Below are 57671 nucleotides of genomic sequence, written 5' to 3' on the forward strand. Positions count from 1 at the left end.
CCAGCTTCTCAAGCACCGAGCGCGCAACAATCACGTTCAGCTCAATGTCTTCAACCAGCAGCACGTGCAGCGCTGGTAGCGGCATCTCATCGTCATCCAGCGTATCTTCGACTTCTTCAGCCACAGCAGGCGCATGAACCGTTAAGCTAAAGGTGGAACCCTGGCCAGGCTGGCTGACCACGGTGATATCGCCGCCCATGCTTTTCGCCAGACGACGCGAAACGGCGAGACCAATCCCGGTGCCCGTCGCAGGTTTCCCGCCCTGGTTGTCTTTGACCTGATAATACATGGCGAAAATCTTGTCCTGCTCTTCCTGTGGGATGCCCATGCCGGAATCCTCCACCTCGAAGTGCAGCATCTCACCTTCACCATAGCGAATACGGACAGCGACAGTGCCCTGCTGGGTAAACTTGACCGCATTACTGATCAGGTTCCAGAGGATCTGCCGCAGACGTGTACCGTCCGTCGTGACCTTATGCGGCAGTGGCAGCGTAGGTTCCATCACGAAGCGCAGCCCTTTCTGCTGTGCCTGCAGGCCCGACAGGTTTTCTAAATCCGCAAGGAAGCCCGTGAAGTCGACCGGCTGGTTATCCAACTGGACTTTACGGCGTTCCATCTTATCCATATCGATAATATCGTTGAAGATATTCCCCAACGTCACGGCGGAAACATGGATGGTTTTCAGATACTTCTCCTGCTCGGAAGTTAACTCTGTGTCGAGCAGAATGCGGCTCAGGCCGACAATACCGTTCAGCGGAGTACGCAGTTCGTGGCTGATGGTCGAAATGAAGGTGGTCTTGTCACGGCTGGCACGTTCAAGGGCGTCCTGATAGCGCTTACGCTCGGTAATGTCACGGCCGAAGCCCATCAGGCCATGGCGTTTGCCGACGCGGTCGTAGTACGGCACTTTACGGATTTCGAAGCAGGCTTTGCGCCCGTCCGGGTAATCAAGCCATTGTTCATAGGTGAGCGAAACGTTGTGGCGGAAGACTTTCTCATCGGTTTCAATGACTTTCGCCGCCGCTTCCTCGGAATACACATCTGCGGGTTTCAGGTGAATCAGCTGTTTTTCACTTTTCCCGGTGAGCAATTCCATTGCGCGGTTACAGCCGGAAAATTCTTTGTCTTCGTTGCGGTAGAAGACCAAATCCGGCGAAGCATCAAGGAACGAGCGCAGGAAGGAAGACTGCTGTTCGAGTTGGATCTGGGTTTCTTCGCGCTCTTTCATCTCAATTTTGAGCTGCTCCAGCGTGGTCTGACGTTCAGCTTCCGCTTTCTCTCGATCGCTGATTTCCTGGTTGAGCTGCGCAATGTTGTCTTTAAGCTGCACATTGAGCTTCAGGTCGCGGTCGCGCATCTCCTCAAGTTTCTCCACCAGCTTTGACAGACGCTGGCGAGACTCTTCCAGCTGCTCCACCACCACCGACAGAAAATAGACCGCCCAGGGCGTAATCAACAAACCAAAGAAGATGGAGCGGATGACATCAATGCTTTCAACCTGACCATGCAGAACCATGGTGACAGCCATCTGCACCACAATCGCCAGCACCACCAGCGCCAGCGCCAGCAGCATTGAGAAGCGTACCAGACCGAGCTTCATCATCAGGTCGACATAGTACTGCGCAAGCATTCGAATTTGCTTCATAGGGATTTCCTTCACCACAACGTCGCTCAATAATACCCAATTCTGAGCAACGCGTTGAAGGTTGTGCGAAAAATGCGGGGAAGATTGGGATCAGGTGCGGTCTGATACCCGCTGCGGTGACATTCTGCTCGGTCGGATTCCCTCTCCCGCCGAGAGAGGGCTAGGGAGAGGGGGCAATCCAACCCTGACCTAATGCGGACCCCTGAACGCCGTGTTCATTGAGATATTTGTCCAGTTCCAGCATCCCGGTCCAACGGTTCTCACACCATAGCGGGGCCAATAACGTCGGGCGGCGGGCGTTGGCCGAGATTCGGTGATAGACGATTTCCGGCGGCGTATGGCGAATCATTTCCCCTGCCGTGATGGTGTACTCGTCGAGCTCAATGCCCTGAAGCCGTCCGGCTTCCCACGCTTTCGCCATAATGCTGCCAGCCACGATATGCAGAGGATGCAGCTTGATGCCGTCTACGCCGGTATCGACCACTTTATTCAGCGTCTCCAGGCACTCTGTTTGCCCTTCGCCAGGCAAGCCTACAATCAGGTGCGTACACACTTTCAACCCGCGCTCGCGCGCTAAGCGTGTGGTTGCCTGATAGCAGGCAAAATCGTGACCACGGTTAATGCGATGCAGAGTTTTATCCTTTGCGCTTTGCAGGCCCAGCTCCAGCCACACTTCGTAACCCTGATCTTTATATTCACTGAGTAAATCCAGCACCGCTTCCGGCACGCAGTCCGGCCTGGTGCCCACACACAGGCCAACAATATTAGCCTGGCTGACCGCCTGTTGATACATCGACCGAAGCACCTGGACTTCAGCGAAGGTGCTGGTATAGGCCTGGAAGTAGGCCAGATAGCGTTTGGCGCGATTGACGAGGTGCGCCTGATGCGCCAGCTGATCGGCAATGGATTTGTGCTGCTGAGTTTCATCGGCAAACGAGGCGACATTACAGAACGTACAGCCGCCACGCCCAAGGGTGCCATCGCGGTTTGGGCAGCTGAAACCGCCGTGCAGCGTGAGCTTATGAACCTTTTCGCCATAGCGGCGTGAAAGATCCCCACCAAACATATTGACTAATTTCTGTAACTGCATAATCTGATAGACCGCGCCTTTCAAAGAGGTGCAAAGCCTGCCATTTTTAGTCTCTTTCGGCGATGACCTGGATCAAGCGCCCCGGAGACCTTACCCCTATTGCATAAACAATCAAGATAACTGCAATTTCATTCACCCTCTGGGTGATTACTTTTCCTTATGTTCCCCCCTCAATTTTCACGATTGCCGTCACAGATTAAAAACAGTGTCATCATGGGCATTCACGCCCCTCGGTAGAATATTCTACTGCGATAAAAAGAGCATTCAGCACAGATCCGAGATTATACCGCTTACAGATAGTGAGAGAGATCACATTCACCAGGTGTATTCAGGTAGGTAAATGCAATGTAAAAAAGCACAAATACGCTTATATATCATCGCATTAACGGCTCTATAGCACATTTTTGTATAAATAAGATTGCCATTTGACCTGTGTGCGGATTCCCGATAACTTGAGGATCCGCTGGAAGCTTTCTCGATGAGCGGTCTGCTCATCATATTTATGCAGTAATTGAGATTCCCTCTGAAGCAAGTCCGCAATACTTGTTTACCGATGCGAAAGGATGTTGAGAGGGCGAATGCGTGGCCTGTGCCCCGCCGCCTTGCTCGAACTGTGCCTGCGCGCAACGGTCCGGAGTGACTCCGTAGAGCCTGGGGAGGTTCACTGATATGTTGTACGATAAATCCCTTGAGAGGGATAACTGTGGTTTCGGCCTGATCGCCCACATAGAAGGCGAACCTAGCCACAAGGTAGTGCGTACCGCGATCCACGCACTGGCCCGCATGCAGCACCGTGGTGCTATTCTTGCCGACGGTAAAACCGGTGACGGCTGTGGCCTGCTTTTGCAGAAACCGGACCGTTTCTTCCGCCTGGTCGCTGAAGAGCGCGGTTGGCGTTTAGCCAAAAACTACGCCGTCGGTATGCTGTTCCTGAACAAAGATCCTGAGCTTGCGGCGGCTTCACGTCGCGTCGTTGAAGAAGAGCTTCAGCGTGAAACCCTGTCGATTGTCGGCTGGCGCGATGTGCCAACCAACGAAGGGGTGCTCGGTGAAATCGCCCTCTCCTCGCTGCCACGTATCGAACAAATTTTCGTGAACGCCCCGGCTGGCTGGCGTCCACGTGATATGGAACGCCGCCTGTTCATCGCGCGTCGCCGTATCGAAAAGCGCCTGCAGGAAGACAAAGACTTCTACGTTTGTAGCCTGTCGAACCTGATCAACATTTATAAAGGTCTGTGTATGCCGGCGGATTTGCCGCGCTTCTACCTGGACCTCGCGGACCTGCGTCTGGAGTCGGCCATCTGCCTGTTCCACCAGCGCTTCTCCACCAATACCGTGCCACGTTGGCCGCTGGCACAGCCGTTCCGCTATCTGGCGCACAACGGTGAAATCAACACCATTACCGGCAACCGTCAGTGGGCGCGTGCGCGTACCTACAAATTCCAGACGCCGTTGATTCCCGATCTGCACGATGCCGCGCCATTCGTGAACGAAACTGGCTCTGACTCCAGCTCGATGGATAACATGCTCGAACTGCTGCTTGCAGGCGGGATGGATATCGTACGTGCGATGCGTTTGCTCGTTCCGCCAGCCTGGCAGAACAACCCAGATATGGACCCAGACCTGCGCGCCTTCTTTGACTTTAACTCCATGCACATGGAGCCGTGGGATGGTCCGGCGGGCATCGTAATGTCCGATGGTCGTTATGCTGCCTGTAACCTCGACCGTAATGGTCTGCGCCCGGCACGCTACGTCATCACTAAAGACAAGCTCATCACCTGCGCCTCTGAAGTCGGGATCTGGGATTACCAGCCTGATGAAGTGGTCGAGAAAGGCCGCGTGGGCCCGGGCGAGCTGATGGTTATCGACACTCGTGCTGGCCGTATTCTGCATTCTGCGGAAACTGACCACGACCTGAAAATCCGCCATCCGTATAAAGAGTGGATGGAGAAAAACGTCCGCCGTCTGGTGCCGTTCGAAGATCTGCCGGACGAAGAAGTGGGCAGCCGCGAGATGGACGACGACGCGCTCGCCAGCTACCAGAAACAGTTTAACTACAGCGCCGAAGAGCTGGATTCAGTGATTCGTGTGCTGGGCGAAAATGGCCAGGAAGCGGTTGGCTCAATGGGTGACGATACCCCGTTTGCCGTACTTTCCAGCCAGCCGCGCATCATTTACGACTACTTCCGCCAGCAGTTTGCGCAGGTCACCAACCCGCCAATCGATCCGCTGCGTGAAGCGCATGTGATGTCACTCGCCACCAGCATTGGCCGTGAAATGAACGTCTTCTGTGAAGCAGAAGGCCAGGCGCACCGCCTGAGCTTCAAATCGCCGATTCTGCTGTACTCAGATTTCAAACAGCTGACCACCATGCAGGAAGATCATTATCGCGCCGATACGCTCGATATTACCTTCGATGTGAGTGAAGCCACGCTGGAAGAAACCGTTAACGCGCTGTGCGATAAAGCTGAGCAAATGGTCCGTAACGGCACTGTTCTGCTGGTGCTTTCTGACCGTAACATCGCCAAAAACCGTCTGCCTGTCCCTGCGCCAATGGCGGTCGGGGCGATTCAGACGCGTCTGGTCGATAAGAGCCTACGCTGCGACGCCAACATCATCGTTGAGACCGCAAGCGCCCGTGACCCGCACCACTTTGCGGTGCTGCTGGGCTTCGGCGCGACGGCTATCTACCCGTACCTCGCCTATGAAACCCTGGCGAAACTGGTCGATAACAAAGCCATCGAAAAAGACTATCGCCACGTGATGCTGAACTACCGTAACGGCATCAACAAAGGCCTGTACAAAATCATGTCCAAAATGGGCATCTCGACCATCGCCTCTTACCGTTGCTCCAAGCTGTTTGAAGCCGTCGGTCTGCACGATACCGTGGCCAACACCTGCTTCCAGGGTGTGGTCAGCCGTATCGGTGGTGCCGGGTTTGATGACTTCCAGCAGGACCTGCTGAATCTGTCCAAACGTGCCTGGCTGGCGCGTAAGCCTCTGGATCAGGGCGGTTTGCTGAAATACGTTCACGGCGGCGAATATCACGCTTATAACCCGGACGTGGTTCGCACCCTGCAAGAAGCGGTGCAGAGCGGCGAATACAGCGACTATCAGCGTTATGCTCAGCTCGTTAACGAACGCCCGGCAGCAACGCTGCGCGACCTGCTGGCGCTGAATCCAGGTGATGAAGCAGTTAGCATCAACGAAGTAGAACCGGCGAAAGAGCTGTTCAAACGCTTTGATACCGCGGCAATGTCCATCGGCGCACTGAGCCCGGAAGCGCACGAAGCTCTGGCTGAAGCGATGAACAGCATCGGCGGTAACTCGAACTCCGGCGAAGGCGGTGAAGATCCTGCGCGTTACGGCACCAATAAAGTGTCGCGCATCAAGCAGGTCGCTTCTGGTCGCTTTGGTGTGACACCAGCCTATCTGGTCAATGCCGACGTCATTCAGATTAAAGTCGCTCAGGGTGCTAAACCGGGTGAAGGCGGTCAGTTGCCGGGTGATAAAGTCACGCCGTACATCGCCAAACTGCGCTATTCCGTCCCTGGCGTGACCCTGATTTCGCCACCGCCGCACCACGATATCTACTCTATCGAGGATTTGGCGCAGCTGATTTTCGACCTGAAACAGGTCAATCCGAAAGCGATGATCTCCGTGAAGCTGGTGTCAGAACCGGGTGTCGGCACCATCGCCACCGGTGTAGCAAAAGCTTATGCAGATCTGATCACCATCGCGGGTTATGACGGCGGGACCGGCGCAAGCCCACTGTCCTCCGTGAAATACGCGGGCTGTCCGTGGGAACTCGGTCTGGTGGAAACCCAACAGGCACTGGTGGCTAACGGTCTGCGCCATAAGATTCGCCTGCAGGTCGACGGCGGTCTGAAAACCGGCCTGGATATCATCAAAGCGGCGATCCTCGGGGCTGAAAGCTTTGGCTTCGGTACCGGCCCGATGGTCGCGCTCGGCTGTAAATATCTGCGTATTTGCCACCTGAACAACTGTGCAACCGGTGTGGCAACTCAGGACGACAAACTGCGTAAGAATCACTACCACGGCCTGCCGTTCAAAGTGACCAACTACTTTGAATTTATCGCTCGTGAAGTCCGTGAATTAATGGCGCAGCTCGGCGTGAAACGCCTGGTAGACCTGATTGGCCGTACCGACCTGCTCAAAGAGCTGGACGGGTTTACCGCCAAGCAGCAAAAACTGGACCTGGCGAAACTGCTGGAAACCGCAGAGCCGCATCCGGGCAAAGCGCTGTACTGCACCGAGACCAACCCGCCGTTCGATAACGGCGTGCTGAACGCGCAGCTGCTGCAACAGGCAAAACCGTTTGTCGACGACAAGCAGAGCAAAACGTTCTGGTTTGATATTCGCAACACTGACCGTTCCGTGGGCGCATCGCTGTCGGGCTATATCGCTCAGACGCACGGCGACCAGGGCCTGGCTTCAGATCCAATTAAAGCGCACTTCAGCGGTACCGCAGGCCAGAGCTTCGGCGTGTGGAACGCCGGTGGCGTGGAACTGCACCTGACCGGCGATGCCAACGATTACGTCGGCAAGGGCATGGCGGGCGGCCTGCTGGCCATTCGTCCTCCGGTGGGTTCTGCCTTCCGCAGCCACGAAGCGAGCATTATCGGTAACACCTGTCTGTACGGCGCAACGGGCGGTCGTTTATATGCCGCAGGCCGTGCGGGTGAGCGTTTCGGCGTGCGTAACTCCGGCGCCATCACCGTGGTCGAAGGCATTGGCGACAACGGCTGTGAATACATGACCGGCGGCATCGTCTGCGTGCTTGGTAAAACCGGCGTCAACTTTGGCGCGGGCATGACCGGCGGCTTCGCTTATGTGCTGGATGAAGACGGTGATTTCCGCAAACGCGTGAACCCGGAACTGGTGGAAGTACTGGACGTTGAAACTCTCGCTATCCACGAAGAGCATCTGCGTGGACTTATCACCGAACACGTTCAGTTGACCGGTTCTTCGCGTGGCGAAGAGATCCTGGCGAACTGGCCGGCGTTCTCCGCGAAATTCGCTCTGGTTAAACCGAAGTCCAGCGATGTCAAAGCACTGTTGGGTCACCGTAGTCGTAGCGCCGCTGAGTTGCGCGTGCAGGCGCAGTAAGGAATTCAGATGAGTCAGAATGTTTACCAGTTTATCGACTTGCAGCGTGTTGACCCACCGAAGAAGCCGCTGAAGATCCGTAAAATTGAATTTGTTGAGATCTACGAAACGTTCTCCGAAGGCCAGGCCAAAGCACAGGCAGACCGCTGTCTGTCCTGCGGTAACCCGTACTGCGAGTGGAAATGTCCGGTTCATAACTACATCCCGAACTGGCTGAAGCTCGCTAACGAAGGGCGTATTTTTGAAGCGGCAGAACTGTCGCATCAGACCAACACCCTGCCAGAAGTCTGCGGTCGAGTGTGCCCACAGGACCGCCTGTGCGAAGGTTCCTGTACCCTGAACGATGAGTTCGGTGCGGTCACCATCGGCAACATCGAGCGCTATATCAACGATAAAGCGTTCGAAATGGGCTGGCGTCCGGACATGACCGGCGTGAAGCAAACCGGTAAGAAAGTGGCGATCATTGGCGCAGGCCCTGCAGGCCTCGCCTGTGCCGACGTGCTGACCCGTAACGGCGTGAAAGCGGTGGTCTTTGACCGCCATCCGGAAATCGGTGGCCTGCTGACCTTCGGTATCCCGGCGTTCAAACTGGAAAAAGAAGTCATGACCCGTCGTCGTGAAATTTTCACCGACATGGGCATTGAGTTCAAACTTAACGTCGAAGTGGGCCGTGATGTGCAGCTCGACGATCTGCTGGGCGAGTACGATGCGGTGTTCCTCGGCGTCGGCACTTATCAGTCAATGCGTGGCGGCCTGGAAAACGAAGAGGCGAATGGCGTGTTTGACGCGCTGCCATTCCTGATTGCCAACACCAAACAGATGATGGGCTACGGCGAAACAACCGAAGAACCGTACGTGTCAATGGAAGGCAAACGTGTTGTAGTTCTGGGCGGTGGCGATACTGCGATGGACTGCGTACGTACCTCCATTCGCCAGGGCGCAACGCACGTGACCTGTGCTTATCGTCGTGACGAAGAGAACATGCCAGGTTCTAAACGCGAAGTGAAAAACGCGCGTGAAGAAGGCGTGGAGTTCCAGTTCAACGTCCAGCCTTTGGGCGTGGAAGTGAATGCCAACGGTAAAGTGAGCGGCGTGAAAATGGCGCGCACCGAGATGGGCGCACCGGATGCCAAAGGCCGTCGTCGTGCTGAAATCGTTGCCGGTTCTGAGCACGTTGTGCCTGCTGATGCAGTCGTAATGGCGTTTGGTTTCCGTCCCCACAGCATGGAATGGCTGGCGAAACACAGCGTCGAACTGGATTCTCAGGGCCGTATCATTGCGCCAGAAGGTACCGAAAACGCCTTCCAGACCAGCAACCCGAAAATCTTTGCCGGTGGCGACATCGTGCGTGGTTCGGATCTGGTGGTTACCGCGATTGCCGAAGGCCGTAAGGCTGCAGATGGCATTATGAACTGGCTGGAAGTGTAATCGTTCAGAAAAGTAAGCCGGAGAGTGCAAACCCTCCGGCTTTTTTTATGCGCTAAGCAAACTGGCGCGGACCTTGATGACCACCTTTTTGATTTCGGCTTCATCTGTGACCACACAACCTGGCTTATGAGGCTCACCCGGCATGAAGACCGCAAACATGCCAGGCTTCATGCTAATGCTCTGCTCTTGTTCAATGCGACAGCAAAGCTGATAATCCTCTTCAATGTGCCTCGCTTCACCTTCACGCGCAGAACCCGCAACCCCGTACAAAATACGTTCTTCACCGGCTAAAAGAAGCTGGATATCAATGTACTGCACATGCAACTCTGCTTTCTTCAGCTCCGGTGCCTGGGTGGCAAACTGCATCACATTCATAAACACATCGTCACCCTGTAGCTCGTAGCGTCCAGGCGCTTTATCCTGCGGCCATGCCTGCTGTGCCAGCAACAGCGCATTCACCAACAGAGGATGCATACCTGCACGCGACAGGTTTTCGACTTCACCTGCAATCATCATTGCTCCTTTGAGCCAGCATCGCGGCCCCTAACAATCCCGCATCATGTCGGTAATGAGCCGCCGTCATCTCAACGTGATAGACAGGCGGCTCCTGTGCCAGAAAGCGGCGTACAGCGTCCAGATAGCCATCAGCCAACCCGACGCTGCCGCCTATGACTACGCGTTGGCAATCTGTAATGGCTTTCACGTCTGCAATGAGTCGGGCAAGAACTTGCGCTGAGCGATTAACCAGTGCCTGCGCCTGGACGTGTCCCTGTGCTGCATGGGCGAAAATCGTTTTGGCATCTAACCCGGATAAATCACCAGACGCATGCGCCGAAATGCCTCTTCCGGAAGCGATAGCTTCGACACATCCGACACGCCCACAACCACAAACTGCGCCAGTTGGATCTGCCAGCGTATGCCCCAAATGCCCGGCAAGACCGCCCGCTCCGGTCTGTAAGTTACCGCCACTGATAACGCCGCCCCCTACGCCTGTCGACACGGTGATGAACACCATATCTTCTTTCTGCGCACCTAATGCCTGGTACTCCGCCCAGGCCGCAGCCTGAGCATCGTTGATGGCGATGGCAGGAAGGCCAGTGAGTTTCTCAAGCCGCTGCACCAACGGATAATGCAGTAAGCCACCAAGGTTATGAGGATTGATCGCCAACAGCGTCCCTTCCCGAATAATCCCCGTAGAGGCGATGGCCACACGCTGAGCCTGTTTGGCTAACGGCGCGACCAGTTCTGCTAAAGCGGCATCCAGAGCATCCGGCGTTTGGCTGGCAGGCGTGGGCATTTCCCGCCGTTCGCGCACTTGAAGTAAGTCATCGACGAGGGCTGCTGCCAGCTTTGTCCCGCCAATATCGATAGCCAGGGTGGTCATTTCAGCGCCTCTTGTTTGTGTTTAACCCCACCAAACGGCACTGCACCACTGAACGGTTTACCATCAATCGCATCATGGGTACGCAGCGCTTCTGGGCGAATCCAGCGCTGGACGCGCGTCGGCATATCCAGACCAATCAACAGGATGACGACAAACGTCAGACCAAAGGAGAGCGAGCCCAGCGCGGTACCCAGTTCAAGACGTTGTGCCAGCAGAGCACCGATTACCGGAGCCATCGCGCCACCTAATGCGCCGACGTTATAGGTAAACCCAAGCCCGGCCGCGCGCTGATCGGTATCGAAATAGCCGCCGATGAGTTTCGGTAAGATCCCGGAGATCCCCTGCCCCAGCATCTGCTGAAAGAAGAGAAGAAGACCCAACGCCCAGATATTGCCGCCACCGATGGCAAAAACCGGGATGATGAGCAACTGCGAAGCCAACAGGCTGCAAACGTAGGCTTTTCGTGTGCCCAGCCAGTCGCCAAGAAAACCGCCGACGCAACAGCCAACCGCTGCGCCAAAGCCACTAAAGAACAGCACCCGAGCCACCATCGCCGGATCATACGCCAGATCAGTTTTCAAATAGGTCGGCAGCAGTGCCTGAATCGGCCATGAATAGAGGAACGCAAACAGAACCACCACCATCAGTGTGACGCCCGTCGGCCAGCGCTTACCGCTGCTTTGCACCATAAAGCTGATGAATACGCAGGCACAAAGCAGACCGAGGATCACCACCAGTCCGGCATTGTTGAGCTCTCCGGCAAAGCAGAACCACAGCGCCGTTCCTGCAAACAGGGTCATGACGATGTTGATCACGCGATATTTGCCGCGATAAAGAATATCGACCATCGTGCGTACCGGCGCTTTCCCTTCATGCTTCGCTTTCCAGTCTTCCGCTTCAGGGATGTTTTTACGCAACCACAGCGCGAACACAATCGGGATAATGCCGAGGAAGAACAAGGCACGCCAACCCCAGACGGGGACGACAAGACTGTAAACCTGCGCAGCAATCACTGCGCCAACCGAGAAGCCGGAGATAAGAAAACCGCTGGCTTTGTTACGCAGGTGCTTGGGCCAGCTTTCAATGACGTAGGTTGCGCTGGAGCCATACTCCCCCGCCATCCCCATGCCAATTACCATGCGGGCAATAAACAGGGTGATGTAGCCAGGCGCAAAGCCACACGCCAGCGTGCCACAGGAAAACAGCACGATACTGGTGATCATCGCAAGCTTACGCCCGTATCGATCGCCCATGGCACCCAGCAGCAATCCGCCAAACCAGCGCGAGATAAAAGCCGCCGAGATAAGGCTTGCCGCCTCGACGGTGGTTAAGCCAAATTCACTTTTTATTTCTGTCAGCACTAACGCAATTAACACAAAATCAAAGCCATCAAGCAGATAGCCCAACCAGGCGGCCGAGAATGCTCGCCACTGAGGGCGCGTAAGATGGCGGTACCACGGGATGCTTTGGGTAGGAATACTCATAACACTCTCCCGACGAATTCTTTGTTGTATTGCCGGATGACGGCTGCGCCTTATCCGGCCTACGTGTCATGTCTGGTAGGCCGGATAAGCGAAGCGCCATCCGGCAATGAATTAGCGCTTTTCAGCCATCAGTTGCTCTGCGAGGGCTTTCAGCTCCGGTAGATACGGCTCCGCCACCGGGGCAAAAGGCTTGCGGCACAACGGAACAGAGACGACGTCCATATAGTGCAGGACGGTTTTCAGGCCACGGAACACGCCGACTTTGATGAGCAGGTCGATAACCTTGTTGCATTCACTTTGCAGACGTTGCGCTGTGGCGTTATCGCCTTCGCGAACCGCCTTGGCGATGGCCTGATAGCGCCAGCCCATAATGTTGTAGGTACTGCCGATCCCACCGTCAGCACCCGCCAGCAGGCCGGAAGCGAAGATCTCGTCGTAACCGTTGTAAAGCACCAGATCCGGATGTTCACGGCGGATCTGCTCCATCTGGAAGAGATCGCCCGAGGTTTGCTTGAGCGCACCCACGCCAGGCAAGGTCACCAGGGTGTTGATTTGTTCGAGCGATAATTTCACTCCGCTCAGCGCCGGAATGTTGTACACCACCATCGGCAATCCATCAGCCGAATCAATAATTGCACGGTAGTGGTCGCAGTGTTCTTCAAAACTGAAGGGATAATAAAACGGTGTGACGGCCGACACGGCATCAAAGCCCAGACGACTCGCGGCCACCGCCAGTTGCTGACTTTCGGCCGTGCTGACACAACCCACATGGGCGATTAACGTGATTTCGCCTTTCGCCTCTTCAGCCACAACTTCCATCACCTGTTCGCGCTCGGCCAGGCTCTGTACAAAGGCCTCGCCCGTCGATCCTCCCACGTAAAGCCCATCAATTCCCTGCTGAATATTGAACCGCACAAGACGACGCAGGCTCTCTTTGTCCAGCGCCTGCTGGGTGTTAAACGGGGTCAAGAGTGCAGCCATTACGCCACGTAAATGCTTTGCCATAGATACCTCAATAAATGACGGGAGTGTTTTAACGATATACCTTTATACCTGTTATACCAGATCATTTATGCAGCACCTTATACAGAACGCTTATATTGCGATCTGCTTCACTAAACGATCGTCAGGATCGTTAGGCTACTTTTTCTTTTTGTTTTGGCCGAAGGCGTGCCAGGTGGCAGAAACGCTATTCAGATGGGTTTGCAGAGCGCGGTCAGCTTCTTCTGGATCTCGCTGGCGGATAGCCTCGACGATCGCAATGTGCTGCTGATAGCTGACGTTATTGTGCTGATAGAGTTCCTGATCGGAGACTTTCGGACGGGCGGCAATCAACCAGTCGAGCAACGCAACGTGGATTGCCATAAAGATAGGGTTACCGGGGATTTCCGCCAGCACGCGATGAAATTCAACGTCTGAACGGATGAACAACGCATTGTCATCCAGTGACTGGCTGTTGAGCTCAAGTGCCTTGGCCAGACGCTCTACCTGCTCGTCACTGGCGTGTTCAGCGGCATAACGCACGAGGCTTGATTCAAAAAACAGACGCAGCTGCTCGAAATGAGCAATGCCACCAGGATGAGCGAGGAAATCTTTCGCCATGCCGGACAGCTCGCTGATGATGGTATCAGCCGAAGGTCGCGACACGCGGGCGCGTTCACCATTGTTGATCTGCACCAGGCCTTTGCGCTTGAGCGCAGCTAAGGCCTCACGCACGGAAGGACGCCCCACGTTGAAAAACGTCATCAGCTCACGCTCGGAAGGAAGCTGCTCACCTTCAGCAAACTCACGACGGCGGATCATTTGCTCCAGTTCTTCTTCGACCATCTCCGACAGCTTTTTACGCGCCAACGGACGGCGGCTCAGACTGCGGCCGATGGTTTCAGAGGTCTCTTCTTCCTGAGGATCAAATGCGTTCATTGCGGTTCCTGGCGCCAGGTGACAGTAAGTGACAACAAAGTGATAGTAACACAGGATTTTTAGGCAGGTGAAATGAGGCACAAAACAAAACAGGCCCAAACGGGCCTGTGAGACTGATGACAAACCACTAACGAATACCGTTTTGTCATGGGTGGCAGAACAAAAAATAAGGAAAATCAATTCATTGATTTTCGGCTGCTCACCACAAAGAAGGAAAAACCACGCTTTTTCCTTCTTTGTCAGCAATCTAACAGGCCCAAACGGGCCTGTTAGAGTAGATTACTTCACGACGCGAAGCGCCGGACGCCCACCACGCGGTGGCGGCGTGTCATCAGGATCGTTGTCATCATCGTGATCGGGCTTATCGCCGTCGATCACCGACATCACCGTTTCACCTTCAGAACCGATTTCAGCGTCGTCATTGACGTGGGTAGCCTCTTCGTCGTACGCCGCTTCCGGCTCGAACATGGTTCCCGCACCGTTTTCACGAGCATAAATCGCCAGCACGGCAGCCAGAGGCACTTCAACCTGACGCGGCACCCCGCCGAAGCGCGCGTTAAAGCTCACTCCGTCGTTCGCCAGTTCCAGGTTGCCCACGGCTCGTGGTGCAATATTCAGAACGATTTGTCCGTCACGCGCGTACTCCATCGGTACGCGAACACCTGGCAACGTCACGTCAACCACCAGATGTGGCGTCAGTTGGTTATCCAGCAGCCATTCATAGAATGCCCGCAACAGATAAGGACGGCGCGGTGTCAGTTGTGACACATCCATTCAGTTAGCCCCGACCGAGGCGCATTTCACGCTCGGCTTCAGTTAAGGAAGCGAGGAAGGAATCACGCTCGAAAACGCGAGTCATATACGCTTTCATCTCTTTGGAACCCGCACCGACCAGTTCGATGCCCATCACCGGCAGACGCCACAGCAGCGGAGCCAGATAGCAATCGACCAGGCTGAACTCATCGCTCAGGAAGTACGGCTTCTGAGTGAAGACCGGCGCAATCGCCAGCAGCTCTTCACGCAGTTGTTTACGAGCAGCATCAGCCTGCGCCGCAGAACCATTCATGACGGTATGCATCAGCGAATACCAGTCTTTCTCGATGCGGTGCATGTACAGACGGCTTTCACCACGCGCCACCGGATAAACCGGCATTAACGGCGGATGGGGGAAACGCTCATCCAGATATTCCATAATGATGCGAGATTCCCAAAGGGTCAGCTCGCGATCTACCAGTGTCGGGACGCTTTGATTCGGGTTGAGGTCAATCAGATCCTGAGGTGGATTGTCCTTTTCCACGTGCTCAATCTCGAAGCTGACACCTTTTTCGGCCAGCACAATGCGGACCTGATGGCTATAGATGTCAGTAGGACCAGAAAACAGCGTCATTACCGAACGTTTGTTGGCAGCGACAGCCATGAAAACCTCCAGGTATAGTAAGAATTTTTACTGCTACCAGCCACAACACGCGGCCAGCCAGATGTGAAGCCCTGTAAGCGTCGAACGACATTCCTGTTCACGAACAAAACAAAAAATGACCAATCACCCGCACTTGGGCAGAAAATTGGATGATAGTTTACCAGATTTTGCAGGCTTTGTGGTGAGGGGATTCTGGAAATGCTGAAAAAGGACGGAAAAGAACGATAACCATTGTGGATAACGCCTGTTTTATCCATAAAAAAACCCGCCGAAGCGGGTTTTTTCGCCAATTGTTCTGCCAGAGCAGAAAACAATTAACGCTTGGAGAACTGAGGACGACGACGTGCTTTACGCAGGCCGACTTTCTTACGTTCAACTTCACGAGCATCACGAGTAACGAAGCCAGCTTTACGCAGTTCGCCACGCAGGGACTCGTCGTACTCCATCAGAGCGCGGGTGATACCGTGACGGATCGCACCAGCCTGACCAGAAGTACCACCACCTTTAACGGTGATGTAGAGATCGAATTTCTCAACCATGTCGACCAGTTCCAGCGGCTGACGAACTACCATGCGGGCAGTTTCACGACCGAAGTACTGTTCCAGAGAACGTTGGTTGATGACGATTTTGCCGTTGCCCGGTTTGATAAACACGCGAGCTGCGGAACTTTTGCGGCGACCAGTGCCGTAGTATTGATTTTCAGCCATTGCCTATAATCCCGATTAGATGTCAAGAACTTGCGGTTGCTGTGCCGCGTGGTTGTGCTCGTTACCCGCGTAAACTTTCAGTTTACGGTACATCGCACGACCCAGCGGGCCTTTTGGCAGCATGCCTTTAACCGCGATTTCAATCACGCGCTCAGGACGACGGGCAATCATCTCTTCAAAGGTCGCTTCTTTGATACCACCGATGTGACCGGTGTGATGATAGTACATTTTGTCTTCGCGCTTGTTGCCGGTTACAGCAACTTTTTCTGCGTTCAGAACGATGATGTAATCACCAGTATCGACGTGCGGAGTGTATTCCGCTTTATGCTTACCGCGCAGGCGACGAGCCAGTTCGGAAGCCAGACGGCCCAGTGTTTTACCGGTCGCGTCAACAACATACCAGTCACGCTGTACGGTTTCTGGTTTAGCTGTAAAAGTTTTCATTAAAAGCTTACCCAAATAAATAAGTTACACGTTGGTGAACACCCAAACGTTTAAAAGTTGAGGCTCACACGACAAAGTCCGGCAAACCTACCCCTTCGAATAGCCTATGCCAGCACATAGAAAGTTTTGGGAAAAAAACCTTCTCGTAACGTGGGGTCGCAAGATTATAGAGAAGTCACGGTCAAAGATCGACCCCTAAATGCGAATAGCCGCAAGGTTTTCGACCATTTGATTTGTGCGGCCTGATGCCCTCACCCCCAGCCCCTCTCCCACAGGGAGAGGGTGGAGCACTAAGGCTGATGCTCGCGCTTCAAATATTCCTCACTCTGCATCTCTTGCAGGCGCGAAAGGCAGCGCTGGAACTCAAATTTCAGGCGCTCACCCTGATAGATATGATGTAACGGCACCTCTGCACTCACCACCAGCTTAACGTGGCGTTCGTAGAATTCATCCACCAGCGCGATGAAGCGGCGGGCCTCGCTTTCCATCAACGGCGTCATTACCGGCACGTCAAATAACATGACTGTATGGAACAACCGTGAAAGCGCGATGTAATCATGTTGGCTACGGGCATCGACGCAAAGGGTAGCGAATGAGACCGCCAGCGTCTGGTTTTCCGCCCCAAGGGTTGCCAGTGGTCGATGATTGATTTCCAGCGTTGGCGCGTTTTCACGCTTCGCACCCGCCAAAGCCAGCCACAGTTTGTCCATTTGCTGGCGCGTATCGTCGTTCAGCGGCGAAAGCCACAGATGCGCCTGAGTCAGGGTGCGCAGACGGTAATCGATGCCTGCATCCACATTCATGATGTCGCAATGCTGTTTAATGGCGTCGATGGCAGGCAGGAAACGCGCGCGCTGCAGACCATTACGGTATAAATCGTCTGGCGGAATATTGGAGGTCGCCACCAACGTAATGCCGCGTGAGAACAGGGCTTTCATCAACCCGCCAAGCAGCATCGCATCGGTAATGTCTGAGACAAAAAACTCATCAAAACAGAGCACATCGGTTTCGGCTTTAAATCTGTCGGCCACGATCTCCAGCGGATCGCTATGCCCTTGTAGCGCCGTGAGCTCCTCATGCACTCGCAGCATAAAGCGATGAAAGTGCAGACGCTGCTTACGCTCACCCGGCAGGCTCAGATAAAACATATCCATCAGCCAGGTTTTTCCGCGCCCTACGCCTCCCCACATATATAAGCCACGAACCGGAGTCACGGCTGTCGTCGAGTCTCGTTTCCCCAGGAGCTTTCCGAATTTCGCACGTAAACCACCGCTGCTGGCTGCTGGCGTGGTTGAAGGTCGGGTCATCAATTCCTGGTAGATAACATCGAGCCGGGAGACGGCCTTGCGCTGTACATCGTCCGGTTGATGGGAACCCTCAGAGAGCGCCTGAAGGTATCGCGATGTGGGGGTCATGCTTTGCATAAGTTATTGTTATTTCCTGAAAAGCAACGAGCCGCAGTTCACGGTTGTCGAAAAAAATGCCGTTCTACAGTACGCGATGACACGCCAGGATTCCACTTCTACGGGAATAGCGGTTATAGTGGCGTTATCGGGCGCAGGCGAGGAGCCTTTTTGCCACCCTATGGAACCACAAAACAACGGGAGAAGTTCATGACCTGGGAATATGCGCTAATTGGTTTAGTCGTCGGTATCATCATTGGCGCCGTCGCAATGCGTTTTGGCAACCGCAAGTTACGCCAGCAGCAAGCCCTGCAATACGAACTGGAAAAGAACAAAGCAGAGCTGGACGAATATCGTGAAGAGTTAGTCAGCCACTTTGCCCGCAGCGCGGAGCTGCTCGACAACATGGCGCATGATTACCGCCAGCTGTACCAGCACATGGCGAAAAGCTCCAGTAACCTGCTGCCGGAAATGAGCGCAGAAGAAAACCCGTTCCGTAACCGCCTGGCGGAATCTGAAGCCAGCAACGATCAGGCACCGGTTCAGATGCCGCGCGATTACTCTGATGGCGCATCTGGTCTGCTGCGCAGCGGCGTTAAGCGCGACTGATCACCCTCTTCCTGATCCTATTTTACGGGCGCAGCACTTGCGCCCGTCTCTTCTCTTCCTTCCCAGCTATTATTTAATCATCGCCTCATTGTTAGGCGTCCGAAAATTCAATAACATCGGACGGTTTATGGGCATTTTTTCTTTCTCCTCCTCAGGTAATGAGAGCCAGCATCAATGAAAAAACAAACCTTATTATTGAGTGCGTTAGCGTTAAGTGTTGGACTGTCTCTTGGCGCTGCTGCGCCCGTGTCTGCCTCTCTGCCTGCAGCGGTCCCAGGCCTTGGTCAACTGCCGAGCCTTGCACCGATGCTGGAGAAAGTGCTTCCTGCGGTGGTGAGCGTGCAGGTTGAAGGCACCGCATCACCGGCCCCTGGCGGGCAGGTCCCGGATGAACTGAAAAAGTATTTTGGTGATGATGCGCCAAACGATCAGCCTCAACCGTTTGAAGGCCTGGGTTCCGGTGTCATTATTGATGCGGCAAAGGGCTACGTGCTGACCAACAATCACGTCGTGAATCAGGCTGAGAAAATCAGCGTGCTGCTGAACGACGGCCGAGAGTTTGAGGCCAAACTGGTGGGAAGCGACGACCAAAGTGACATCGCGCTGCTGCAACTGCAAAAAGCCGATCATCTCACACAAATCGCCATTGCCGATTCCGACAAGATTCGAGTCGGTGATTTTGCGGTGGCCGTCGGCAACCCGTTTGGCCTGGGCCAGACCGCTACTTCAGGCATTATTTCTGCTTTAGGGCGCAGCGGCCTCAATCTGGAAGGTCTGGAGAACTTCATTCAGACCGACGCCTCCATTAACCGCGGCAACTCCGGCGGCGCGCTGCTGAATCTTAATGGCGAACTGGTCGGTATCAATACCGCGATTCTGGCCCCCGCCGGTGGCAGTGTCGGCATTGGCTTTGCTATTCCCAGCAACATGGCCATTACTCTGGCAAAACAGCTGATTCAGTTCGGCGAAATTAAGCGTGGCCTGCTCGGTATCAAAGGCATGGAAATGACCGCCGATATCGCGAAAGCCTTCAATCTGGATATTCAGCGCGGGGCGTTTGTCAGTGAAGTTCTGCCAAATTCCGGTTCAGCAAAAGCCGGCATTAAATCAGGCGACGTGATAGTCAGCCTGAACGGCAAACCGCTTAATAGCTTCGCGGAATTGCGTTCGCGTATTGCCACCACCGAGCCAGGTACAAAAGTTAAACTGGGCTTACTGCGCGCAGGCAAACCACTGGATGTGGAAGTCACGCTGGATAAAAGCACCTCCTCTACCGCCAGTGCCGAGCTGATCACACCTGCTCTGCAAGGTGCGTCATTGAGCGATGGTCAGATGAAAGACGGCACTAAAGGTATCGTGCTCAATGAAGTTGAGAAAGGCAGCGCGGCGGCACAAGTTGGGTTACATAAAGACGATATCATCATCAGCATCAACCGTGAACGAGTTCAGTCGATTGCCGAAATGCGTAAAGTTCTGGAGTCAAAACCCGCGATCATTGCGCTCAACGTGATGCGCGGCAATGAAAGTATTTATCTGTTGCTGCGTTAAGTGAAATTTTTCGGGCATCCTCTACGCGATGCCCAAAAAACTCATGCTATGCTGCGCTTGTTTCCTTACCAGTGATAAAGGCATCATGCTTGTAAAGCTCCTGCGCTCCGTCGCGATTGGTTGTATTGTGGGTGGCATTCTGTTGGCCGCCATGCCGTCATTGCGCCAGTTTAATCCGCTGTCTACAGCGCCGTATGACAGTACGGACGAATCCCCTGCCAGTTACAATCAAGCGGTGAAACGTGCGGCACCTGCCGTGGTGAACGTCTACAACCGGGCGTTAAATAATACCAGTCATAATATGCTGACCCTGGGGTCGGGCGTGATTATGGACGAGCGCGGGTACATCATCACCAACAAGCACGTCATTAACGACGCCGACCAGATCATTGTCGCCTTACAGGATGGACGCGTGTTTGAAGCGCTGTTGGTCGGTTCCGACACCCTGACGGATCTGGCAGTACTGAAAATCACAGCCAGCGGCGGCTTGCCCGTTATTCCAATCAATCCCAAACGCGTGCCGCATATCGGTGATGTCGTGCTGGCGATTGGTAACCCGTATAATCTGGGCCAAACCATCACTCAGGGAATTATCAGCGCCACGGGGCGTATCGGCCTGAACCCGTCAGGTCGGCAGAATTTCCTGCAAACGGATGCCTCCATCAACCACGGTAACTCCGGCGGCGCGCTGGTCAACTCGCTCGGCGAACTGATGGGCATCAACACCCTTTCCTTTGATAAGAGCAACGACGGGGAAACGCCGGAAGGCATCGGTTTCGCCATTCCTTTCCAGCTGGCGGCAAAAATCATGGATAAGCTGATTCGTGATGGTCGCGTCATTCGTGGTTACATTGGGATCAGCGGGCGTGAAATTGCCCCGCTCCACACTCAGGGTGGCGCACTGGATCAGATTCAGGGCATTGTGGTGAATGAAGTCGCTTCAGGTGGCCCGGCTGCGGAAGCAGGTATTCAGGTGAACGACGTGATTGTCTCCGTGGACGACAAACCTGCCGTGTCGGCGCTGGAGACAATGGACCAGGTGGCAGAAATTCGTCCAGGCTCCGTTATCCCTGTCGTGGTCATGCGCGATGATAAGAAACTGACGCTCAAGGTCACCATTCAGGAATATCCCGCCACCAACTAACCGCCATAAAAAAACCGGAGCACAGGCTCCGGTTTCATATTGCTGACAAAGAAGGAAAAAGCGTGGTTTTTCCTTCTTTGTGGTGAGCAGCCGAAAATCAATGAATTGATTTTCCTTATTTTTTGTTCTGCCACCCATGACAAAACGGTATTCGTTAGAGGTTTGTCATCAGTCTCAAACCGGAGCACAGGCTCCGGTTTCTCTTTACTGGCAAAGTGCTTATTTGTTCACAAACTCTTCGCCCAGCACGATATCTTTCTTCAGGGTATCGAGCATGCCTTCCATCGCGTGTTGTTCAAACGCGCTCAGCTTGCCGATAGATTGACGCTCTTCCACCCCGTTTTTACCCAGCAGCAGCGGCTGTGAGAAGAAGCGAGCATGTTCGCCGTCACCTTCAACATAAGCACACTCAACAACGCCTTTCTCACCTTGCAGTGCACGCACCAGGGAAAGACCAAAGCGAGCAGCCGCCTGGCCCATAGACAGCGTTGCGGAGCCGCCACCAGCTTTCGCTTCCACCACTTCGGTGCCTGCGTTTTGAATACGCTTAGTCAGGTCTGCCACTTCCTGTTCGGAGAAGCTCACCCCTGGAATTTGCGACAACAGCGGCAGAATAGTCACACCAGAGTGACCACCGATAACCGGCACTTCAACGTCTGTTGGCTGTTTGCCTTTCAGCTCCGCCACAAAGGTATTCGAACGGATGATATCCAGCGTGGTGACGCCAAACAGTTTGTTTTTGTCGTAAACGCCCGCTTTCTTCAGCACTTCCGCTGCAATCGCGACCGTGGTGTTAACCGGGTTGGTGATGATCCCGATGCAGGCTTTCGGGCAAGTTTTCGCAACCTGCTGCACGAGATTCTTCACGATGCCAGCGTTGACGTTAAACAGATCGGAACGATCCATCCCTGGTTTACGCGCGACACCGGCAGAAATCAGCACCACATCAGCGCCTTCCAGCGCTGGCGTTGCGTCTTCACCGGAAAAGCCTTTGATCTTGACCGCTGTCGGGATATGGCTGAGATCAACCGCCACGCCAGGTGTCACCGGCGCGATATCATACAGGGAGAGTTCTGAGCCGGAAGGCAGTTGGGTCTTAAGTAGTAGGGCAAGCGCCTGGCCGATACCGCCAGCTGCGCCGAGGACTGCGACTTTCATCCTAAACTCCTTATTATGGTTAGTTTCATCTACCGAAACTCCGTTGCGGCAACCTTAATTCACAAGGTAAACAATAACAATAAGCAGCGTTACAGAATGCGGCATTCCCCGCAGCATTGCGTTGTTATCGCTCACTTTACCGCCTGAATCAGGCTTAGCGCGACGGCGTAATCCGTCGACTGCTGGTTACAATACACCCAGTAAGTTGGGCAAAACAACATCATTTTCATAACAATTGATTTACTTTTTCGCTTATTATCGAGCCGTGACGAAAGCATGTTTCTTGATAACGATTTTTGATAAAATCGTTCCCTTTCATAACATTATTTCAGCCCTATTGATGGCAGATAATTTGCATAAAAATTCATTCGTATGCATAATAATGTTGTTCTTACCGCCATGATATGGGTGACTTATGCGAAGCTCGTCTAAGCAAGAAGAATTAGTCAAAGCGTTTAAAGCGCTGCTTAAAGAAGAAAAATTCAGTTCTCAGGGCGAAATCGTCCAGGCATTGCAGGAAGAAGGCTTTGATAATATCAATCAGTCTAAAGTCTCCCGCATGCTGACCAAGTTCGGTGCAGTCCGTACCCGTAACGCCAAAATGGAGATGGTTTATTGTCTGCCTGCTGAACTGGGCGTCCCAACCACCTCCAGTCCGCTGAAGAACCTGGTGCTGGACATCGACTATAACGATGCCGTAGTGGTTATCCACACAAGCCCAGGCGCTGCACAGTTGATTGCCCGTCTGCTGGACTCTTTGGGTAAAGCAGAAGGCATTTTGGGTAGCATCGCTGGCGATGACACCATTTTCACCACACCCGCACGCGGCTTTACCGTAAAAGATCTGTACGAAGCCATTCTGGTGTTGTTCGAACAAGAACTTTAAGCGTCCCCTCTCCGGTTAGCGCCGGAGAGTCTCCCTCCTTCCCAACGCACCGAAGCGCTACATAAAACTCCCTTTTTTTTAACATTAAGTGCGTTTCACTGCCTTAATGTATTCATCCAGTGAATCTCGTTAGCAAAATCGCACGAAATATCAAATCCATCTATCTCTATGATTTTCTTATTTTTAATAGGGTCACTTTTGCATTCCCTGGCATTTTTAATGCCTTTTAGTTATAAAAATGACGTTTTTTGACATTTAATTACATGGGCAATCATTAGCCTGGTATTAATTTTTTGAGTGATTAGTGTATACTTGATTTTGTGATGAGGGTCACGAAACAAGACCCTGATAAAAAATTCGACGAGGTGAATATTATGAAAATCAAAACCACTGTAAGCGCATTGACCCTCCTTTCTGTTCTCTCTTTCGGCGCTTTTGCAGCAGATTCTATCAACGCAGATCAGGCCGCTAATCGCCAGGCGATGGGGACTGTTTCTGTCGGTGCCGTTGGTTCTTCTCCGATGGACATGCATCAGATGCTGGATCAAAAAGCCCAGGAACAAGGTGCTTCTTCTTACCGCATCATCGAAGCACGCACCGGTAAAAGCTGGCACGCCACTGCAGAGCTGTACAAATAAGTTTTCTTTATAGTCAGAAGCAAAATACGAATGTAAACCCGCGGCACCAGGCATAAAAAAAGCTGTTCAAACCTTCTCGCCGCGTATCAATGAATTGAGGTAAAGATGATGAAAAACGCAATGATTATCGCATCCCTGGGTCTGGCATCTGTTCTTTCTTTCAGCGCCGGTGCTGCTGTTCATCAGGTTAGCGCAGAGCAGGCACAAAACCTGCAATCCATGGGTACCGTCTCTGTTTCTCAGGTGGGTAGCGCGCCAATGGACATGCGTCATGAACTGGCTGCCAAAGCTGAAAAAGAAGGGGCTTCTTCCTACCGCATTATCGAAGCGCGTTCAGGCGATACCTGGCACGCTACAGCTGAGCTGTACAAATAAACCCTCGTCGTCTTACTGACGACTTGCCCCCGCCTGTCGGGGGCTTTTTTATTTATGCCGTACGTTAAAACGCAGCATCCCTTCCAGTTCTTCTTCCGCTTCATCAAACAGCAATATGAGCGCGCCGTAGCGTCGGTGCTGTGCCTCGTCAAGATGGATAAACTCGATCTCCAGCGGCAGCGGTAACTGGCTGTTGGTCACAGCTTCCCAGAGAGAATCAAGATCCCGAATCTGCACCCCGGCAAGGGAAAACGTGCGGGTAAACTCACGGTAAAAATCGTTTTGATTGCCGATATGGTTGAAATCAAAGGTATAGCTTTTCATGCATGCCCCGCCTCACCCCAGACGGGCGGCACAGGCCGCCCTTTGTATTCGCTTATAATCCCCCAAGATGCAGGGTTTTGACTTCCAAAAACTCATCCAGCCCTAACACCGATCCCTCACGGCCAAGCCCGGATTCCTTCACGCCACCAAAAGGCCCCAGCTCTGTGGATACGGCACACTCATTAACCCCGATCATGCCGCTTTCCAGCGCCTGTGAGACCCGGAAGACCCGCTGTAAATTCTGAGTATAGAAATAAGCGGCGAGGCCAAACGGCGTATTATTCGCACGCTGAATAACCTCTTCCTCACTGGTGAAACGGAAGCAGGCTGCGACCGGGCCAAACGTTTCTTCCTGAGCTAACTGCATGTTATCGCTGCAATCGCCCAAAACGGTTGGTTGCCAGAAATTGCCGCCCAACGCATGGGCTTTGCCCCCGGCGAGCACGCTTGCCCCTTTGGCAACGGCATCTTCAACGTGTTCACGCACTTTCTTGACGGCAGCGGGTTCGATTAACGGGCCAACCACAACGCCCTCTTCCGCTCCGTTCCCCACTTTCAGGCCATTCACGGCGTCTGCCAGCTTGCGGGTAAATTCGTCGTAGACCTTTTCCTGAATATAGAAGCGGTTAACGCTGACGCACACCTGTCCGGCATTTCGGAACTTGTTGGCAATCGCGCCTTTCACTGCAGCATCAATGTCCGCATCGTCAAAGACGATGTAAGGCGCATTGCCGCCCAGCTCCATCGACACTTTCTTCATTGTCTCTGCCGCGTTTCGCACCAGCGTTTTGCCCACAGCCGTCGAACCGGTGAAAGAAATCTTGCGCACTTCGTGACTGGCCATGATGGCATCACTGATCTCAGAGGTGTTACCCGCCACGGCATTCAGCACACCGTCAGGAACACCTGCTTTTTTGGCTAACTGCAGGAGAGCAAAGGCACTAAGCGGCGTATTGTTGGCAGGCTTGATAACCCCGGTACACCCCGCAGCTAACGCCGGGCCCAGTTTGCGAGTTAGCATTGCCATCGGGAAATTCCACGGCGTGATGGCCGCGACGACACCCACAGGTTCGCGAGTCGCCAGAATTCGGGAACCGGGTTTGACAGGCGGAATGATTTCGCCATTTGCACGTTTGCCTTGCTCGGCAAACCACTGAATAAAGCTTGCGGCGTATTCTACTTCGCCTTCCGCTTCTTTTATCGGCTTGCCCTGCTCGGTGGTCATCAATCTGCCCAGCCAGGCTTTGTTCTCGATGATTAAGTGATACCAGCGATAGAGTATTTCAGAGCGCTCTTTCGCCGTTTTCGCTCGCCAGAGTGGGAAAGCTTTGCTTGCTGCAGCAATCGCGGCTTCGGTTTCTTTCTTACCTGCTTTCGCTACTTGGGCTATCACTTCTCCTGTTGCCGGGTTGACGACGTCGAATGTCGTCTCAAGAGGTTTCCATACGCCATCAACAAAAAAACCCGTTTGAAAAAGTTCGTTATCCTGGAGTGCCTGCGTTGTCATGATTCCTCCGACCGTGGTGTCCTGTGATAACAGTTAAGTATAGCCATAAAAAAACCGACGCTTTTGGCGTCGGTCAGATTGCAGATCGAAGCTTTGCCCGGCGGCACTTCGTTTGCGCGGGCCTACAAGGGCTATTCGGTAGGCCTGGTAAGCAAAGCGACCGGGCGTTAATTCACCGTCAATGCATGCTGATATTTTCGCAGCATCCCGGTGAGTCTTTTCACCGGCTCCGTGACCTGTAGCGGCGCTTCCCAGACCTCCAGCTTCTGCTGGTAGATATCCAGCTCCTCCAGCAGTCGCCCGAAATACCGGCTGCGTTTGTCATCACTGCTGGCCGAAATAACTTTATCCGCAGTCCGTCGTAGCTGACGGTGGAACGCCGATAAATCATCGTTCACCGGGACGGGCGCATCGCGCAGACGTTGATGAGCGATGATCAGGTTCAGCGCCAGACGATACTTCGCCAGATCCCCAGGGAATTTGTTCAACAGCATAAACAGCTGCTGATACAGCGCGGGCAGATGGTTTTCCTTACGTCTTGCTTTGTTGGTGGTCAGCGACGAAATGGCGGCGGACACAAACTGATTCAGCAGTACCCGGCCCGTGCGGGCCTGAGAGTTATCGCGCACCAGCAGGATCACCATCAGGGCAAGGAAACAGCCCACCAGTTGACCGAGCGCGCTGTCGAGGAACTGGCTGAAGTGGAACGTCATCGGGTTGTCTAACACCAGAATATTGATGGTACTGGCCAGTGCACCGAGCGATCCCAGCCGGCGTTTCTGTACTTCAATCCCAATGAAGAACGCCAATACTGCAAGGCTGATACACAACAGCAGCATGCTTTGCTGAGTTGAGGGAATGATCACCAGGAAATAGAGCGCGCCCAGCGGCAGTGCGGCAATGGTGCCAAGCAGGAAATCTATCGCCACCATTCGCGGGTTCGGCAAGCGCATCGCCAGTGCAGTCACAACCGCAATCATCACCATCGCGCCACTGCCTGACGTCCAGCCGGTCCACAGCCAGAAGAGCGTCCCCAGCGCACAGGAAAGCGTGGTACGCCAGAAGTTAACCATCGCATGGTGACGTTCGGCGGATTCAACTTTCACCACCGCTTCGCCCTGCAAAATTTCTTCTTCACGCGCGTTCACTCGGGCATTGCCCACAACCCCACGCTTCAGTAACTGATAGCGAGTCGCCGCACCAATCCAGGTATAAAGCGTAATGGGCGTGTCATGCTGACCCGTCCAGGCGAGTATGCGGCGCATCCGTTTGAGCTGCTTGTGAACATCCTGCACGTTTTCCACCGGCACTTCGAACATCTCCCGCCATTCCTCGGTAATAAACTCCGGGCGGGTGTTCTGGATCAGGTAGGTTTCACACGCCTGAGTGATCAGCGTTAACGACAGAGTATTCAGAGCTTTAAGACGGCGATTGGCACGCGCCCAACGGGAAGATTCCATATGCAGGTTGCTGCGCATGCCTTCCAGCGCCTGAGTTCTGCGCACCAGAGCGGCCCATGCGGCATCCACTTCTTCACTGTCACCATGGCGGATGCACAGTTGCATGAGCTGATATTGCGCCACCAGCAGCGCATCCAACTCACGGTCAATTTCCTGCTTAATGGAACGCGGGGAAAACAGCAGATCGGCGACGATCGCACAGACAATCCCGATGACTATCTCGCTACAGCGCTCAACGGCAAACTGTGGGGAAAGCAAAGGTTGATTCTGAATGGTGATCACGATGATCAACGCCGTGTAGCCTGCGAGGCCCCAGGCGTAGGAGTTTTCAACTTTAACGAGAGAGGAAACCCAGGTACAGAATCCGGCCCACAGACAGCACACCATTACCATCAGCAGCGGAGCGCGAATCATCAGGATGATGATGGTTAATGCCGCGATACAGCCGATAAACGTTCCGCAGATACGCAGCATGCCACGGTAGCGAATCGCACCAGAATACGGTTCCCCCCCTGCGGCGAACGCTGGGCCCGCCGCGACAATTGCCGCGGTCAGAACGGCCCAGCGTGGGGTTTCAAGCTCGAAGTGAAAACCAACAAACAGCGCCAGTACAATCGCGCAGGCCAGTTTGACCGCAAAGCGAATGTGCTGGTTGGCAATGGAGAAAATGCCCATAACGATTAACCGAACTCACGCAGACGCATACCGAGCTTCTGGAAGAAAGACATCTGGCTCGTGTCTCTGTCTTTCGCGCCGGTGATGATCACTGTGGCGGTCGTCCCTGCAGGCCACAAATTCCCCTGCTGTTCATCGAGATGAATACGGACCGGCACACGTTGCGCCAGACGCACCCATTCCAGGTTGGAGTCAATGGTCGCCATGCCTTTGGCATCGCTACTGCTGCTGGCGTTGGTTACCCCAGCGGCCACGCTGTCCACGGTGCCTTTGATGACTTTGGTGCTGCCAAGCGGGGTGATTTCGGCGCGATAACCCGGGCGAACCCCTTCGAGTTTGGTTTCCTCCATGTACGCCATCACATAGAAGCTGCCCTTCTGCACTAACGCTACGGCAGTGGAACCGCGGGTGATGAACTCACCGGTGTAAACGTTGAGGTTAGTCACCCAACCGTCGGCAGGCGCGCGAATGACTGTACGTTCTAGATCAAGACGTGCCAGCTCGCGTGTCGCCTGAGCTTTCGCCAACTGGTGCTCAACGGTCTGCAAAATGTTGTTGGCCTGGTCTATCTCTTCACGAGACATCGCCATGGTCCCCAACTGGTTACGACGGCCCGCTTCTCGACGTTTTTCAGCAGCCAACGCCTGATAATAGGCGACATCAGCGTCCGCTTCTTCGAGCGCTTTCTGGTAGCGCGGCTGGTCGATAGTGAACAACACCTGGTTTTTCTTAACCAGTTGGTTATCCTTGACGCTCACTTCAGTGATTAGCCCGGCGACATCCGGCGCGATTGCCACCACGTCCGCACTGAAACGGGCGTCTCGCGTCCACGGCGATTCGGTGTAATAGACCCAGGCGTGGAAAATAGCGATGAAGGCCAACACTACCATCATCAGCGTGATGGCCGTACGGGTAATTTTTCTTGTTAGTGTTTTCACAGCGACCTCAGACGAACAAGCGCGATATCAGATAGAACAAACAGCAGTACAGCGCAGTATTAAAAAGCGCAGGATGCCAGACAAAATCATAGATCCCGGTAGGGGCAAGCACCCGGCGAAGCAGCCAAAAAATGGCTAACGACAATAGCAACTCGAAGAAGATCGGCGGAAACGAGAGACCGAAAATCACGATGACGGGAAACAGACTCATGTTGACCTTGATGTAGAGAGTGCAGGTGAGAGTAGTGAAGCTTTAATTATTCAACTGACAGTATATTAACGTAACTGTTATAACGTGATCTATATTATGTGATCTAAATCACTTTTAAGTCAGAGTGAACAATGGAACGACTAAAACGCATGTCGGTTTTCGCCAAAGTGGTGGAACGGGGCTCTTTTACCGCGGCTGCAAGACAGCTGGAAATGAGCGTTAGCTCGATAAGCCAGACCGTTTCCAGGCTGGAAGATGAGCTACAAGTTAAGCTGCTGAACCGCAGCACGCGCAGCATCGGGCTGACAGAAGCCGGTAAGATTTATTATCAGGGCTGTCGTCGAATGCTGCACGAAGTTCAGGATGTTCACGAGCAGCTTTATGCCTTTAACAACACACCGATTGGCACGCTGCGGGTTGGCTGTTCTTCAACCATGGCACAAAATGTGCTCGCAAAGATTACTGCAGAAATGCTGAAAGAGTACCCTGAATTGTCCGTCAATCTGGTCACCGGCATCCCTGCGCCTGACTTAATTGCTGACGGTCTGGATCTGGTGATTCGCGTCGGCGCACTTCAGGACTCCGGATTGTTTTCACGCCGCCTGGGCTCAATGCCCATGGTGCTTTGCGCGGCAAAAAGTTATCTGCAACAGGCCGGCACACCGGAAAAACCTGCCGATCTCGCCAGCCATTCCTGGCTGGAATACAGCATCCGTCCGCACAATGAGTTTGAGCTTATTGCGCCGGAGGGCCTTTCCACGAAGCTTATCCCTCAGGGCCGCTTTGTGACCAACGATCCGATGACGCTCAACCGCTGGCTGACCGCCGGAGCCGGGATCGCCTTTGTGCCGCTGATGTGGGTGATCAACGAGATCAATCGTGGCGAGCTGGAGATCTTGCTGCCGCGTTATCAGTCTGACCCACGCCCGGTTTATGCGGTCTACACCGAGAAAGATAAGCTGCCGCTTAAAGTTCAGGTCTGTATCAACTATCTGACGGACTATTTCGTCGATGTCGCGAAACAGTTCCAGGGCATCAGCGGCCGGGGAAAATCTTAGGGCACCTGTTCCGGCTCTGCATCTGAAATCAGGTGCGTCACTTCACTGAGCGCGCCAATGCGCTCTTCGCTTGAGCGGTTAAATTTGCTCTTGTCCATCAGCAGCAAAGATTGCGACGCCCGCTTGAGAAGCAGTGATTTATAGCTGGCGTTATGCGCACTGGAATCCCACATCACCCCGCTACGATCAACGCCTTCACAGGAAAAGATAAACAGATCGATATCCAGCGCTTTGAGCTGCGGCACGAGCGCCGGGATCACGTAGTAGCCATATTCGCGCTGGAGCTGCCCACCGGAGCTGATAAGCCTGATATGCTCGCGTTTCCCCAGTTCCATGCACACTAAATGGCTGTTGGTGAAAACGGTCAGGTTGATATCCGGAAGCTGACGGGCCAGAAACCAACAGGTGGAGCTGGCATCCAGCGCAATCGTCATCCCTTCGTCAATCCAGGCCAAAGCATGCCGGGCGATGTCCGATTTGTGGGCGTAATGGCTTTTGAGACGCGTGTGGAACGGGGATTCATTTCCCTGATTATTACGCCGAATGATGCGTGCACGCCCGTGGCTGCGCTGGATTTTTCCCTGCTGTTGCAGCTCGCTCAAATCACGGCGTACCGTTTCTTTACTGACGCTGAGGGCAACCGCCAGTTCATCCGTAGTGAGCGTCTGGGTTTGTTCGAGAAGGGTGATAATTTGCTGATGGCGAATGACCTTCATCTTCGGTCTCCGTCAAAAAAGGCCAGCGGGCCTGCAAGTCAGTGCAGGCCCGTATGGAATGCTATGCCGTTCCGCCGACGGTCAGGTTATCGACCTTAAGCGTCGGCTGGCCTACGCCAACCGGCAGGCTCTGGCCTTCTTTACCGCAGACACCCACGCCGTTATCGAGTTTCAGGTCGTTACCGACCATGGAAATCTGCTGCATCGCTTCAATGCCGGACCCAATCAGCGTCGCGCCTTTCACCGCTTTGGTCACTTTGCCTTTCTCGATGAGGTACGCTTCGGAGGTTGAGAACACAAATTTACCCGAAGTGATATCGACCTGGCCGCCACCGAAGTTTGGCGCGTAGATGCCGTAATCAACAGATTCGATGATTTCCTGCGGAGTCGATTTCCCTGCCAGCATATACGTGTTGGTCATACGTGGCATTGGCAAGTGTGCATAGGATTCACGGCGACCGTTCCCGGTAGGATCCACGCCCATCAGGCGCGCGTTCAGTTTGTCCTGCATGTAGCCTTTCAGCACGCCATTTTCGATCAGCACGTTGTACTGACCCGGCGTCCCTTCATCATCGATGGACACGGAACCACGGCGATCGCTCATGGTGCCATCATCGACAACCGTACAAAGCTCTGAAGCAACCAGTTGCCCCATCTGACCGCTGAATACGGACGTGCCGCGACGGTTGAAATCGCCTTCCAGACCGTGACCTACCGCTTCGTGCAGCAGCACGCCCGGCCAACCTGCGCCCAGAACCACTGGCAGCGTTCCGGCTGGCGCTGCTACGGCAGAGAGATTGACCATCGCCATGCGCACGGCTTCTTTTGCCCACGCATCGGCACGCACGTCGCCATTTTCATCAGCCAGGAAATAGTCGTAACCAAAACGACCGCCGCCGCCGCTGGAGCCACGCTCGCGTTTGCCGTCTTCTTCCACCAGCACGCTGACCGACAGACGAACCAGCGGGCGAACGTCTGCCGCCAACGTGCCGTCAGTGGCTGCAACCAGAATCAGTTCGTAAACGCCGGTCAGGCTGGCGGACACTTCCTGCACTCGCTTGTCTGCTGCACGTGCCGCTTTATCCACACGACGCAGAATGTCGAGCTTCTCTTCGCGGCTCATGCTTTGCAGCGGATCGATGCTGGTATACAGCGAAGTGTGCTCTTTCGCACCAAACGCATGAACTTTGCCGTCGCCATTATCACGCACGATGGTGCGCGCTGCCTGAGCGCTCTGCTCAAGAGCCAGCAGGCTAATCTGATCGGCATAGGCGAAACCTGTTTTTTCGCCGCTAACGGCACGTACGCCAACACCCTGATCGATGTTGTACGAGCCGTCTTTGATAATGCTGTCTTCTAACACCCAGGATTCGTGATAGCTCGACTGGAAATAGAGATCGCCATAATCAAGACGGCGCTCAGTCAGTTGGCCAAGTATGGCAAACAAGTCCTGATGACTCAGGCCATTCGCCGACAGCAGATGTTCACTTACCAGGTTAAGACTCATCGTTTTGCTACTCGTTAGTTGCCGCGAAGGTCGCGGAAAATCAGTTTTATCTATTGAGAGTGAGGTAAATTGTAACGCCCGTCAAATCATTGCTTTTTATCCCCGCGCGCCTGGCGCAGGACTTCATTGATTTGCGGCTGATCGATAGGACCCGAGATGTGGTAGCGCAGAATGGAGACTTTGCTCCACAGCGGCCCCAACACTTTGCTGGCAGCAAACACTGCCGCACCGACAATCGGGTTGATGACAAAGGCGGTGGCAACCCCTACCGTAGCTGAGATTTCCGGTGCCACGATGGCTTCCAGATCCAGTTCACGGCGCACCAGATTCACTGATCCTTTCATGCCAATGTCGGCTTCAAGACCGTCCACCAGCGTGTCGTCTGTGTGCAAGGTACCGTCTTTAATCCAGGCGGTACTGCGAATGGAATCGTAATAGAACCCTTCGCTGAAGGTATCGCTAAAATCGAAGCGCAGCTTGCGTAACAGCGCATCCACACTTAACAGACGTAACAACTGGCCCGCGTGACCCGTGCTGATATCGGTGAATTCACCTTTACCCAAACGCGCTTTCAGAATGCCATTCAGGGAAGCAACGTCTGGCGTCCACGGCTCATCTCGCCAGTGCAGGTCATAGTCGAAGTCAAAAGAAGAGCCCTTCGCCGGGGTCGACACGCCAAAGAAATTCACCGCGGAATCAATCTTGTCGCCGTGCAGTTTACCCTTCATCGAAGTACGTTCACTGCCAGGCACATTGACCCATTCACCGTCCATTGTCAGACGAGCAAACCCGGTATCCACCAGACCATTTGCCAGCGATAGCGTGTTGCCTTTAATCGCAAAATCGCCGTCGATACGGCCGTATTTTTGTCCCCACAACCAGCACTCTGCACAGCGCAATTGCAGGTCAGGCCAGCCCTGGAAATCAACACGATCTTTGCTGTACAGATTGTTGCCCACTGGCGCACCCGTTGTGGTCGTTGACGACGGGTTATAGTAGAGATAGCGAATGGCGGCCAGCCACGGCGAATGGTCGCGTAACGTCAGCGAAGCATTAATCTCCCGGCCCTGAGCATCAATCTGCGTTCCGCCCAGGACTGGCTGGGAAACGAGGCTGAGGTTATTCCATTTTTGTCCTGCCATGGTCAGCGCAGGGGTACGCAGCGTAACACGCTCAGGGAAAGCGGCTGCACTGCCCACGCTATCGGCCGCGCCCTGGCGGAACAACGCCAGCCATTGTGCACCGTCCATCGGCGGCAGGTTCAGTTCAACACCAGCGGTATCTGGCAAAGGCGGCACGCTACGGCTGTCGGAAGCCCAGATAGCTCGGTCCAGCGTAAGTTTCTTATTCAGCAGCCAGCGGCTATTCAGATAATCTTTAGCGCCGACACTGCCAGTCAAATCAAAGCGGGTTAATCCCCCTTCAACGTTTAATTTCACCGGTAGCGGTTCGCCCGCTTTTTTATCGACAGGCGCAGGTAAGCGACTGCTCACATTCTTCAGGTCACCCGTTAAATCGACTTTGTAACTGGCATTGCCTTTGTACGGCAACTCGATGGCCACTTTGCCTTGCCACGGAATGCTGCCACTGACGGCATCGTTTATCTGCTTGGGTAAAACCCCCATTTTGGTCGGCTGCCAGTTGGCATCCATGTTCACCGCGACCTGGTAAGCTTTCGCCCCTTCCGTCGTGGAGAAATCGACTTTTAACGGCTGATTAAACCAGTTGGCCGTCATCGGCCCACTTTTCAGGTCGCCGTTCTCAAAGCTGAATCCCCCGCTGAGATTTTTTAAGGTGCTGTCGAGCGGCTTAATAAACAAGCTGTTGTTATTGAGCTTCACGTCGCCTTTCGCTAACACCTGAGTGCCGTTCAGCGGGATATCGAGATGTAAGCGAGCATTCACATCGCCATCCAGCTGTAGTTCATCAAGCGTTGCACCGAGGGAATCTTTCAACGGCGTATCTTTAAAATACGGGCCAACAGCTTTGCCCGGCCCGCTGATTTGCGAGTCGATAATCAGCTTCTCTTTCGAGTAATCCGGAATGGCGGCATTGAGGTTGTAAGCCGTCACGCCGCCCAGCGCCACTTTGTCGGCCTGCATCCACAATCCGTCGTTGAGGAAGTTGAGGTCGATATTCAGGTTGGTCAGCGCAGGCCAGTCTGGCTGGAAAGCAAAAGTCGCGTTATGCAGCGGCACCCATACCTGGAACTGGCCTTCGTTATGCTTATACGGGAACAAATGCGGGTTACCGCCGTAGACCAGCGTCGCGTTGTCGGACTGCCCGCCTTTGATGGCCGAACTGAGGTAATCGACCAGCTCTTTGCCCATCAGGTTTTCCGGGAAGTAGCGCCAGGCCTGACTGCCATCGTCGGTACTGATCCCCGCCAGAATACCCAGCCAGGGTTCATCGCCCTCAGGCTGCAGCCAGCGGAAACCGCCCCGGGCATGCACCGCTTTGGCCTGGACGTCGATATCACGGCCATCCAGCATGAAGCCTTTGTCATTCTTCACCCACGACAAATTCGCCACGCCTTTGGCGATTTCAAGCGGCGCACGGAATACCGTCTCGTACGGCATTTTGGCGTTTTCCATGCTGACGTTAACCTGACCGTTTTCTACGCTGCCTTCCGCGCGGCCAGAAAAATGTTCAGCACCTGGCAATAGCTTCCACTGTTTCCAGCCAAGATTGCTCCATGCGGCCTGGAAACGGGTCTTTTCGGTAGCCTGAAGAGGAATATCCAGCGCCAGAGAATCGATCTGCCCGGCAGGTTGCGTGGTTTCCCAGATGTCACCGAATGAAGGGGAGAGTTTCTCCGCTATCGGCAGCAGCCCGGAAAGGCCGTTGAGTTCCAGATTGCTCGCGCGGATGCGTAACTCATCACTGCGCACGTTATCTTTGCCGCCCACGTCCTGATCGGGTATCCAGGCCATGGCAAGCGCACCCTGCGGCCAGCGTTTGCCATCGATGGCAATACGAGTGTCCGGCACATGGAAGGACCAGCCTGATTTTTCGCGGGATAAGTGGGCGGTCAGGTTATCGACCGAAAGGTCATGCGGGTGTTTATCGCCTTCCCAGCTCGCACCGCCTTTCTTCAGCCACACATCCCCACTGGCGATGTCGCCTTTATCGAGGGTCATCCAGCCTTCAAGACTAAACCGTGCTGAGGTGAGCGCAATGTTGTCCTGCATCCAACGGCCCAGCCAGGGTTTAACGTCAATGTCATCCGCCTGAACCCACAAGCGCCCTTCGTTCAGCAGACCGTTTTCATCGCGTAAATCCATACGCACTTTCATCACACCGTGCTGCCCGGTCAGGCTTGAGAGGCTCAGTTCCCCTTCGGCACGATGGCGATTCTTGTCATTCAGCCAGGTCAGTTGGGGAATAGCCAGTTCGGCACGTTGTCCGGAAAGCGTGAGGAAGCTGAGATGGCTATCGCGAAGCGTAAACTGGTCGAACTGACGCAGGAACAGATCGCCGATGCGGTCCGTTTTCAGCTTGCCGCTGCCGTCATTATGCTGCAGTGGAGTGTTGGTACGGATTTGCAGCTGCCAGAAGGTCAGCTCACGGAACTGCCAGCGAAAATGCAGCAGGCTTTGCCACACATCCAGCGCCAGAGTGACGCGTTTTACGGAGAGCTGGCCGTTATCACGAAGACCAGCTTTGATATCGCGAACTTCAAGCGTTGGGCCGAAATTTTCCCAACTGGCTTTAATCTGAGAGGCATCGACCGGATGGCCGGTGGATTGGGCAATTTTTTCAAGCAGCTCAGGACGCCATTTATCCAGCTGCGGCAATACGAGACGCAGGCCACTGACCAGTAGCGCGACGATAACAATCAATGTTGCCACCGTGATCAGTAAGATTCCAGGCAAGCGCCTCACGCTTCTCTCCTTGTCGCAGCCAGCAAACTACATCATCACTACGTCGAATTGTTCCTGATTGTAGAGCGGCTCAATCTGAACTTTTACCTGTTTGCCCACGAAGATTTCCACTTCTGCCAGCGCATGTGATTCTTCACCTTTTAAGGTCTCCGCCACTGCAGCAGAAGCGTAGACCAGGAAGCGATCAGAGTCATAGGCATGATGCACACGCACGATTTCACGCATGATTTCATAGCAGACGGTTTCGACAGTTTTCACGGTGCCACGTCCGTGACAGGTTGGGCATTCATTACAGAGGACATGCTCAACGCTTTCACGCGTACGTTTACGGGTCATTTCAACCAGACCCAGCTGTGAAAAACCGTTAATGCTGGTTTTTACGCGGTCTTTGCTCAGAGCCTGCTCCAGCGAGTGCAGCACCCGGCGGCGGTGATCTTCGTTGTTCATATCGATAAAGTCGATAATGATGATCCCACCGAGATTGCGCAGACGAAGCTGGCGGGCGATGGCCTGGGTCGCTTCGATATTGGTGTTGAAAATGGTGTCGTCGAGATTACGGTGCCCAACAAATGCACCGGTGTTGATATCGACCGTTGTCATGGCTTCAGTCTGATCGATAACCAGATACCCGCCCGATTTGAGTTCGACTTTACGCTCCAGCGCACGCTGAATTTCATTCTCAACGTCGAAGAGATCAAAAATAGGCTGACGACCGCTGTAATGCTCCAGTTTGCTGGTCATCTCCGGCATATACTCCGCCGTGAATTCCATCAGCGATTCGAAGGTCAGACGGGAGTCTACGCGGATACGATCCAACTGGGCATCCGCAAAATCGCGAAGCACACGCTGGGCAAGCGCTAACTCACCGTACATCTGATAACGCGTCTGCGGACGTTTTTTACGCTCCATGACTTTCGTCCAGACGCGCTTGAGATAAGCGGCATCGGAGGCCAAATCTTCTTCACACACGCCTTCCGCAGCGGTACGAATGATAAAACCGCCCTGCTCATCACAGTATTCCGTCACCACGTTTTTCAGGCGTTCGCGCTCAGCTTCACTTTCGATTCGCTGGGAAACCCCGACGTGAGAAGCGCCAGGCATGAAGACCAGATAACGGGAAGGCAAAGTGATGTCAGTGGTCAGGCGCGCGCCTTTGGTACCCAGCGGATCTTTCACCACCTGCACCATCAGATCCTGACCCTGACGCACCAGTTCCGAGATATCCCGGACGGTGAATTGCTTCTGCTCTTCACCAGCGACGCATTCGGTGTGGGGCATGATGTCTGAGGCGTGAAGAAATGCGGCCTTGTCCAGGCCAATATCTACAAATGCCGCCTGCATACCGGGAAGGACACGGCTCACCCGACCTTTGTAGATATTGCCTACGATCCCACGGCGCGCTTCGCGCTCGATGTGGATCTCTTGCAGAATACCGCCATCAATGTAAGCCACGCGGGTTTCCGAGGGCGTTACGTTCACTAATAATTCAGCCGTCATGTTTATCCCTTTGCTCACGCAGTGAGTTAAAATTGCTCAGCAACTCATACGTTTCCACCAGCGGTAAGCCGACTACGGCGTGGTAACTGCCCTTTATCTTCCTGACAAAACAGCCACCCAGCCCTTGAATACCGTATGCACCTGCCTTATCCATCGGTTCGCCGCTGGCGATATACCCGACGATATCGTCTTCTGACAATACTCTGAACATCACTTCCGTGGTCACCAGACAATCAATGGTTTGCAGGCGATCGGCCAGCGCGACGGCGGTCATCACCTGATGCGTTTGACCGGAAAGCTGGCGCAGCATGGTGGCGGCATGTTCGGCATCGCGAGGCTTTTCCAGCACTTCGCCGTTGAGCACCACAATGGTGTCTGAGCCAAGTACCGGTAAATCCTTCGCAGCCAGCGCCACACCTGCCTGTGCTTTTTCACGCGCCAGGCGGACAACGTAATGCTGAGCGCTTTCCTGCGGCTGACGCTGCTCTTCAATGCCGGGCAGCAGACGTTCGAAACGCACACCTAACTGAGTCAACAGCTCCTGACGACGCGGTGAGCCGGAAGCAAGATAAAGCATTGTCATAGAAACCTTTATTGTACAGCGAATTGCTGACGGATCTTGCGCATCAGCAAGAATATCCACGGCCAGAGTACACCGTTAACAACACTACTCCAGAACACTTCCGGTCGGAAAGAGACGTTGATCACTAAAAACTCTGCCCAGAAAACAACGATATCCACCGCAAGGGACAGCATCATCACCACCAACGCCTGTTGCCAGAGCGCGAGGTTGCGGAACAGCTGGTATTTCAGAGCCACCAGATAGGCAATGATGCTGAGGGACAATGCGCGGACGCCCAGCGTAGAGCCGCTAATCAGATCCAGTATGGCACCCATAATGAAACCTGTGCCAACATTGACCCGATGCGGTAACGCTAAGATCCAGTAGAGCAGAATGAGCAGAACCCAGTTCGGCCGGTAGACCAACAGATCATCCGGCCAGGGCATCACTTGTAACAAGAGGGCGACCAGAAACGACAGCCAGATAACCCAGCGACCCTGGCTTCGATAGCTTGCCACTACTGCCCTCCTGAAGAAGGCGGAACGGGTGCGGCGGCAGGTGCAGGCTGAGTCATGCCTGTTGCTGGCGGCGGTACAGGTGCGGGCGGCCCCATCGAATCGGCGGCTGGCAACACTTGTGGCATCATCTGCATCAGACGTTCATTGGCCACGCGATGCACTTCTTCTGGCGTCATTGGGTTCGCGCCGTTACGGTCCGCCCCCCACAACAGCAGCAGATAGCGCAGACGCTGAAGACCAGCAGTCGGACGCGCCTGAATGACGGTATAAGCACGCTGAGTGTCGAGTTTCACAGAGGAAACAACCGCAACAGGATAGCCTTCAGGGAAACGGCCACCCAATCCAGACGTCACCAGTACATCACCCACGCGAATATCGGTATTGGCTGGCAGATGTTCCAGTTGCAGATCGTCGGTACACCCGTTACCGGCAGCGATAACGCGAATATCATTACGCAGTACCTGAATCGGCAGCGCATGCGTAGCATCGCAAATCAACAACACGCGGCTGGTCAGTTTCGCGACCGCAACCACCTGGCCGACAACGCCTTTATCGCTGATCACAGGCTGACCTTCGTAGACGCCATTGACGCTACCTTTGTCGATAACCACCTGATCGCTGTAAGGGTCGTTCACCGTGGAGATCACCTGAGTGACCATCTTCTGCTCGTCCTGACGCAGCGGGGAACCCAGCAGTTCTCGCAGACGGGCGTTTTCCTGCTTGTACTGGCCCATCATCAGCAAATCACTGTTTTTCAGCAGCAGTTCCCGGCGCAACGCACGGTTTTCCAGCTCAAGCTGGTCGCGGGAAGCCAAAGTCTGCGAGATGCCGTCCAGTAATTCACGGGGGCCGTTGGAAATAAAGTAGAAAGGGCTAACGGCGGTATCCATGTACGTTCGGATTTGACTGAACGTACCGAGGCGGCTGTCGGCAATAATCACGCCGAGCGCCACCAGCACCGCCAGGATAAGGCGAATCTGTAGCGACGGGCCACGGCTAAAAATGGGCTTCATAGGCTATGCGTATTCTCGTGTCAGTGAAATCAAAGGGCAGCCCTGCCGCTGCCCCAGACTTCAGGCTGACTACTCTTCGCTAAACAAGTCGCCGCCGTGCATGTCGATCATTTCCAGTGCCTTGCCGCCGCCACGGGCAACACAGGTCAGTGGATCTTCTGCAACTACGACAGGAATTCCTGTCTCTTCCATTAACAGGCGGTCGAGGTTACGCAGCAGCGCACCACCACCGGTCAGCACCATGCCGCGCTCGGAGATATCGGAGGCCAGTTCTGGCGGGCACTGTTCCAGTGCAACCATCACCGCACTGACGATACCGGTCAGCGGTTCCTGCAGGGCTTCGAGGATTTCATTGGAGTTCAGGGTGAAGCCACGTGGCACACCTTCTGCCAGATTACGGCCGCGAACTTCAATTTCACGCACTTCGTCACCGGGATAGGCAGAACCGATTTCGTGCTTGATACGCTCAGCCGTCGCTTCACCGATGAGAGATCCGTAGTTACGACGAACATAATTAATGATGGCTTCGTCGAAACGGTCACCGCCGATACGTACGGAGGAGGAATACACTACGCCGTTCAGGGAGATAACCGCAACTTCAGTGGTCCCCCCCCCGATATCCACAACCATAGAACCGGTTGCTTCAGACACCGGCAGACCTGCACCGATTGCTGCCGCCATCGGCTCTTCAATCAGGAACACTTCACGAGCGCCAGCGCCCTGAGCGGATTCACGAATGGCACGACGTTCAACCTGAGTTGCGCCAACCGGCACACACACCAGTACACGCGGGCTTGGACGCATGAAGCTGTTGCTGTGAACCTGCTTGATGAAGTGCTGCAGCATCTTCTCAGTCACGAAGAAGTCGGCGATAACGCCGTCTTTCATTGGACGAATAGCCGCGATATTGCCTGGCGTACGACCCAGCATCTGCTTCGCTTCATGACCGACGGCCGCCACACTCTTCGGCGAACCCGCACGATCCTGGCGAATAGCCACAACGGAAGGCTCATTCAGTACGATGCCTTGTCCTTTTACGTAAATCAGGGTATTCGCGGTACCCAGGTCAATGGACAGGTCATTGGAAAACATGCCACGAAATTTTTTCAACATACTAAGGGATAATCCTGAAAGCTGGGGCGGAAACAAAATCCGCTTACTTTAACCAACCACACGCAGCAGCGACAAGGCGCAAAAATCATCTGCTGCGGTGAAAATTAGTGCAGCTCGTTTCCTTTGTTACAATTTCGACCTGACAGCGTCAGAACAGCAGCACTCCTTGCCTGCATTGTAACCTTTCAAAGGACGATCACTGGCTTGTTGTCCGGCTGGCAGTCATGCACACCCCCGGGAGAAACAGCGCGCGTTATTCTACGTGAAATCACAGCAAACGGCAGATCAAACAGAGTATCTTCGCGAATATTTTTTTACGCTAGTGTCAAGTGGTTGTGACGAAGCAAAAAAATCGCCCTGCCCCCCTAACACACCACACTCTCTGAGCACTTGCCATTCACTTCGACTACGCAGCCCGGTCGCAAAGACCTGCGTCGTAGTACCTTTACAGGCTTCGACAAGACTTTGCACCAACAATTGGTTCTCACTGCGTTTTTCGATGTTACGCACCAGACCCGGATGAAGCTTGATGATTTCCACCGACAGTTCCTTGATCCAACTGGTGCTGACTAACGTCAAACCCGCCTGAATCACCACGACTCTCACCCCCAATGCGTTAATTAAACGCATGATGGGCTGTAAACGGCTGATATGTTGACAGACATCCGCCTCTGCAAGTTCAAAAATAATCCGTTTTCGCTGCAATTTTTCACATTGCATCAGCGTATCACGTAGCCAACGCTGGAATCGGGGGCGAATTAAGGATTCTACCGTGACCTGCAATGCCAGATTTTCTTCAGGCCAGAACAAAAGGAAAGGCAACAGGCGGGTGATCTGAAGACGGTCATATTCTTCCGCCAGCCCGAACTCAAGCACCATCGGCATGTATTCAGCGGCAATCACTTCTTCTTTACCATCATAAATGCGACACATCAATTCGCGGTGATGAACACGACCATCGTAATGGATGGCCGGTTTTTGATAGAAACGCGGGCCGCCGCGGCTGAGCATCTGTTCAATCAAGGTTCGCCAGCGAACGTTACCGCGTCCTTTTTCTGGCAAGGTGTCGTCATAAACAGCCCAGCTATTACTGCCCTGAAGCACGGCGTTACGCACCGCGGCATCGGCATGCCCCATCACCTGATCGGTGCTCTGTCCGCTTCGCCAGGCGCAGATGCCGATGTGCATCATGTCATCCTGATCGAGAATTTTTGTTGCAGGCAAGGCATCAAGCGACTTCAACAACCCGGAGGCAATGCTGTCAGCTTCTTTCAACGTGCGATGCGGGAGCAGCACGGCATAGTCGCTGCGATGGTAGCGAGCCAGCAGAGCGCCGGGATAGCGCATCATAAAAGTGGAAAGCATATTAATGAGGGTGAAGAAGTGTTCTTCTGCTGCACTTCTTCCAAAATGGTCTCTCACCAGATCGAATTCTGGCAGGCGGATTAGCATGACAATACCGTGAGCACCGACTTTCTCCTGATCGTCGAGAAGCGTGGCCAGCTGGTTATCAAAAAACATCCGATTGCTGAGGCCCGTTTTGGTGTCCTGCGCCGCGTAAGAACGAATTAAGGTATCGAGGCGCGTGCGCTGTTCACCGGCAAACTGAATTTCGGAGAGCAATGCATCCAGTGCGCTGCTGGTTCGGGCTGGCCATTCATGCACGGTTCCGTACACCTGATTGCCGCGTTCACCATTGAGAATTCGCGTTGAACGCTGCTCCAGAAGCTCTTGCCCGGACAGCTGATTACGCAGCCAGCGCACTGAGAAGAAGATAATCAGCACCATAAAGCCAATGGCTATGGTCAGTGGCGCCGTCGTCAACAGCGAGTGAAAATAGTTCACCATCGGGTCGAGGTAGACCATATGAATGGTCATGCCTGGGTGTTTCACAGACTCAACGCTTAGCTCGCGATACTGATAATTGCTGCCCATCGGGCGATAGCTGCTTTTGCACGAATGGCTAAAAATCGTTTTGTCGTTGACGACGAAATCGATGCGCACAATGTCCACAGACACCAGAATTTCATCCAGTTGGCTGTCGAGTTGGTTGAAAGGGGTATTGACCAGGCGGGAATCGACCACCGTCGCCACAGCGCGGGCGCGGTAATCCACTTTATACTGAATACCGTTATAGAAGCTCAGTGAGCAGCCTATCAGGGTGACAAAGATAGTCAGGCCCGTCAGCAGCGTCACAAAAGCTGAAAATTTCGTCGTTAATCGCATCCCTGTATTAACTCCGTTGATGAAAAACAGCCCGGCTGAGCCGGACACCCGCTGTGACGGCCTACAATTAGTGAGCACTAACTAGCACATCAAAAGGACTCTGCATACTACCAGAGTGAGTGAAACTGGCAATTTATTGCGATAAGTCGGCATCGTGTTTCCGTTAGCGAGTATAGTCATCAAAAAATTTTTTCCAATCATTCAGCAACCGAGGAAGGATTATGCAGGCGTTAATCTTAGAACAGCACGACGGTAAAACCCTCGCATCGGTCCAGGATATCGAAGAGAGCCAACTCCCGCAGGGCGAGGTTACCGTGGATATTCAGTGGTCCAGCCTGAACTTTAAAGATGCCCTCGCCATTACCGGAAAAGGGAAAATCATTCGCAATTTTCCGATGATTCCCGGTATCGACTTTGCCGGTGTTGTTCACCACAGCGAAGATCCGCGCTTTCATGCAGGCCAACAGGTTCTGTTGACGGGCTGGGGCGTGGGTGAAAACCATTGGGGCGGTCTGGCGCAGCGTGCGCGTGTGAAAGGCGACTGGCTGGTGCCGCAGCCTGAAGGTATGCAGGCTCGCCAGGCGATGATTATCGGCACAGCAGGCTTCACCGCTATGCTGTGCGTGATGGCGCTGGAAGATGCAGGGATTAAGCCTGAAGATGGCGAGATTGTCGTCACCGGCGCGAGCGGTGGTGTAGGGAGTACCGCTATTGCTCTGCTGCACAAGCTGGGTTATCAGGTTGTCGCCGTTTCCGGCCGTGAAAGTACTCACGATTATCTGCGCACTCTGGGAGCTAGCCGTATTCTGGGCCGTGACGAATTCACTGAAACTCGCCCGCTGGAAAAACAACTTTGGGCAGGTGCAATCGACACAGTTGGCGACAAAGTGCTGGCGAAGGTTCTGGCGCAAATGAATTACGGCGGCTGCGTGGCGGCATGTGGGCTGGCGGGCGGCTTTGCGCTGCCAACGACCGTGATGCCTTTTATTCTGCGTAACGTCCGTTTGCAGGGCGTGGACTCGGTCATGACACCAGCGGCACGCCGTGCTGAAGCCTGGAAGCGTCTGGTGGCAGATCTGCCTTCTTCCTTCTATAGCCAAAGCGCGACGGAAATCAGTCTGGCTCAGGCCCCGGAATATGCCGATAAAATCATGAACAACCAAATCCAGGGCCGCACCCTGGTAAAAGTGGCCTAATCTTCAAATTTTCGTGACATATTCGCGTTAATCAGCCGCCTCCATCATGCTTAGGAAAATGCATGATGGAGGATGCCATGAAATTGAAAAAACTGACGGAAGCCGATGTCACGGCAGAATCCGTATTTATGCTCAAGCGCCGCCTGGTGCTAAAGATGTTGGGCATTAGCGCGACAGCACTTTCCCTTCCCTCTGTGGCACACGCCGATTTGCTGAGCTGGTTTAAAGGCAACGATCGTCCGCCTGCGCCGCCGGGCAAGCCGCTCGAATTTTCCCGCCCCGCTGAATGGCAAAATCAACTCGCGCTGACGCCCGAAGACAAAGTCAGCGGTTACAACAACTTCTATGAGTTTGGTCTCGATAAAGCCGACCCTGCCGCCAATGCAGGAAGCCTGATTACCGACCCGTGGAAGCTGACGATTGATGGCGAGGTGACAAAACCAATCACGCTCGATCACGACGATTTAACCAAACGCTTTCCGCTGGAGCAGCGAATCTACCGGATGCGCTGCGTCGAAGCCTGGTCGATGGTCGTGCCGTGGATTGGTTTTCCTCTGCATAAACTGCTTGCCCTGGTTGAACCCACCAGCGAGGCCAAATATGTCGCCTTCAAAACCCTTTACGCGCCTGAACAAATGCCCGGGCAAAAAGACCGCTTTATCGGCGGCGGGCTTTCTTATCCTTATGTTGAAGGATTACGCCTGGATGAAGCGATGCATCCTCTGACGCTGCTGACCACCGGTGTGTACGGCAAAGCGCTGCCGCCACAGAATGGTGCGCCCATTCGCCTGACGGTACCGTGGAAATATGGTTTCAAAGGGATTAAGTCCATCGTCAGCATTACGCTGACCAGAGATCAGCCGCCTTGTACATGGAATATGGCCGCGCCGAATGAATATGGTTTCTATGCCAACGTGAACCCGCATGTCGATCATCCTCGCTGGTCTCAGGCTTCTGAACGTTTCATCGGTTCTGGTGGTGTGCTGGATGTGAAACGCCAGCCGACGCTGTTGTTCAACGGTTACGCGGATCAAGTTGCTTCGCTGTATCGCGGTCTTAACTTACGGGAGTATTTCTGAGTGCGTTTAACAGCAAAACAGATAACGTGGCTGAAGGTCATTCTGCATCTCGCCGCCTTTTTACCCTTTGTCTGGCTGTTTTGGGCAGGGTCGCAGGGCTACTTTAGTGCCGACCCTGCCAAGGACATTCAACACTTTACAGGTAAGATGGCTCTGAAACTGCTACTGGCTACCTTGCTGGTCTCCCCATTGGCGCGCTACGCTAAACAACCCCTTTTGATTCGTACTCGTCGTCTGTTGGGCGTATGGTGTTTTGCCTGGGCGACGCTGCATCTCACCAGCTACGCCTTGCTGGAACTGGGGATTAACAATCTGGGCTTGCTCTGGCAGGAAGTGGTGAACCGCCCTTATCTGACGTTAGGGTTGATAAGCTGGGTCATTTTGCTGGCATTGGCCGTCACCTCTTTCCAGTATGCGCAGCGAAAACTGGGTCCACGCTGGCAGACGTTGCACAACTTCGTCTATCTGGTGGCGATCCTCGCCCCGATTCATTATCTGTGGTCGGTGAAGATCCTGTCGCCCCAACCAATTCTGTACGCCATGGCCGCTTTTGTGCTTTTAGCGTGCCGATATAAGAAGTTTCGCATGTGGTGGCGTTAATTCACGATTATGTGCTGTTTCCTGCAGTTCTCCCGCACTACGCCTGACTTTTTCGTGGCTGAGGTTGATTATCTTCCCTGATAAGACCAGTATTTAGCTGCCAAATGCTACGAAATCGTTATAATGTGCGACTTTGGTTTTCCTGACGGGGGTTTTTGGCCTCTGAAAAGGTGACAAGCGCGCATCGAAGGTATATTTTGTTTTTTACCGGAGAATTGCAGGAGATAGCAGCACAATGGCCGACAAGTTACGCATTTTGCTTTTAAACGGACCGAACCTGAATATGCTCGGCACCCGTGAGCCTGAGAAGTATGGCACCCTGACGTTAGCGGAAATGGTTAACCGACTGACCGCAGAGGCCGACGCTCTGAATGTGTCGCTGGACCATCTGCAATCTAACGCGGAGTTCGCGATCATCGACCGTATTCATCAGGCTAAAGACAAGATTGACTATATCCTGATCAATCCGGCCGCTTTCACGCACACCAGCGTGGCGATTCGCGATGCGCTGTTGGCGGTCAGTATCCCGTTTATCGAGATTCATCTGAGCAACGTGCACGCTCGCGAGCCGTTCCGCCATCACTCATATCTCTCTGATATCGCTGCCGGCGTCATCTGCGGATTAGGCGCTGACGGCTATTCATACGCTTTACAGACGGCGGTAAAACGCCTGTCACAATCACACTAAACAAAGAGTACGGAACCCACTCATGGATATTCGTAAGATTAAAAAACTGATCGAGCTGGTTGAAGAATCAGGCATCTCCGAACTGGAAATTTCTGAAGGCGAAGAGTCTGTACGCATCAGCCGTGCAGCGCCAGCAGGCAGCTACCCGGTTATGCAACAGGCTTACGCTGCGCCAATGATGCAGCAGCAAGCTGCACCGGCTGTCGCCGCACCAGCAGCAGCTGAAGCGCCAGCGGCAAAAGCTGAAATCAGTGGTCACATCGTACGCTCCCCGATGGTAGGTACCTTCTATCGCACCCCTAGCCCGGACGCGAAAGCCTTCATCGAAGTGGGTCAGAAGGTGAACGTGGGTGATACCCTGTGCATCGTTGAAGCCATGAAAATGATGAACCAGATCGAAGCCGACAAAGCGGGCACCGTGAAGGCTATCCTGGTCGAAAGTGGTCAACCGGTAGAATTTGACGAGCCGCTGGTCGTCATCGAGTAACGAGGCGAACATGCTGGATAAAATTGTCATCGCTAACCGTGGCGAGATTGCACTGCGTATTCTTCGTGCCTGTAAAGAGCTGGGCATCAAGACTGTGGCTGTGCACTCCACTGCGGATCGCGATTTAAAACACGTATTGCTGGCGGATGAGACGGTCTGTATCGGCCCGGCTCCTTCCGTAAAAAGCTATCTGAATATCCCGGCTATCATCAGCGCCGCTGAAATCACTGGCGCGGTGGCAATCCATCCGGGTTACGGCTTCCTGTCTGAGAACGCTAACTTTGCTGAGCAGGTTGAGCGCTCCGGCTTTATCTTCATCGGCCCGAAAGCTGACACCATCCGCCTGATGGGCGACAAAGTGTCTGCTATCACCGCAATGAAGAAAGCGGGCGTCCCAACCGTACCAGGTTCTGACGGCCCGCTGGGCGATGATATGGATGCTAACCGTGCTCATGCTAAACGCATTGGCTACCCGGTTATCATCAAAGCGTCTGGCGGCGGCGGCGGTCGTGGTATGCGCGTGGTGCGCAGCGACGCTGAACTGGCTCAATCCATCTCCATGACCAAAGCTGAAGCGAAAGCCGCGTTCAGCAATGACATGGTGTACATGGAAAAATACCTGGAAAATCCTCGTCACATCGAGATCCAGGTGCTGGCAGACGGCCAGGGTAACGCTATCTATCTGGCTGAACGTGACTGCTCCATGCAGCGCCGTCACCAGAAAGTGGTCGAAGAAGCACCAGCACCGGGCATTACCCCGGAACTGCGTCGCTACATCGGCGAGCGTTGCTCTAAAGCCTGTGTGGATATCGGCTATCGTGGTGCGGGTACCTTCGAGTTCCTGTTTGAAAACGGCGAGTTCTATTTCATCGAAATGAACACCCGTATTCAGGTAGAGCACCCGGTAACCGAAATGATCACCGGTGTTGACCTGATCAAAGAACAGCTGCGCATTGCTGCAGGCCAGCCGCTGTCTATCAAGCAAGAAGAAGTTCAGGTTCGTGGCCATGCGGTAGAATGCCGTATTAACGCCGAAGATCCGAACACCTTCCTGCCGAGCCCGGGTAAAATCACCCGTTTCCACGCGCCAGGCGGTTTCGGTGTGCGTTGGGAATCTCATATCTACGCTGGCTACACTGTGCCACCGTACTATGACTCAATGATCGGCAAGCTGATTTGCTACGGGGAAACCCGTGACGTGGCGATTTCTCGTATGAAGAACGCCCTGCAGGAGCTGATCATCGACGGCATTAAAACCAACGTTGATCTGCAAATGCGCATTATGAGCGATGAAAACTTCCAGCATGGTGGGACCAACATCCACTATCTGGAGAAAAAACTCGGTATGTACGAGAAGTAATTCTGCGCTCTCATGCCGGGCTTTCTGTCGAAAGCCCGGCATTTTCATTTAAGCCTGGCCGTAGCTGGCTATCTCTTTTCTCAGCGCAGAGATCTCCTCCGCCCCTTCGACAATCCCCCACTCCAGAGAGTACTGCACCGTTTCACCCGGCTCGATGAACGGCAGGCGGCCTGCGGCCCGCTCTTTATCCCGGCCATCGGGGAAGCTATTGCTCAACTCCAGCCCCATCACATATTCACCTGACCCCAGATTTTTCCACTGAATGAAATTCGGTAACTGGCGGGTATCAAACTTCTCATAGATCCCCCAGCCTGCCTGAGGGTTGAGCAAAGCCACCTTACTCATGCCCTGTGCGTCAGCGTTGAGGGTTAAATAGTAGACCTGTTCGGCAAACCCAGGCTCCGGCTCGGTGATGCTGAGAGGGTCAGCCAGACCTTCCGCCGCACGGGCCGTCCGCGGTGTGATGCTGTTCGCTGACAGCACAATCTCTGCATCCGGGGACAACAGCGGCCAGCCATAGTTGAAGTGATAGAGGATTTGCAGCGGCTGGCGGGTGAATCCATGATTCGTGACTTTGTCTTCTATATGCAGGCGATTCTCACCATAGGCGCAGCGGAGGGTTCTCTCGAGCGTCAGGTTTTCGCCAAACAGCCGCGCTTCCCGCACTTTCCCGTTAATCACAAATTCAATGCCTGATTCAGTGCGTTCTGTACGATAGCCCACTTCCTCCGCTGGCGTTGCGGCCAGTCTTCCGTGCAGGCCAAGCGATTCCCCCTCGTCTTCACAGGGCGTCCCCAGATAACTCAACCCGCAGGTGGTCAGCAGGGCGGCATAGAAACTGCGCAAAAAGCCATTTCCCTGCGGTTCAAAGAACGCCGGGGCCACCATACCGGCGGGGGTAATGAAGGAGATAGCCGTGTCTTTGTAACTCGCCCAGGCAATATCCAGGGCACGATCTTTCACCACGGTAAAAGCTAGCCCCGCCCCGGTTCGGACATCAAAGGCTTCAGTCCCTTTTGCTCTGCCGCTGCGAAGCTCATAGTGTTTGATGCCAGCTACCTGAGAGAGATCGCCGATCCACGGCCAGAGGTTTTTATTCATTGCAGAGGCTCCAGGCTTGCGGCGTCGTGATGATGGATAAACGCTTCAATTTCTTTCAGCTGTGAAGTGCCTTCCATCGGCCCTCTTTTGGTCACGGCCATCGCACCACAGGCATTGGCGTACTTCAGCGCCTGATAAGCCTCAAACCCCAGTTGCCGACAGGCAATATACGCGCCACCAAAGCAATCCCCGGCCCCAGTCGGATCCACTTCTTCCACGGGATAACTTGCGACATGAAAGCGATCGGTGGCGGAATAATAACTGGCGCCCTGATTGCCGCGCTTCACGATAACCTCTTTGATCCCCTCTTCAAGGAAACCGGCGATGGCGCGTTCGGTCGTTGAGTGTGGTGAAAGCAAAAGCACTTCCCCTTCGCTGGGCATATAGATATCTGTCAGCTCAAGAACGAAGTGTAATGCGTCGCGCATTTCCGGAATATCGAGCATTTCTTTCCGGATATTCGGGTCGAAAGAAATAACTCCGCCGTTTTCTTTTACCAGAGTCACTGCTTTTTTTACCGCATCGACCATGTGAAACGAAAAGAGTGATGACCCCATAATATGAAAATGCGTGCAGTCCCTGAGAAGACGTTCGTCTACATGCTGTGAGGACAATTTCCCACAGGCGGCATTTTTAATATTAAAAATAAAATCGCGATCGCCAGAACTGTGGTAGGTCACAAAGGCGCTGCCGGTGGCTTCCAGCGGCAGCACTGAGATGCCGCGAATATCAACGCCATCTTCAGCCAGCCGATGAAGGTTAATGTCACCAAAACCATCGTTGCCTACACAGCTGATGATGCCGCACGGAACCCCAAGGCGTGTAACCTGATCGATAAAAATCGCGGGAGCGCCGCTGGGATAAGGCCCATTCCATAATCCGGGCTGATCGAAAGGCTGGCCAATTTTGCTGGCCATTATTTCCACCAGAATCTCGCCGATCGTGAAAACCTTGCTCATAAGATAAATTCCTTGTAAGGGTTAGCTACGTTTTCTTTTATTTCTGACATCAACATAAACGGCAACCAGAATGACCAGGCCCTTTACCACCATTTGGTAGAAGTAAGGGACATTCATTAAATTCATGCCATTATTGATAACGCCGATAGTTAAGGCCCCAATCATGGTACCGACCACCGTGCCATAGCCGCCATTCAGGCTGGTGCCACCCAAAACGGCAGCAGCAATCGCATCCAGTTCATAACTTAATGCCGCATTGGGTTGCCCAGAATAGAGGCGCGAGGCGAGGATCATGCCGCTGATACCGGCCAGTACTGCGGTTATCATGAACACTTTTATTTTCAGGCGAACAACGTTAATCCCGGAATAAACGGCCGCCTCTTTGTTCCCTCCGGTGATATAAATTTTGCGACCAAAGGCCGTTTTGGTTAGGACAAAATGATTCACCAGCAGTAAAACCAGCAAAATCCAGATCGGCACGGGGATGTAGAGAAATTCACCGTTGCCAAGCGCTAAAAAAGCGTCATCCTTGATCATCACCGGCGTGCCGTCAGTCACAATGTAAGCAATGCCTCTGAAGATCCCCATGGTGGCAACAGTCACAATAAAAGAAGGAATACCGGCCACCGCCGTCAATCCCCCGTTGACCACCCCCAACACCAATGCCGCCATGACGGATAAGGGCACCAGTAATATAAAAGGGATCCCCCACGAAGCGCCGAGTGCGGCAAACGTGCCAACCAAAGCAATGGTCGACCCGACGGACAAATCAATATCACCGAGCAATAACACATAGGTCATGCCATAGGCGGTAATCGCAATGATGGAAACCTGAAGAATGATGTTGATGATATTATTGGCGGTGAAAAAACTGTCATTCATTACGCTAAAAAGAATAAACAGCACCAGCATCCCGCTGAGGATCCCGCCGTATTGTTTAAGCACTCTTTTAAATCCACCCGCAGAAGCTGGGCCAGTGCTTTTGGGTAGAGGCAGGGTTTTGTCAGTCATTTAGCACACTCCTGTCGCAGCGGTCATCACCTGCGTTTGCGTTAAATTTTCACAGGGAAAAATGTCAGCGATGGTTTTATTACGCATCACTACCAGCCGGTCGCTGAGCGCCATCACTTCAGGCAGCTCGGAAGAAACCAGAATGATGGCCGTCCCCGCTGCCGCCAGCTGGCGTATCACGTTGTAGATTTCAAATTTTGCCCCAACGTCCACACCCCGGGTCGGTTCGTCGAGCAGCAAGATGGCCGGTGTTTTTTCCAGCCATTTCGACAGCACTATTTTTTGCTGATTTCCGCCGCTCAGCGCCCCGACAGGCTGATAAATGGAGCTGACTTTGGTATTCATTCTGACGATAGCCTGCCGGGTTCGCGCTTCTTCGTCGCGACGATTAATCAGCCCTGGCCCGGAAGCGTTAAACTGAAAGGCTACGTGGTGGGTGTTCATGTTCACGTCGTGCATCAGCACCAGCCCTTCCTCTTTGCGGTTTTCTGTCACAAAGGCAATACCATGCTCAATAGCCTGTTTTGGGCTTGAGATAACCACCTCTTGGCCCTCAATCAGGATGGTTCCCTGATAGGCATTGAGGCCAAACAGCGTTTTCATCACGTCCGAGCGCCCTGCGCCCACCAGGCCGAAAAAGCCCAGCACTTCTCCCGGGCGGACGGTAAAACTCACCTGCCGGAAGAGCTGAGGATGCGTGAGGTTTCTGACTTCAAGTTTTGCCCCAGCCTCTTCGCCAGGCCTTTCCCCAATGCGCGGGGGCCAGATATTCTTCATTTCGCGCCCCACCATTTGCGCAATCAGGTGCTGAATATCACTCTCCTTGCGCTGATGCGTGGCGATATATTCCCCGTCGCGAATCACCGAGATGTCATCAGATATCCGCATGATTTCATCCATCCGATGCGAAATATAAATAACCGCCGTGCCCCGCTGTCTGAGCTTGTCGATAATTCTGAACAGAATTTCAGCTTCATTATCGCTGAGCGACGACGTCGGCTCATCCATGATGACGATATCGGCCGGATAACTTAACGCCTTGGCAATCTCCACCAGCTGTCGGTGGGCGATGGACATGTTACCGACAATATCTTGTGCATTAAGCGGGATCCCCAGCTCGGCGAGCAGGGCTCGGCAATCGGCATCCATCTTTTTATCGTTAATGATCCCGAAACGCTTCGGTTCATTGTTGGCATAAATATTCTCTGCCACGGTCATATTATTACTGAGGCTGAGTTCCTGAAAAATAATGGCAATGCCAAGCTGGCGTGAATGCTGCGGGTTGTTAATTGTAATCTGCTTGCCGTGCAGCGTAATCGTTCCCTGGGTTGGCGGATAAACACCGGCAAGGATCTTCATTAATGTAGATTTTCCCGCACCGTTTTCACCTAATAACGTATGCACACGTCCTTTACGAATCGTCAGCGTGATATCTTTCAGTGCCTGAACGTGACCAAATTTTTTGGCGATATGCGAAACATCAAGAATAACATCCGTCATAATCACTCCGGAGCCACAGTAAAACGCCGAAGCGCCTTACTGTGAGAGGAAGATAGTCATTATTGTTTGGTATAGACACCCGGCTGCACGGGGATCATTTTGTCCACGGGTTTGCCATTAAGGTGGTCCACTGCGGCATCAACCGCTTTAGCGCCCATCTGATCCGGGTACTGACGAATCACGGCAGCAAACGTTTTTTCACTGTCAACGGCATCCCGGGCCTCTTTCATTCCGTCAAAACCGATAATCTTAATGTTGTCATTGCGGGCAGATTTCGCCGCAATCACTGCAGCCAGGGCGGCATCATCGCCAAAGCCAAACAGCCCGCTCAGGTTTGGATTGGCCTGCATAATATTTTGAGAGGCGGTGAGTGCGTCAGCGCGGGTAATACCCGGCTGCTCGGCGACAATTTTAATTTCCGGCGTGGCGCTCAGGCCTTTCTTAAAGCCGTCTACTCGTGCGACCACCGACTGCAGCGCCGGATAGGAGATAATCGCCACGGTCCCTTTGCCTTTCAGCAGTTCCCCCATCAATTTGCCCGCTTCCACGCCGCCCGCGTAGTTATCTGTCGCCACATGCGCTACCACCGGCACATCTTCAGCAGCCACATCAACCGTGATAACAGGAATACCGGCCTTATCCGCTTTCAGAATGGCGGCCCGAATCCCCTTCGAATCGACCGGGGAAATAATGATGGCATCGACTTTTTTGGTTATAAAGTCTTCCACATCCGAGAGCTGCTTATTGAGGTCCTGATTAGCAATCGAGATGCTTAAATCGACATTATCTTTTTTGGCTTCGTCTTTCATCGCGTTGGCGAGATCAATATAAAAAGGATGCTGTTGGGTCAATAATGAAGCGCCAATTTTATAGTCTTTGGCGAATGCGTTTTGCGTAAATAAAGCCAGGCCTACTAACATTGCCGATGCAAGTACGTTGATATTTTTCATAAACAGTCCTGATTGTTTTTGTAGGGTAAGGTTTTTTAAATTTTTCCTTCACTGCCACATACCGCAATGATTCGGGTCACCACTTCTTTCATGGCTGCTTTTGCTGGTTGCATATAATGCCGGGGATCATTCGCCGCAGGGTGCTCACTAAAATAATTTTTCAGGGCATCAGCAAACGCGATTTTCAATTCTGTGGCGACATTCACTTTGCAAATCCCCAGTTGAATACACTGGCGGATATCCGCTTCCGTTAACCCTGAAGCGCCGTGCAAAACCAGAGGTACATCGACGTGCTGGCGGATGAGGGCCAGACGATCAAAATCCAGATGGGGTTCATGCGTATACAAGCCATGCGCAGTGCCGATCGCCACCGCCAGGGAATCAATCCGGGTGCGGCGCACAAACTCCGCGGCGGCCTGCGGTGAGGTGTAGGCGGAATCCCTGGCATCGACCACCAAATCGTCCTCCTGGCCGCCAAGGCGCCCAAGCTCCGCTTCCACGCTCACGTCATAACGATGGCAAAATTCGGTGACTTCTTTCACCTGGGCAACGTTTTCTTCAAAAGGCAGATGGGAGCCGTCAATCATCACCGAGCGGATCCCGGCTCGCACCTTGTGAAAAATGTCCTCTGACGCTTCATGATGATCAAGATGAAGTACCAGCGGCAGCTGGTACTGGTGCGCCATAGCTTTCACCAGCGAGATCAAATTTTCGACGCCTCCATAGCTGTAGGTGCCGGGCGTGCCTGCCAGCATCACCGGAGAGCGGTATTGCGCCGCGGTTTCCACGACAACCTGCAAGGTTTCGAGATTGTGGATGTTGAAAGCCGGAACGGCATATCCCTCAGCCTGCGCCTGCTTCAGCATATTTTTGCTTGAAATAATGTACATCGCTTCTCCTGTGATTGACTTACAAAACGAAGAAATCACGTTCTAACTTTCATTTTGAAAGAAAACTATCATGAATGGCGCGGCAAAAATCGTGACGAGGTTCAAAACACGGCAAATAACTTACAAAATTAAAGTTTATTTATGCAGCGAGATGAAACAAGACATGGTGGCATTACGCAGGAAAATTGATAAAACCGTTTATATTTATGATGTTAAGTAGAACTCGGCATTGGGGCATAGCTTTCAGGATGTTGCGGGTTATGAAGGATAACTTTCAAAGAGAAAAACATCAGGATATAGTGTGGCGCATTACAGGCAGAAAATGAGCGTTTACGTGCCGAGAAAATCGTCTAATCTTCTGAAACGCAGGTTAAAAATTGCTGAAATCGTCACCTCTCAGGGCGAAATAAAGGTTGATGATTTGTCAGCTCAACTCGGCGTTTCCGGGGTCACCATCCGCGGTGATTTGAGCTATCTGGAGCAGCAGGGCTATCTGAAACGCTCCTTTGGCGGGGCTATCGCCACCACCGGCTTACAAACTGAGCCCGAGCCAGTACCCCAGACTGCCCCGCCGTCCCTGGCGCAACAAATAGAGATTGCCCGCCACTGTGCCCGACTGATTCAGGATCGGGACACGGTTTTTCTCGGCCATGGCGAGATTTGCCGCAAAATCATTCCGCTGCTCAGTGACGTCAAAAAGCTTCGCCTCATTACCAACGATCCGGAACATGCGCTGCTGGCCAATCAGTTTATCGACGGGGAAATCATTCTGGCAGGCAGTGAAATGTTGCGCCCTGAAACCGCCCTGGCCGGTAAACCGCTTGAGCAAGCCATTCAGCATTACACCCTGACCCACTGCATTCTTGAGGTCAACGCCATAGATGCCGACGGAACGCTCAGCATTCAGACCCCCAAACTGGCTGCCGCCTGGAAGCTCTGTTTCGATCATGCTCATAACAAAAGCATTATCGTCACGGCCCACCCCAGGTCGCCCGCTTCAATCGGCCTTATCGATCAGGCCGAAAATGTGATCGTCTATCGCAGTATCAACGAGCAGTATCAGCAACAATTGCAGGACGCTGATTTTGTCATCCTTTACACCAGCAATGAGTGCTTTACCTGGTCTAATCGCGAAAGGCTTCAGGCATGAGGAAACGCTTGTGACACTGACTATCTGTACCCTGGGTGAAGTGCTGGTTGAATTTTTATCCCAAAAGCCAAAGCAAAAATTCACCCAGCCAGGCGAATTTACCGGCCCGTATCCCAGCGGCGCGCCGGCAATTTTTGCGGCTCAGGTAGCAAAACTGGGGCACCGTGCGATTCTTTTTGGCTGCGTGGGCAACGATGACTTCGGGCGTCTGAGCATTGAGCGCCTTCGCCATGAAGGGGTGATCACCGATGGCATCCGCGTGATGGATAACGCCGTGACCGGCACAGCCTTTGTCAGCTATCACACGCCACTCCAGCGCGATTTTGTCTTTAATATCCCGAACAGTGCCTGTGGGTTGTTAACCGCTGAGCACATCGATAAAGATCTGCTGCGCCAGTCTCGCCACCTTCATATCATGGGTTCGTCGTTGTTTTCATTCCGGATGATCGACACGATGCGCAAGGCGATTGCGGAGGTTAAAGCGGCAGGCGGCACGGTCTCTTTTGATCCCAATCTGCGAAAAGAGATGCTCTCGATCCCGGAGATGGCACAGGCCCTGGATTATCTGATTGAATACACCGATATTTTCATACCCAGCGAGCACGAACTGTCTTTCTTTGCCCGCCATAAAAATCAGGCAGAAGCGCAAATCGTCGAAGACCTGCTGAAACGCGGCGTAAAACATATCGCCATCAAGCGTGCGCAGCGCGGCGCCAGCTATTACCGTTTTGAAGATCAGGCACTGTATGCGTTGCATACTGCAGGGCATCAGGTCGACATCGTTGATCCTACCGGAGCCGGGGACTGTTTTGGCGCAACGTTTGTCACCCTCTTTCTGGCGGGTTTTTCCGCGCAACAAGCCTTGCAGTATGCCTGCGCCAGCGGTGCGATGGCGGTGACGCGCAAGGGCCCGATGGAAGGGATCTCGTCGCAGTCAGAGATTGAAGCTTTTTTGCATGACGGGACATGACAGGCTGCTTTTTCTGCCAGAGTCTTTTCCCAACCTTCTCTGTTACCGTACAATCCCCGCTTTACATTGACCCTGGGAGCCTTATGGACGCGCGTTTTGTTCAGGCACACA

Annotated in this window: 52 protein-coding genes (2 of these 52 only partly in view); 18 read left to right on the forward strand and 34 right to left on the reverse strand. The window is 53.6% G+C overall.

Annotated elements, in window-relative coordinates:
• Together arcB and ACLW56_RS11985 are read right to left on the reverse strand one after the other, a co-directional pair.
• Positions 1-1645, reverse strand: the 5' portion of a protein-coding gene (arcB, locus tag ACLW56_RS11980) for an aerobic respiration two-component sensor histidine kinase ArcB (RefSeq protein WP_330983998.1). The gene continues 683 nt to the left of window position 1, outside the view; the window shows 1645 of its 2328 coding nt (coding positions 1-1645); it begins with the start codon at positions 1643-1645; its stop codon lies beyond the left edge, outside the window.
• A gap of 160 nt (positions 1646-1805) precedes the next feature.
• Entirely contained in the window at positions 1806-2735 is a 930-nt protein-coding gene (locus ACLW56_RS11985) for a TIGR01212 family radical SAM protein (RefSeq protein WP_330983999.1), read from the reverse strand.
• Positions 2736-3404: 669 nt separating this feature from the next.
• Here ACLW56_RS11985 and gltB point away from each other — a divergent pair.
• Both gltB and gltD read left to right on the forward strand, forming a co-directional pair.
• On the forward strand, positions 3405-7865 hold the full coding sequence (gene gltB, locus ACLW56_RS11990) for a glutamate synthase large subunit (protein WP_330984000.1): 4461 nt from the start codon (positions 3405-3407) through the stop codon (positions 7863-7865).
• A gap of 9 nt (positions 7866-7874) precedes the next feature.
• The gene (gltD, locus tag ACLW56_RS11995; RefSeq protein ID WP_330984001.1) at positions 7875-9293 is read left to right on the forward strand and encodes a glutamate synthase subunit GltD; all 1419 of its coding nucleotides are present in this window, start codon (positions 7875-7877) and stop codon (positions 9291-9293) included.
• Between the two features lie 45 nt (positions 9294-9338).
• On the opposite strand, the gene nanQ is transcribed toward gltD, so the two are convergent.
• The 11 genes from nanQ to zapE all read right to left on the reverse strand — a co-directional run bounded on the left by nanQ (position 9339) and on the right by zapE (position 18073).
• The gene (nanQ, locus tag ACLW56_RS12000; RefSeq protein ID WP_330984002.1) at positions 9339-9806 is read right to left on the reverse strand and encodes an N-acetylneuraminate anomerase; all 468 of its coding nucleotides are present in this window, start codon (positions 9804-9806) and stop codon (positions 9339-9341) included.
• Positions 9793-10677 (reverse strand): N-acetylmannosamine kinase, encoded by an 885-nt coding sequence (nanK, locus tag ACLW56_RS12005; protein WP_330984003.1) that lies wholly within the window; start codon positions 10675-10677, stop codon positions 9793-9795. Before nanK ends, nanQ begins: the two co-directional genes overlap by 14 nt.
• Positions 10674-12161, reverse strand: a complete 1488-nt coding sequence (locus ACLW56_RS12010; RefSeq protein WP_330984004.1) for an MFS transporter — start codon at positions 12159-12161, stop codon at positions 10674-10676. The genes nanK and ACLW56_RS12010 overlap by 4 nt, the downstream gene beginning before the upstream one ends.
• Before the next feature lie 111 nt (positions 12162-12272).
• On the reverse strand, positions 12273-13166 hold the full coding sequence (nanA, locus tag ACLW56_RS12015; protein ID WP_330984005.1) for an N-acetylneuraminate lyase: 894 nt from the start codon (positions 13164-13166) through the stop codon (positions 12273-12275).
• 135 nt (positions 13167-13301) lie between these two features.
• On the reverse strand, positions 13302-14081 hold the full coding sequence (nanR, locus tag ACLW56_RS12020) for a transcriptional regulator NanR (RefSeq protein WP_330984006.1): 780 nt from the start codon (positions 14079-14081) through the stop codon (positions 13302-13304).
• A 279-nt stretch (positions 14082-14360) separates the two neighbouring features.
• Positions 14361-14855: a ClpXP protease specificity-enhancing factor gene (gene sspB, locus ACLW56_RS12025; protein WP_330984007.1), complete on the reverse strand. Its 495-nt coding sequence runs from the start codon at positions 14853-14855 to the stop codon at positions 14361-14363.
• Positions 14856-14859: 4 nt separating this feature from the next.
• Entirely contained in the window at positions 14860-15498 is a 639-nt protein-coding gene (gene sspA, locus ACLW56_RS12030) for a stringent starvation protein SspA (RefSeq protein WP_330984008.1), read from the reverse strand.
• Entirely contained in the window at positions 15468-15788 is a 321-nt protein-coding gene (locus ACLW56_RS12035; protein ID WP_330984009.1) for a hypothetical protein, read from the reverse strand. The genes sspA and ACLW56_RS12035 overlap by 31 nt, the downstream gene beginning before the upstream one ends.
• Positions 15789-15812: 24 nt before the next feature.
• On the reverse strand, positions 15813-16205 hold the full coding sequence (rpsI, locus tag ACLW56_RS12040) for a 30S ribosomal protein S9 (protein ID WP_330984010.1): 393 nt from the start codon (positions 16203-16205) through the stop codon (positions 15813-15815).
• A 15-nt stretch (positions 16206-16220) separates the two neighbouring features.
• The gene (gene rplM, locus ACLW56_RS12045; RefSeq protein ID WP_123756283.1) at positions 16221-16649 is read right to left on the reverse strand and encodes a 50S ribosomal protein L13; all 429 of its coding nucleotides are present in this window, start codon (positions 16647-16649) and stop codon (positions 16221-16223) included.
• Positions 16650-16939: 290 nt separating this feature from the next.
• Positions 16940-18073: a cell division protein ZapE gene (gene zapE / locus ACLW56_RS12050; RefSeq protein WP_330984011.1), complete on the reverse strand. Its 1134-nt coding sequence runs from the start codon at positions 18071-18073 to the stop codon at positions 16940-16942.
• Positions 18074-18262: 189 nt separating this feature from the next.
• On the opposite strand from zapE, the gene zapG reads away from it, so the two are divergent.
• The 3 genes from zapG to degS all read left to right on the forward strand — a co-directional run bounded on the left by zapG (position 18263) and on the right by degS (position 21353).
• Positions 18263-18661, forward strand: coding sequence for a Z-ring associated protein ZapG (gene zapG, locus ACLW56_RS12055; RefSeq protein ID WP_330984012.1), 399 nt, complete (start codon positions 18263-18265; stop codon positions 18659-18661).
• Between the two features lie 174 nt (positions 18662-18835).
• The gene (degQ, locus tag ACLW56_RS12060; protein WP_330984013.1) at positions 18836-20209 is read left to right on the forward strand and encodes a serine endoprotease DegQ; all 1374 of its coding nucleotides are present in this window, start codon (positions 18836-18838) and stop codon (positions 20207-20209) included.
• An 85-nt stretch (positions 20210-20294) separates the two neighbouring features.
• The gene (degS, locus tag ACLW56_RS12065) at positions 20295-21353 is read left to right on the forward strand and encodes an outer membrane-stress sensor serine endopeptidase DegS (RefSeq protein WP_330984014.1); all 1059 of its coding nucleotides are present in this window, start codon (positions 20295-20297) and stop codon (positions 21351-21353) included.
• A 219-nt stretch (positions 21354-21572) separates the two neighbouring features.
• Here degS and mdh read toward each other — a convergent pair whose 3' ends face one another.
• Positions 21573-22511 (reverse strand): malate dehydrogenase, encoded by a 939-nt coding sequence (gene mdh, locus ACLW56_RS12070; RefSeq protein WP_330984015.1) that lies wholly within the window; start codon positions 22509-22511, stop codon positions 21573-21575.
• A gap of 415 nt (positions 22512-22926) precedes the next feature.
• On the opposite strand from mdh, the gene argR reads away from it, so the two are divergent.
• The 3 genes from argR (at position 22927) to yhcN-B (ending at position 24410) form a co-directional block, all read left to right on the forward strand.
• Positions 22927-23397, forward strand: a complete 471-nt coding sequence (gene argR / locus ACLW56_RS12075) for a transcriptional regulator ArgR (protein WP_330984016.1) — start codon at positions 22927-22929, stop codon at positions 23395-23397.
• 374 nt (positions 23398-23771) lie between these two features.
• Positions 23772-24035: a peroxide/acid stress response protein YhcN gene (yhcN, locus tag ACLW56_RS12080; protein ID WP_330984017.1), complete on the forward strand. Its 264-nt coding sequence runs from the start codon at positions 23772-23774 to the stop codon at positions 24033-24035.
• Between the two features lie 108 nt (positions 24036-24143).
• The gene (gene yhcN-B / locus ACLW56_RS12085) at positions 24144-24410 is read left to right on the forward strand and encodes a DUF1471 family stress response protein YhcN-B (protein WP_330984018.1); all 267 of its coding nucleotides are present in this window, start codon (positions 24144-24146) and stop codon (positions 24408-24410) included.
• A gap of 48 nt (positions 24411-24458) precedes the next feature.
• Here yhcN-B and ACLW56_RS12090 read toward each other — a convergent pair whose 3' ends face one another.
• From ACLW56_RS12090 to aaeX, 5 genes are all read right to left on the reverse strand, one after another.
• The gene (locus tag ACLW56_RS12090) at positions 24459-24734 is read right to left on the reverse strand and encodes a hypothetical protein (protein ID WP_330984019.1); all 276 of its coding nucleotides are present in this window, start codon (positions 24732-24734) and stop codon (positions 24459-24461) included.
• Positions 24735-24786: 52 nt separating this feature from the next.
• Positions 24787-26241 carry an NAD-dependent succinate-semialdehyde dehydrogenase gene (locus ACLW56_RS12095; protein ID WP_330984020.1) on the reverse strand — a complete coding sequence of 485 codons (1455 nt, stop codon included), beginning with the start codon at positions 26239-26241 and terminating at the stop codon, positions 24787-24789.
• 167 nt (positions 26242-26408) lie between these two features.
• Complete coding sequence (gene aaeB / locus ACLW56_RS12100) at positions 26409-28376, reverse strand: p-hydroxybenzoic acid efflux pump subunit AaeB (protein WP_330984021.1); 1968 nt, start codon at positions 28374-28376, stop codon at positions 26409-26411.
• 5 nt (positions 28377-28381) lie between these two features.
• Complete coding sequence (aaeA, locus tag ACLW56_RS12105; RefSeq protein WP_330984022.1) at positions 28382-29314, reverse strand: p-hydroxybenzoic acid efflux pump subunit AaeA; 933 nt, start codon at positions 29312-29314, stop codon at positions 28382-28384.
• A gap of 7 nt (positions 29315-29321) precedes the next feature.
• Positions 29322-29525: a p-hydroxybenzoic acid efflux pump operon protein AaeX gene (aaeX, locus tag ACLW56_RS12110; RefSeq protein ID WP_330984023.1), complete on the reverse strand. Its 204-nt coding sequence runs from the start codon at positions 29523-29525 to the stop codon at positions 29322-29324.
• Positions 29526-29656: 131 nt separating this feature from the next.
• Between aaeX and aaeR the strand changes: the two genes are divergently transcribed.
• Positions 29657-30583 (forward strand): HTH-type transcriptional activator AaeR, encoded by a 927-nt coding sequence (aaeR, locus tag ACLW56_RS12115; protein WP_330984024.1) that lies wholly within the window; start codon positions 29657-29659, stop codon positions 30581-30583.
• Here the strand turns inward: aaeR and fucR are convergent.
• The 9 genes from fucR to csrD all read right to left on the reverse strand — a co-directional run bounded on the left by fucR (position 30580) and on the right by csrD (position 43619).
• Positions 30580-31299, reverse strand: coding sequence for an L-fucose operon activator (gene fucR / locus ACLW56_RS12120; protein WP_330984025.1), 720 nt, complete (start codon positions 31297-31299; stop codon positions 30580-30582). The genes aaeR and fucR overlap by 4 nt on opposite strands.
• A gap of 61 nt (positions 31300-31360) precedes the next feature.
• Entirely contained in the window at positions 31361-32806 is a 1446-nt protein-coding gene (gene tldD / locus ACLW56_RS12125) for a metalloprotease TldD (protein ID WP_330984026.1), read from the reverse strand.
• Positions 32807-32892: 86 nt separating this feature from the next.
• Positions 32893-36690 carry an AsmA2 domain-containing protein YhdP gene (gene yhdP, locus ACLW56_RS12130; protein WP_330984027.1) on the reverse strand — a complete coding sequence of 1266 codons (3798 nt, stop codon included), beginning with the start codon at positions 36688-36690 and terminating at the stop codon, positions 32893-32895.
• A gap of 27 nt (positions 36691-36717) precedes the next feature.
• The gene (gene rng / locus ACLW56_RS12135; protein ID WP_330984028.1) at positions 36718-38187 is read right to left on the reverse strand and encodes a ribonuclease G; all 1470 of its coding nucleotides are present in this window, start codon (positions 38185-38187) and stop codon (positions 36718-36720) included.
• Positions 38177-38770, reverse strand: a complete 594-nt coding sequence (locus ACLW56_RS12140) for a nucleoside triphosphate pyrophosphatase (protein WP_330984029.1) — start codon at positions 38768-38770, stop codon at positions 38177-38179. The genes rng and ACLW56_RS12140 overlap by 11 nt, the downstream gene beginning before the upstream one ends.
• An 8-nt stretch (positions 38771-38778) precedes the next feature.
• A complete protein-coding gene (gene mreD, locus ACLW56_RS12145; protein ID WP_330984030.1) occupies positions 38779-39267 on the reverse strand; it encodes a rod shape-determining protein MreD in 489 nt (162 codons plus the stop codon).
• Positions 39267-40280: a rod shape-determining protein MreC gene (gene mreC, locus ACLW56_RS12150; RefSeq protein ID WP_330984031.1), complete on the reverse strand. Its 1014-nt coding sequence runs from the start codon at positions 40278-40280 to the stop codon at positions 39267-39269. The genes mreD and mreC overlap by 1 nt, the downstream gene beginning before the upstream one ends.
• Before the next feature lie 69 nt (positions 40281-40349).
• Positions 40350-41393 (reverse strand): rod shape-determining protein MreB, encoded by a 1044-nt coding sequence (gene mreB / locus ACLW56_RS12155; protein ID WP_006818047.1) that lies wholly within the window; start codon positions 41391-41393, stop codon positions 40350-40352.
• 285 nt (positions 41394-41678) lie between these two features.
• Positions 41679-43619: an RNase E specificity factor CsrD gene (gene csrD, locus ACLW56_RS12160; RefSeq protein ID WP_330984032.1), complete on the reverse strand. Its 1941-nt coding sequence runs from the start codon at positions 43617-43619 to the stop codon at positions 41679-41681.
• A 221-nt stretch (positions 43620-43840) separates the two neighbouring features.
• Here csrD and ACLW56_RS12165 point away from each other — a divergent pair, with 221 nt between their 5' ends.
• The 6 genes from ACLW56_RS12165 (at position 43841) to accC (ending at position 49029) form a co-directional block, all read left to right on the forward strand.
• The gene (locus ACLW56_RS12165) at positions 43841-44815 is read left to right on the forward strand and encodes an MDR family oxidoreductase (RefSeq protein WP_330984033.1); all 975 of its coding nucleotides are present in this window, start codon (positions 43841-43843) and stop codon (positions 44813-44815) included.
• Positions 44816-44892: 77 nt separating this feature from the next.
• Complete coding sequence (gene msrP / locus ACLW56_RS12170; protein ID WP_330984034.1) at positions 44893-45894, forward strand: protein-methionine-sulfoxide reductase catalytic subunit MsrP; 1002 nt, start codon at positions 44893-44895, stop codon at positions 45892-45894.
• Positions 45895-46494, forward strand: a complete 600-nt coding sequence (msrQ, locus tag ACLW56_RS12175; protein ID WP_330984035.1) for a protein-methionine-sulfoxide reductase heme-binding subunit MsrQ — start codon at positions 45895-45897, stop codon at positions 46492-46494.
• A 235-nt stretch (positions 46495-46729) separates the two neighbouring features.
• Positions 46730-47182 (forward strand): type II 3-dehydroquinate dehydratase, encoded by a 453-nt coding sequence (gene aroQ / locus ACLW56_RS12180; protein ID WP_330984036.1) that lies wholly within the window; start codon positions 46730-46732, stop codon positions 47180-47182.
• A 22-nt stretch (positions 47183-47204) separates the two neighbouring features.
• The gene (gene accB, locus ACLW56_RS12185) at positions 47205-47669 is read left to right on the forward strand and encodes an acetyl-CoA carboxylase biotin carboxyl carrier protein (protein WP_330984037.1); all 465 of its coding nucleotides are present in this window, start codon (positions 47205-47207) and stop codon (positions 47667-47669) included.
• Between the two features lie 10 nt (positions 47670-47679).
• On the forward strand, positions 47680-49029 hold the full coding sequence (gene accC, locus ACLW56_RS12190; protein WP_330984038.1) for an acetyl-CoA carboxylase biotin carboxylase subunit: 1350 nt from the start codon (positions 47680-47682) through the stop codon (positions 49027-49029).
• A gap of 48 nt (positions 49030-49077) precedes the next feature.
• On the opposite strand, the gene ACLW56_RS12195 is transcribed toward accC, so the two are convergent.
• The 6 genes from ACLW56_RS12195 to ACLW56_RS12220 are packed head-to-tail and all read right to left on the reverse strand — an operon-like array spanning position 49078 to position 55440.
• The gene (locus ACLW56_RS12195; RefSeq protein ID WP_330984039.1) at positions 49078-50130 is read right to left on the reverse strand and encodes an aldose 1-epimerase family protein; all 1053 of its coding nucleotides are present in this window, start codon (positions 50128-50130) and stop codon (positions 49078-49080) included.
• Entirely contained in the window at positions 50127-51089 is a 963-nt protein-coding gene (locus ACLW56_RS12200) for a sugar kinase (protein ID WP_330984040.1), read from the reverse strand. Before ACLW56_RS12200 ends, ACLW56_RS12195 begins: the two co-directional genes overlap by 4 nt.
• A gap of 21 nt (positions 51090-51110) precedes the next feature.
• A complete protein-coding gene (locus tag ACLW56_RS12205; protein ID WP_330984041.1) occupies positions 51111-52100 on the reverse strand; it encodes an ABC transporter permease in 990 nt (329 codons plus the stop codon).
• On the reverse strand, positions 52101-53600 hold the full coding sequence (locus ACLW56_RS12210) for a sugar ABC transporter ATP-binding protein (protein ID WP_330984042.1): 1500 nt from the start codon (positions 53598-53600) through the stop codon (positions 52101-52103).
• Positions 53601-53659: 59 nt separating this feature from the next.
• Positions 53660-54550 (reverse strand): substrate-binding domain-containing protein, encoded by an 891-nt coding sequence (locus ACLW56_RS12215; RefSeq protein ID WP_330984043.1) that lies wholly within the window; start codon positions 54548-54550, stop codon positions 53660-53662.
• A 35-nt stretch (positions 54551-54585) separates the two neighbouring features.
• Positions 54586-55440 (reverse strand): tagatose bisphosphate family class II aldolase, encoded by an 855-nt coding sequence (locus tag ACLW56_RS12220; RefSeq protein ID WP_330984044.1) that lies wholly within the window; start codon positions 55438-55440, stop codon positions 54586-54588.
• Positions 55441-55762: 322 nt separating this feature from the next.
• On the opposite strand from ACLW56_RS12220, the gene ACLW56_RS12225 reads away from it, so the two are divergent.
• The 3 genes from ACLW56_RS12225 to ACLW56_RS12235 all read left to right on the forward strand — a co-directional run.
• A complete protein-coding gene (locus ACLW56_RS12225) occupies positions 55763-56590 on the forward strand; it encodes a DeoR/GlpR family DNA-binding transcription regulator (protein ID WP_330984045.1) in 828 nt (275 codons plus the stop codon).
• 10 nt (positions 56591-56600) lie between these two features.
• Entirely contained in the window at positions 56601-57560 is a 960-nt protein-coding gene (locus ACLW56_RS12230; protein WP_330984046.1) for a sugar kinase, read from the forward strand.
• A gap of 83 nt (positions 57561-57643) precedes the next feature.
• On the forward strand, positions 57644-57671 hold the 5' portion of the coding sequence (locus ACLW56_RS12235) for a YhdT family protein (protein ID WP_330984047.1). It continues 215 nt past the right edge of the window; 28 of the gene's 243 nt are visible here — the first part of the coding sequence; its start codon is at positions 57644-57646; its stop codon lies beyond the right edge, outside the window.

Origin of the sequence: Pantoea sp. sgz302252, assembly GCF_047713085.1 — a bacterium.
In the GTDB taxonomy this organism is placed as follows: Bacteria; Pseudomonadota; Gammaproteobacteria; order Enterobacterales; family Enterobacteriaceae; genus Scandinavium.

Bases quoted from the DNA above. Each gene is read 5' to 3' on its own strand.
- ACLW56_RS11985 (WP_330983999.1), bottom strand. From the start codon at position 2,735: ATGCAGTTACAGAAATTAGTCAATATGTTTGGTGGGGATCTTTCACGC.
- gltB (WP_330984000.1), top strand. From the start codon at position 3,405: ATGTTGTACGATAAATCCCTTGAGAGGGATAACTGTGGTTTCGGCCTG.
- gltD (WP_330984001.1), top strand. From the start codon at position 7,875: ATGAGTCAGAATGTTTACCAGTTTATCGACTTGCAGCGTGTTGACCCA.
- nanQ (WP_330984002.1), bottom strand. From the start codon at position 9,806: ATGATTGCAGGTGAAGTCGAAAACCTGTCGCGTGCAGGTATGCATCCT.
- nanK (WP_330984003.1), bottom strand. From the start codon at position 10,677: ATGACCACCCTGGCTATCGATATTGGCGGGACAAAGCTGGCAGCAGCC.
- ACLW56_RS12010 (WP_330984004.1), bottom strand. From the start codon at position 12,161: ATGAGTATTCCTACCCAAAGCATCCCGTGGTACCGCCATCTTACGCGC.
- nanA (WP_330984005.1), bottom strand. From the start codon at position 13,166: ATGGCAAAGCATTTACGTGGCGTAATGGCTGCACTCTTGACCCCGTTT.
- nanR (WP_330984006.1), bottom strand. From the start codon at position 14,081: ATGAACGCATTTGATCCTCAGGAAGAAGAGACCTCTGAAACCATCGGC.
- sspB (WP_330984007.1), bottom strand. From the start codon at position 14,855: ATGGATGTGTCACAACTGACACCGCGCCGTCCTTATCTGTTGCGGGCA.
- sspA (WP_330984008.1), bottom strand. From the start codon at position 15,498: ATGGCTGTCGCTGCCAACAAACGTTCGGTAATGACGCTGTTTTCTGGT.
- rpsI (WP_330984010.1), bottom strand. From the start codon at position 16,205: ATGGCTGAAAATCAATACTACGGCACTGGTCGCCGCAAAAGTTCCGCA.
- rplM (WP_123756283.1), bottom strand. From the start codon at position 16,649: ATGAAAACTTTTACAGCTAAACCAGAAACCGTACAGCGTGACTGGTAT.
- zapE (WP_330984011.1), bottom strand. From the start codon at position 18,073: ATGCAAAGCATGACCCCCACATCGCGATACCTTCAGGCGCTCTCTGAG.
- zapG (WP_330984012.1), top strand. From the start codon at position 18,263: ATGACCTGGGAATATGCGCTAATTGGTTTAGTCGTCGGTATCATCATT.
- degQ (WP_330984013.1), top strand. From the start codon at position 18,836: ATGAAAAAACAAACCTTATTATTGAGTGCGTTAGCGTTAAGTGTTGGA.
- degS (WP_330984014.1), top strand. From the start codon at position 20,295: ATGCTTGTAAAGCTCCTGCGCTCCGTCGCGATTGGTTGTATTGTGGGT.
- mdh (WP_330984015.1), bottom strand. From the start codon at position 22,511: ATGAAAGTCGCAGTCCTCGGCGCAGCTGGCGGTATCGGCCAGGCGCTT.
- argR (WP_330984016.1), top strand. From the start codon at position 22,927: ATGCGAAGCTCGTCTAAGCAAGAAGAATTAGTCAAAGCGTTTAAAGCG.
- yhcN (WP_330984017.1), top strand. From the start codon at position 23,772: ATGAAAATCAAAACCACTGTAAGCGCATTGACCCTCCTTTCTGTTCTC.
- yhcN-B (WP_330984018.1), top strand. From the start codon at position 24,144: ATGAAAAACGCAATGATTATCGCATCCCTGGGTCTGGCATCTGTTCTT.
- ACLW56_RS12090 (WP_330984019.1), bottom strand. From the start codon at position 24,734: ATGAAAAGCTATACCTTTGATTTCAACCATATCGGCAATCAAAACGAT.
- ACLW56_RS12095 (WP_330984020.1), bottom strand. From the start codon at position 26,241: ATGACAACGCAGGCACTCCAGGATAACGAACTTTTTCAAACGGGTTTT.
- aaeB (WP_330984021.1), bottom strand. From the start codon at position 28,376: ATGGGCATTTTCTCCATTGCCAACCAGCACATTCGCTTTGCGGTCAAA.
- aaeX (WP_330984023.1), bottom strand. From the start codon at position 29,525: ATGAGTCTGTTTCCCGTCATCGTGATTTTCGGTCTCTCGTTTCCGCCG.
- aaeR (WP_330984024.1), top strand. From the start codon at position 29,657: ATGGAACGACTAAAACGCATGTCGGTTTTCGCCAAAGTGGTGGAACGG.
- fucR (WP_330984025.1), bottom strand. From the start codon at position 31,299: ATGAAGGTCATTCGCCATCAGCAAATTATCACCCTTCTCGAACAAACC.
- tldD (WP_330984026.1), bottom strand. From the start codon at position 32,806: ATGAGTCTTAACCTGGTAAGTGAACATCTGCTGTCGGCGAATGGCCTG.
- rng (WP_330984028.1), bottom strand. From the start codon at position 38,187: ATGACGGCTGAATTATTAGTGAACGTAACGCCCTCGGAAACCCGCGTG.
- ACLW56_RS12140 (WP_330984029.1), bottom strand. From the start codon at position 38,770: ATGACAATGCTTTATCTTGCTTCCGGCTCACCGCGTCGTCAGGAGCTG.
- mreC (WP_330984031.1), bottom strand. From the start codon at position 40,280: ATGAAGCCCATTTTTAGCCGTGGCCCGTCGCTACAGATTCGCCTTATC.
- mreB (WP_006818047.1), bottom strand. From the start codon at position 41,393: ATGTTGAAAAAATTTCGTGGCATGTTTTCCAATGACCTGTCCATTGAC.
- csrD (WP_330984032.1), bottom strand. From the start codon at position 43,619: ATGCGATTAACGACGAAATTTTCAGCTTTTGTGACGCTGCTGACGGGC.
- ACLW56_RS12165 (WP_330984033.1), top strand. From the start codon at position 43,841: ATGCAGGCGTTAATCTTAGAACAGCACGACGGTAAAACCCTCGCATCG.
- msrP (WP_330984034.1), top strand. From the start codon at position 44,893: ATGAAATTGAAAAAACTGACGGAAGCCGATGTCACGGCAGAATCCGTA.
- aroQ (WP_330984036.1), top strand. From the start codon at position 46,730: ATGGCCGACAAGTTACGCATTTTGCTTTTAAACGGACCGAACCTGAAT.
- accB (WP_330984037.1), top strand. From the start codon at position 47,205: ATGGATATTCGTAAGATTAAAAAACTGATCGAGCTGGTTGAAGAATCA.
- accC (WP_330984038.1), top strand. From the start codon at position 47,680: ATGCTGGATAAAATTGTCATCGCTAACCGTGGCGAGATTGCACTGCGT.
- ACLW56_RS12195 (WP_330984039.1), bottom strand. From the start codon at position 50,130: ATGAATAAAAACCTCTGGCCGTGGATCGGCGATCTCTCTCAGGTAGCT.
- ACLW56_RS12200 (WP_330984040.1), bottom strand. From the start codon at position 51,089: ATGAGCAAGGTTTTCACGATCGGCGAGATTCTGGTGGAAATAATGGCC.
- ACLW56_RS12205 (WP_330984041.1), bottom strand. From the start codon at position 52,100: ATGACTGACAAAACCCTGCCTCTACCCAAAAGCACTGGCCCAGCTTCT.
- ACLW56_RS12210 (WP_330984042.1), bottom strand. From the start codon at position 53,600: ATGACGGATGTTATTCTTGATGTTTCGCATATCGCCAAAAAATTTGGT.
- ACLW56_RS12215 (WP_330984043.1), bottom strand. From the start codon at position 54,550: ATGAAAAATATCAACGTACTTGCATCGGCAATGTTAGTAGGCCTGGCT.
- ACLW56_RS12220 (WP_330984044.1), bottom strand. From the start codon at position 55,440: ATGTACATTATTTCAAGCAAAAATATGCTGAAGCAGGCGCAGGCTGAG.
- ACLW56_RS12225 (WP_330984045.1), top strand. From the start codon at position 55,763: ATGAGCGTTTACGTGCCGAGAAAATCGTCTAATCTTCTGAAACGCAGG.